Raw genomic sequence first — 56,912 nt, 5'->3', positions numbered from 1 at the left:
AACCAAGAGGTCGCCATTGAGACCGTAGGACGGCCAAGCGTCAAATGGAAACGATCGGGCCAGCAGGCGCTTGGCCTTATCCGGCAAACGGCTTATTTGATCTTCAGGCGATGTTTGAACGCCGGGAGCCAAGATGCTGCGCGTGCAAAGGGTCAAGGTCGACGACATCTATGTGCCGATGGCGAGGCGCAAGACGCTGCATCCGGAGACGGTGCGCCATCTTGCCGAGGATATCCTCGAGAACGGCATGAAGACCCCGATCCAGGTGCGCCACGACGGCAAGCGCCATGTCCTGATCGAGGGGCTGCACCGGCTGGAAGCCGCCAAATGGCTCGGCGAAACCGAGATCGACGCCTATCTCGTCCAGGCGCGCCGCCACTGACGCCATTTCCTATCGGTTGCCGTGTCGGCCCCTGCATCACCGTGAGCGATCGCGTCCTATCAATGCTTTTTAATTGACGCTGCGATGTTCGCCGCTACCGTGCCGGCCTTCCTGTCAATCGGGTACTTGGAAATGGCGAAATACCAGGGCGGATGCCTGTGCGGCGCAGTGCGCTATCGCGCCGAGGCCGAACCAATCAACGAGCGCGTCTGCCATTGCCGGCTGTGCCAGAAGGCGATCGGCGCCGCCTTCAATGCGCGGCTCCTGTTTCGCATCGATGATGTCACGATCGAGGGGCCGGTGGCGACGGTCAATTCCTCGCCGGACCTCAAGCGTGGCTTCTGCCCGGCTTGCGGCACGACGATCTTTTCGCGACGTGACTCCAGGGGCATTCTCGGCGTCACATCCGGCTCGCTCGACGATCCGTCCGCGTTCAAGCCCGACATGCATTTCTGGACCGCTTCGAAGCAGCCTTGGGTGCGGCTGGATGACGGCCTGCCGCAATATGAGGGGGCACCGCCGGCATAGAGTTTTCCGTTCTCCCACAACAATGGGAGAAGGAAGAATGCCTGCACAAAAATTTCATCTTCGATTCACGAGATAGCCGGCAAAGCGTCATTGGCGGGCCATCATTGGCTGCCTATCTAAAGCGCCACGCGGGAAGGCATCGAGGAGGCGACGGATGAGCGAGAGCAGCAACCCCCTGGACGAGCTTTTGAACGACCCGATGATCCAACTCGTGATGGAGCGAGACCGCGTGCGCCCGGCCGAGCTTCGCCTGCTCTTGGAAAAGGCTCGCGACAGGGCTGCCGACGATTCCCGCTTCGACCAGCCGGTGCTGCCGCCGGCGCATATCGTGGCCAGAAGCTGCCTGAAGCAATGGCTGTACCGCTAAAGCGCGTCGCGCCGAACTGACGCTCTTTCCGATCAGCTCGAATGCGCCGGCAAATAGCTGTAATGACTGCGGAGATAGGCAATTTTGAAGCCGAGCCGGGCGTAGTTGCGGTAGGCCGGACCGTCGCGTTCGGGGCGCGGCGCCTCGATGTCGGCGACGAACAGTCTTGCGCCGGCGGCTATGCCGTCGCGGACCAGCCTTTCGCCAAGCATGGCGTCGAGGTCGAAGCTCGGCGCCATGATGCCAGGCACCGGGGCGTCGATCCCGCTCCAGGCGGCGCCATCCGAGATGAACATTGAACGCACGGCAGCCACGGCGCCATCGCGTTTCAGCATGTAGTGACGCCAACCCTCGCGGCCGACCAGCGCGATGAGCCAGGGCGAGGTGGGCAGCCTGTACTTCGCATCGATGAAGGAGGCCCATTCGGGAGCGGTCTTGGACGTAACCTCTTCGACCGACAGATCGTCTGCCGGGAACAGCGGCTCGGCAGGCAGCGGCGTTGCGACGCGAAAAATTCGTTCCCAGCCGCTCTGATGCTGGAGCCCGCGCGCTTCCAGCCAGCAGCGCAGCCGGGAAGGCTCGGTGTGCGGGCTTGTGCAGAACCACGGCCGCAAGATGCCGGCAGCGCGGTAATGCGCCAGCAGCGAATCGAGCTGATCTTCCGTGGCCGGGCCGTCGACGCCGATGTTCTTCACGCAGTTGAAATGGATGAAAGGGATCGTCGTGCAGGTGGTCCAGACGAGGTCGCCGTCGCGGGCGAGCGACAAGCCGTGCCGCGCGGCGAATTCCGTGGGCGCGGCATCGTAGAGATCGAGCCAGGCATTGACCTCTGCGCGCTCGATGGCGCGGCTCAAATCACGCGAGACCTCCTCGATCCCGATTTCCGGATGGTGCGACACCGGCGGGACGACCGGCTGCAGTTCCGAGAGGGCGGCAGTCGACATGCTAGTCCTCCTCCGATCTGCCTTACAGTGTAAGATTAGCGCATGATAATATGGAAGCGCCTGTTGTCAAGCAGGATAAGCGGCACCTTACAAATCCGTGAATTGGCTTCGCCGTACCATGAGGCTAAGCCTGCCCTTGAGGGGCTTTGCGCATAACAATTCATTTTTCGCCGGGGAAAGGACAGGGATGACGGACGTCTGCACGCAGGGATTGGACACCGGCTTTGTCAGCCTGGGCTACGCCAAGGTGGCGTTTCTCGGCATCGTGCAAGGCATCACCGAACTGCTGCCGATCTCTTCGACGGCGCATATGCGCGTCGTGCCCGCCGTGCTTGGCTGGCAGGACCCGGGCTCGGCCTTTTCTGCGGCTATGCAACTCGCGGCCCTTGCCGCGGTGATCAGCTATTTCTGGAGCGACGTCAGGGAAGTCGCGGTGGGGTCGCTGGCGGCGCTCGCGCGCCGCGACTATGCCAACCGCTATTTCCGCCTGGCGATCGGCATCGAGCTTGCCACCGTTCCGATCGTCATCGCCGGCCTCGCGCTATCCAGCGTGCTCAATGCCTGCAACTCGCCGTTGCGCGGGCTGGCCGTGATCGGCTGGGCCTGCATCGCCATGGCCGTGCTGCTTGCGCTGTCGGAAATCTATGCCCGCCACAGGCTGACCCTGGACAAGGTGTCCGTGCTCGACGCCTTGCTCGTCGGCGTGGCCCAGGTCGGCGCGCTCATTCCCGGCGTGTCGCGCTCGGGATCGACGCTGACGGCGGCGCTGGGTCTTGGCTATGCCCGCCCGGAGGCGGCGCGGCTTTCCTTCCTGCTCGGCCTGCCGGCCATCGCGTTGGCAGGCCTGAAGGAGCTTTGGGAACTGCACAAGATTCACCTCGGCGCTTATGGCTGGTCGGTCCTGGCGGTCGGCCTCGTCGTCGCCTCGATTTCCGCCTTCTTCGCCATATGGGGACTGATGCGCGTGCTCGAGCGCTTTTCCGCCTGGCCCTTCGTCATCTATCGCGGCCTGCTCGGCGTCGTGCTGCTGATCGGCGTCGCCGTCGGCTGGCTGAGCTAGAGGCTTTCACCGAATCCGCTATACCGGCACCTGAACCTTGCTTCGGGTGCGCCTATGGACATTGCAACGCTGCTGCAATCGCTGCCGTTGCTGGCAGCGCTGGTGAAATCGGCGGTGCCAGCAGTAGTCGGTGCGGGCCTGGGGCTGAGCCAATGGGTCGCAGCGCTGCCGCCGTGCCGCAATCACACCTTCGAGACCGCGACCTATCTCGTCTGCGAGACGGACCCGAAGCATTACTCGATCGAGCTGTTCTGGAAGGATCCCGACGGCAAGCTCTACCAGTCGCTGCACAATCTTCGAAGCGCGCAGCAGGCGGCCGGACGCACCATGCTCTTCGGCATCAATGCCGGCATGTACCATCCCAATCTCGCGCCTGTCGGTCTCTATGTCGAGCGCGGGCAGCAGATCGCGTCGGCGAAGACCGGGGCCGGCTCCGGCAATTTCTCGATGCAGCCCAACGGCGTCTTCTATCTTAGCGACGGCAAGGCCGGCGTTCGCGCGACGAAGGATTATTTGAAGCGTTCCCCGAAGGTGGACTATGCCACCCAGTCCGGGCCGATGCTGGTCATCGACGGAAAGCTGCATCCGAAATTCCAGGCCGACAGCCCTTCGCGAAAAATCCGCGACGGCGTCGGCGTGCGTGGCGACGGCGTCGTCGTCTTCGCCATCTCGAACGACGTGGTGACTTTCCACGAATTCGCGCGCCTGTTCCGCGACGAACTCGGCTGTCCCAACGCGCTCTTCCTCGACGGCTCGATCTCCAGCCTCTATGCGCCGGCCATTGGCCGCAACGACGATTTCTGGAATCTCGGGCCGATGATCGGCGTGTTCAGGCGCTAAGCAATTCGAGGAAAACCGAGAAGCGGTGTGCCGTTCGGAAATTGCGTGCAAACAAAGACGGAGCTTTCATTGTCGGCTCGCCTGGCGAATCGCCCCGCTGAACCAAAGGTAAATTTTGATTCAAACTTTGTTGGTAATTTCTCATTAGGAATGGGGCTTCCGGCGGCGCTGTTCCGGCCCTCGGTCTGTTTTGTTTTGCGTACAGGTCAAGATGCGGATTTTTGGCGTCGTCAGTTTCGTGCTTGCAGGGCTTTGCCTTGCCGGCTGCTCGTCTACCTCGGGCGTCGATGCCTTGCAGATGCCGTCGAACGAGACGACCAGTTCGGTCGTGCGGCCAAGCGCGCCGGTGACGAAGGCAGTGAAGACCGCCGACGCTGCGATGACGGTGGAGACCGTTTCCATGGCGGGCGCGGCGCGCATCAGGCCGCCGGCGTCGCTCCCTGGCGACCAGAATGCTCGTGTTGACGAGGACAACGCGCGTCCAGGGGATGAGAATTCGCGTCCCTTTGGCTTGGCCGAGGAAGAGACGGTGGCATTCCCGGCGCCGGACCTGCCGGATACGGTCGAGCCTCCGGTCGAGGCCGCAGCACTCGTCTCGCCGCCGAAGCGGCTGTCCCGCGCAGCGCCCGCGATGCTTGCTGGCCCTGTTACCCGCTATGCCTTTCGCGATGCCAAGCCGATCAATTTCGGCCGCGCCTCGCCCAGGCACCTTGCCGTCCATGGCGTCGACGTGTCGCGCTGGCAGGGCAATATCAACTGGCAAAAGCTGCGCGCCCAGGGCGCCAACTTCGCCTACATCAAGGCGACCGACGGCGGCGACCATCTCGATCCGATGTTCATGAAAAACTGGCGCGGCGCCGATGCCGCCGGGCTGAAGCGCGGCGCCTATCATTTCTTCTACTGGTGCCGTACCGCCGGCGAACAGGCCGACTGGTTCATCCGCAACGTGCCGCGGGTCCAAGGCGCGCTGCCGCCGGTCATCGATGTCGAGTGGAACGGCGAGTCCTCCTGCAAGCGCCGGCCTTCGCGCCAGAAGGTGCTGGAGAAGATGCAGGTGTTCATGGACAAGCTGGAGCGCCATTACGGCCAGCGGCCCATCATCTACACGTCGCCGGATTTTTATCGTGACAATCTGCGCGGCGCATTCCTCGACTATCCGTTCTGGCTGCGCGCGGTGGCCGCCCATCCGTCAAAGGTCTATCCGGGCCGCAACTGGCTGTTCTGGCAATATTCGGGCTCTGGCCTCTCGCATGGCGTGAGCGGCCGCATCGACCTCAATGTCTTCCACGGCGACGAGCGGCAGTGGCGCAGGTGGCTGGGCGGCGGCGAGGTGGTGGCCGACGCGAATTGAGGCCGTATGCTTCACCCGGCGCGGGGCGGCGATCGACGGCAATTTCAGGATTTCTCTAACCATCGACTCACCGTCTCCCTTAGCGGCGCGGCAACGGCCTTCCGGTAACGTGTTCGTGATCGCGTCTTGGAGGGGTCTATGCGCAAACTGATTGTCACTGCCGCTGTGGTGGCCGCCGTCGGCTACGGATTTTTCAATTCGCACCTGCGCAGCAATACGCCCAACGCCAATGTGGTCGCCTATTCAACCACCGACGAGGCGATGCAGGGCGCTAAGGCCAAGGGCCACTCGACGCTACCCCGCTTCCATGAGTTGATGGCCGCCCGCACGCCTGGCACCTATACGGTCAAGTTCCCGCTGACCCAGAACGGCGCCACCGAGCATATCTGGATGCAGCTTGTGGCTTTCAGCGACGGCCGCTTCGTCGGATTGCTGGCCGACAAGCCCGTCAACGGCAACCAGTACAAGATGGGCGACCGCATGACGGTTGCCGAGGCCGATGTCGAGGACTGGATGATCCGCAACGGCGGCGACGTCTATGGCGGCTACACGGTGCGCCAAGCGCTGGCCGACATGCCGAAGGAACAGGCGGCGAAATACGGGATCACGTTCAAGGATTGACGGGCGGCGCTCCCTTCTCCCCACAAGAGCGGAGGAGAGGCCGTCCATCGGGCTTTCGTCGTCCTCGGGCTTGACCCGAGGACCCATGCCGTGACCATTGCCGTAGGGCGCAGCGTGCAGAATTCTGAAACGCCGCAGCGCCTTGATGTAACGGCATGGATTCTAGGGTCTGCGCTGCGTCGCTTCGCTCCTTGCTCCGCCCTAGAATGACGAAGCCGAAGGGCATCGCCCGTCACGCCTCGTTGATCATCGCCTCGATGTTGTAACCGTCGGGATCAAGCACGAAGCAGGCGTAGTAGTTCGCCGCGTAGTCCGGACGCGGCCCGGGCGCGCCATTGTCTGCGGCACCTGCCTCCAGCGCCGCCCTATAGAACGCATCGACCTCCGCCTTGCTCTTCACTCGGAACGCGACATGCAGATGGGTGAGCGGCGGCTTCTCGCCGGTGCTCTGGATCTCGAACAGGCAGCCATTGCCGACATCGAAGGCCCAGAACACGCCCTCCTTGCCGAAGGAGAGGCTGTAGCCCAAGGGCGCAAAAGCCTTTTCGTAGAAGAGCTTGCTCTGTTCGAGGTCGCACACTTCGATGGTGATGTGGTCGATCATGGAAGCTCTTGGACAATTAGGCCAGTGCGGCCGGCCACGGTGACGCGGCCGGCTTTGATCTATATTGGCGATGGCTGCCTTTGGTTGCAACCAGATCAGCCATCGGCCACCAGCTTGCGAATAACTTCGCCGACTGTCAGCCTTGGCGGCATCGGGCCTCAGCTGCACCCGCTCGTCGCACCGCACGTGTCGCACTTCTCGCAGGTGCCGTTCCGCACCATGGTGAAGTTGTGGCACTCCGAGCATTCGTTGCCGGTGTAGCCCTGGAGCAGCGACTGCTGGCGACGGGTGGCGGCTAGCTTCTTGGCCTCGGCGGCCTCGTTGGCGGCGGCGTCGGTGAAGAACGCCTCGGCGCCGCCGGCGGCCTCGGCTTCCTCTTCCACCATCTCCTCGGCCAGTTCCCTGGCGCGCTCCTCATAGTCGCGCTTGTAGGCAAGGGCCTCGTCGCTTGCAGGCTTCAACGCCAGCACGTTGGAGCCGGCGAAGGCGGTGGGCGCTGCGCGGGCAGGGGCCGTCGTCGGGGCTGAGCCGCCAAAACCCTTGGGGTCTGAACCGGCAGCCGACACCAGCTTCACCGGCGAGGCACCGCGATAGAGGCCCTTGGAGAACGGCGTCGCCTTGCCTTCGGTGATGCCGCGGCCGAGCGCCGTCTTGTCGAAGTCCGACTGATCGACATGCGCGAGGTCGTGGCGGCCGAGATAGGAGACGGCAAGCTCGCGGAACACGTAGTCGAGGATCGACGTCGCGTTCTTGATCGCGTCGTTGCCCTGCACCATGCCGGCCGGCTCGAACTTGGTGAAGGTGAAGGCCTCGACATATTCGTCGAGCGGCACGCCATATTGCAGGCCGAGCGAGATGGCGATGGCGAAGTTGTTCATCATGGCGCGGAAGGCAGCACCTTCCTTGTGCATGTCGATGAAGATCTCGCCGAGGCGGCCGTCGTCGAACTCGCCGGTCCTGAGATACACCTTGTGGCCGCCGACGACCGCCTTCTGCGTGTAGCCCTTGCGGCGGTTCGGCAGCTTCTCGCGGTCGCGGTAGAGACGCTCGATGACGCGCTCGACGATCTTTTCCGTCACCTGCACGGCGCGCTGCGCGGCGGGCGCCGCAATCAGCTGCTCGACCGCCTCGTCCTCGTCCTCCTCGCCGTCGGCGAGCAGCGAGGCATTGAGCGGCTGCGACAGCTTCGAGCCGTCGCGATAGAGCGCGTTGGCCTTCAGCGCCAGCTTCCAGGACAGCATGTAGGCGTTCTTGGCGTCCTCGACCGTCGCCTCGTTCGGCATGTTGATGGTCTTGGAGATGGCGCCCGAGATGAAGGGCTGCGCCGCGGCCATCATCAGGATGTGGCTCTGGATCGACAGCGAGCGCTTGCCGATCTTGCCGCAGGGGCTGGCGCAGTCGAACACCGGCAGGTGCTCGGCCTTGAGGAACGGCGCCCCTTCGAGCGTCATTGCACCGCAGACATGGATGTTGGCCGCGTCGATGTCCTTCTTGGAGAAGCCCAGCGCCGGCAGCATCTCGAAGGAAAAGTCGGAAAGCTGCTCGTCGGTGAAGCCGAGCGTCTCTTTCACCCAATCGGCGCCGAGCGTCCACTGGTTGAACACGAACTTGATGTCGAAGGCCGACTTCAGCGCCGCATTCAGCGCCGCGATCTTATCATCGGTGAAGCCCTTGGCCTTCAGCGAAGACGGGTTGATGCCGGGCGCCTGGTTGAGGTTGCCATGGCCGACGGCATAGGCCTCGATCTCGGCAATCTGGCTTTCGGAATAGCCGAGCGTGCGCAGCGCTTCCGGCACCGCGCGGTTGATGATCTTGAAGTAGCCGCCGCCGGCGAGCTTCTTGAACTTCACCAGCGCGAAGTCGGGCTCGATGCCGGTGGTGTCGCAGTCCATGACCAGGCCGATCGTGCCGGTCGGCGCGATCACGGTCGCCTGCGCGTTGCGATAGCCATGCTCCTCGCCGAGCTCGATGGCGCGATCCCAGGCGGCGCGGGCATGCTCGGCCAGCGCCTGCTGCTTCAGGTCGGAGGCGACCAGCGGCACCGGATTGACGGCGAGCTTCTCGTAGCCGTCCTTGTCGCCATAGGCGGCGCGGCGGTGGTTGCGCATGACGCGCAGCATGTTCTGGGCGTTGCGGTCATAGTCCGGGAAGGCGCCGAGCTCGGAAGCCATTTCGGCCGAGGTCGCATAGGCGATGCCGGTCATGATGGCCGTGAGCGCGGCGCAGATCGCGCGGCCCTCGTCGGAGTCGTAGGGAATGCCGGACGTCATCAACAGGCCGCCGATGTTGGCGTAGCCGAGGCCGAGCGTGCGGTAGTCGTAGGAGAGCTTGGCGATCTCCTTCGACGGGAACTGCGCCATCATCACCGAGATCTCGAGCACGACGGTCCACAGCCGAACGGTGTGCTCGTAAGCGGCGATGTCGATCGTGCCGTCTTCCTTGCGGTAGGGCAGGAGGTTGATCGAGGCGAGGTTGCAGGCCGTGTCGTCGAGGAACATGTATTCCGAGCACGGGTTGGAGGCCCGGATCGCACCGGCGGAGGCGCAGGTGTGCCAGTCGTTCATGGTCGTGTTGAAATGCAGGCCGGGATCGGCGGACGCCCACGCGGCATAACCGATCTTTTCCCAGAGATCCCGCGCCTTAAGCGTCTTCAGCACCTTGCCGTCCTTGCGGGCGGTGAGCTGCCAGTCGCCGTCGGCCTCGACGGCGCGCAGGAAATTGTCCCTCAGCGACACCGAGTTGTTGGAGTTCTGGCCGGAAACGGTGAGATAGGCGTCAGAGTCCCAGTCGGTGTCGTAGGTCTTGAACGACATCGAGGTGTAGCCCTGGCGGGCGAACTGGATGACGCGATAGATGTAGTTCTCCGGCACGGCGTCCTTCTTGGCCGCCTTGATCTCGCGCTTCAGCGCGGTGTTGAGGGCCGGGTCGAAGCAGTCGTCGCCATTGCCTTCGCAATTGACGCAGGCCTTCATGATCGCTTCGAGGTGCTTCTTGACGATCTTCGAGCCGGTCACCAGCGAGGCGACCTTCTGCTCCTCATTGACCTTCCAGTCGATGAAGTCCTCGATGTCGGGATGGTCGGCGTCGACGATGACCATCTTGGCGGCGCGGCGCGTCGTGCCGCCCGACTTGATGGCGCCCGCCGCGCGATCGCCGATCTTGAGGAAGCTCATCAGGCCGGACGAGCGGCCGCCGCCGGACAGCTTCTCGCCTTCGCCGCGCAGCATCGAGAAGTTCGAGCCGGTGCCGGAGCCGTATTTGAACAGGCGCGCCTCACGCACCCACAGGTCCATGATGCCGCCCTCGTTGACGAGGTCGTCCTGAACGCTCTGGATGAAGCAGGCATGCGGCTGCGGATGCTCGTAAGCCGACTTCGACTTGGTCAGCCTGCCGGTGAAGGGGTCGACATAGAAGTGACCCTGGCTCGGCCCGTCGATGCCATAGGCCCAGTGCAGGCCGGTGTTGAACCATTGCGGCGAGTTCGGCGCCACGCGCTGAGTGGCCAGCATATAGGCAAGCTCGTCGCGGAAAGCGCGGGCATCTTCTTCGGACTTGAAGTAGCCGCCCTTCCAGCCCCAATAGGTCCAGGTGCCGGACAGCCGGTCGAAGACCTGGCGAGCATCGGTTTCCGAACCATAGCGCTCGGCCTCGGGGAGCTTGGCGAGTTCGGCCTCGTCGGCAACCGAACGCCACAGGAAGGAGGGGACGTCGTTCTCCTCGACCTTCTTCAGGCGCGCCGGGACGCCGGCCTTGCGGAAATATTTTTGGGCCAGGATGTCGGCCGCGACCTGGCTGAACTGCGCCGGCACATCGATGTTGTCGAGGCGGAACACCACCGAGCCGTCGGGATTCTTGATCTCCGACAGAGCCTTGCGGAATTCGATCTCCGCGTAAGCTACCCCTTCTTGACCTGCTTGGTCTGGCTTGGTGAAGCGACGCTCGATGCGCATTGGTCCGGTCCCTTTTGTCTACATATAGCGCTTTTCCCCAGGGATTGCTGCCCCGCCAGGCGAAAAGCACGGTCCGCCGTTTGCCGGCATCGCAGGCGACGCCGGCATTCTCCTCGTCGCGGGCAACACCGTGCAGACAAGCAAACGCCCTTCCAGGCGCTCACCCAGGCTGCAGGCCGACCCACGGGTCTCTCAAAACTGAAACTTTTGTCGATTCCCTCGGAAGAGGGAGGTTCACACTATCTAGGTGTCGAGCCTGCCTGCAAACACTAAATATAGTGTTAACAGATCATTTTTTCCAGCCCGACAATTCTCCCTTTCGCCCACCCAAGCCCCATCATTCCCAACGCTTCCGCCGGCCTCGTGAACGGGCGGAAATGTGGGCAAAACGCACAAAATCCGGGAAAAAAGACCGGCCTCTGAACTCTCCGGTCACGCCCGCAACAGGAGCGCATGGCCTATAAAAAGCGACTCGTTCTGACCCGTCAAGGATTCGTTTTTGTAGGTTTTGTGACCCCAATATGTTGGGTCTCACATATGTGGATAACGGGGACAGAAAGGCGCATCGAAAAGCCTTTATTTGACGGTGACGGTTCGTCGGGTTGCCCGGGGCCGGGCCCGACGGGCGGCTTTTCATTTTAGCTGGCTTGGACTATCTGTTGCCCTGCGCGGGGGCGTGTCTTGTCAAGCCTGGAAGCATTCGCTACGCCCCGCTCATGACAGTTACCGTTCGTTTCGCTCCGTCGCCGACCGGCCGCATTCACATCGGCAATGCCCGCACCGCGCTGTTCAACTGGCTTTTCGCCATGAACAACAGGGGCCGCTACATCCAGCGCTTCGACGATACAGACGTTGCCCGTTCGACGCAGGAATTCGCCGATGCAATTCTCTATGACCTGCATTGGCTCGGCATTTTTCCCGACGTTACCGAATATCAGTCGCGTCGCTTTGAAGTCTATGACGCCGCGGTGGAGCGGCTGAAGGCGGCGCGCGTGCTTTATGCCTGCTACGAAACGCCGGAGGAGCTCGACCTGCGCCGCAAGGTGCGCCGCACGCGCGGCCTGCCGCCGGTCTATGGCCGCGAGGCATTGACGCTGACGCCGGAGCAGGTGGCCGAATACGAATCCGACGGGCGCCGGCCGCACTGGCGCTTTCTTCTGCCGAACTTCACCGGCGACCCGCTGCAGCCGGAACGGACCGAGGTGCACTGGAACGACCTTGTGCGCGGCGAGGAGACCGTCGATCTCGCCTCACTGTCGGACCCGGTCCTGGTGCGTGAGGACGGCACTTATCTCTACACACTGCCTTCGGTGGTCGACGACATCGAGATGGGCGTCACCCATGTCATACGCGGCGACGACCACGTCACCAACACCGGCGTGCAGATAGCCTTGTTCCAGGCGCTGGGCGCCGAGCCGCCGGTGTTCGGGCATCATAATCTCTTGACCACCGTGTCGGGTGAGGGGCTGTCGAAGCGCACCGGCGCGCTGTCGATCGAAAGCCTGCGTGAGGACGGCATCGAGCCGATGGCGGTCGCCTCGCTTGCCGTGCTCGTTGGCACATCGGAAAATGTCACGGCAGCGCACGATCTCAACGAGCTCGCCAGCCATTTCGACCCGGCCGCGACATCCAAGTCTGCCGCCAAGTTCGATCCCGACGAGCTTTTCGTGCTCAATCGCACGCTGATGCACCAAATGCCGTTCGAGGAGGCGCGCGACCGGCTGATTGTGCTTGGCATTTCCGGCGACAGGGCCGAGCCCTTCTGGCTTGCGGTGCGCGGCAATATCGACCGTTTGTCCGACGCTGTCGCCTGGTGGCGAATCCTGAGTGACGGGCCGCAGGAGCCGGCGGAATTTTCCGGCGAGGACCGTGATTTCCTCCATCAGGCGTTCGACCTGTTGCCGGAGGAGCCTTGGAACGGCACGGTCTGGAAGGATTGGACCGGCAAGATCAAGGAAGCGACGGGCCGCAAGGGCAAGCCGCTGTTCATGCCGCTGCGGCTCGCCCTTACCGGGCGGTCTTCCGGGCCGGAGCTTGCAGATCTATTGCCGCTGATGGGTCGGGAAGGAACGCTGGCCCGACGACCCTGACCTTGCGCTGTTCCGGCGGCAGGGCCGAAACCGGTGACGCCGGCACCTTGGCGGTCAGCTGCTTGATAGCCGCGCGGTCGAGCCCGCCTGCAGCGTTGGCGAGCGTTTCGGGATCGGCGCCAGCATCGAGCTTGGCCGCCGGCGCCGGCACGAGGGTCGTCGCCCCGCTGTCCGGCTGCGGCTGTTCCGGATTGGGCGGATTGCCGCCTATGATCGAGAAGTTTTCGGCCTGGGCGTTGCAGCCGCATTGCGGCGGCCGCGAGTAGTTGGCCTGCTTGTAGAGATAGGCCGTCGGCAGCTCGCTGTAAGGACGGCCGGTCGCCGAGGACGTCATGTTGCCGGCGTCATCGTCCATGCCGCGCGTGTAGAAGACCTGCATCTCGGTGCCGGGGCAGCTCGATTCGCAATTCTTCTGATCGCGCTCGAAATCGCCAACAGAGGCGGCGTTCGACATCGGGAAGAAATAGCCGTCGCAGGTGCGCACGCAGACGGTGCGGAACTCGCCGTTCATTCTCGGCTGGTCCATGCCGTCGGGTTGGTTGATCACCCGGCGGATGTTGCGCGCGCTGGGATCGTCTGGCGGAAGCGCTTCAGGCGTGTGGAGCGTATCGATCTCCTCGTCGCCACGGCCGAAGAGCTGCTCGAACAGATTGCCGCCACCATTGTTGCGGGCGGCCTCCTGGATCGGGGCGCGATGCGGCTCGACTTCATTATCGCGGCAGCCATTGGCGTCGAGCGCCGCAAGAATGCGGCTGCGGTCGCGCCGCGTGCCGCCGCCGGCCAGCCGCTCGCGCTTGGCCTGCAAGATGTCGAGATTGGCGTTCATACGCTCTATCGAGGCATTGATCGCCGCGCATTGGCCGGCATTGCGCGAAAACAGCGTGAAGCCGCAATTGGCATCACCGGCGCGGCTGCGCGCTTTGGCCAGCTGCTCGCGCTGGCGGGCGATCGCGTCGTCATATTTGCGGATCAGTCCCGGACCGCCGCCACCGCCGCGCGTGGCTGCAAGCTCCGCTTCGAGCTGGCGGCAGGTGCGAGGAGCGGCGTGCGGCTCGGTCACAGCGACAGCCGACGCCGCCAACGCTGCAAGCAGCGCAGCAAGGTGCGTCAGCTTCAACCCCTTCATTCGCCTGGAATCCCGATTGCCGGTGGAAGGCTACCGCGTTCGTGGTTAACTGTTCCTTAGCTTACTACCCAAACACAATTCCGCTGGCGCGAGCTCGCATCAACCCAGAGCTCACCCTCAACTCAGATCGGGGCGAGCGCCTGCGCCTTGTGCGCCGCCTCGACGACCGCCAGTGCCGTCATGTTGACCACGCCGCGCGAGGTCACCGAAGGCGTCAGGATGTGCGCGGGCTTGTCGGTGCCGAGCAGGATCGGCCCGACATGCAGCGCGTCCATCATGGCACGCAGCGCCGTCAGCGTGATGTTGGCCGAATCGAGGTTCGGGAACACCAGCAGATTGGCTTCCCCTTTCAGCCGCGAATGCGGGTAGACGCGCTGGCGCAGATGCTCGGAAAGAGCCGAGTCGGCATGCATCTCGCCATCGCACTGCAGCTCCGGCGCGATGCGAGCGAGGATGGCAGCGGCCTCGCGCATCTTGAGCGCGCCGGGCGAATCGCGCGAGCCGAAATCCGAATGCGACAGCAATGCTGCCTTCGGCTCGATGCCGAAGCGCTGGATTTCTTCCGCCGCCAGCACCGTCATCTCGGCGATCTCCTCCGCCGTCGGATCGACGGAGACATGGGTGTCGGTGAGGAAGATGATGCCGCGCTGCGAGATCAGCATCGACAGCGTCGAGAGATCGCGGTCCTTGATGCCGGGACGCGGCCCGATGATCAGCGTGACATTGCGCAGATGTCGCTCGAAGCGGCCTTCAAGCCCGCAAATCATCGCATCCGCATCGCCGCGCTTCAACGCAAGCGCGGCGATCACCGTGTTGTTGGTGCGCACCATGGTGCGGGCGGCTTCCGTCGTTATACCCCGGCGCCCGGCGAGCTCGATCAGGAGATCGACATAGTGCCGGTAGCGCGGATCGTCCTCCGGGTTGATCAACCCGAAATCGACGCCCGGCCGGATGCGCAGGCCGTAGCGCTTCAGCCTGACTTCCACGACATGCGGACGGCCGATCAGGATCGGCTCGGCGATGCCTTCCTCCAGGACCACCTGTGCCGCCCGCAGCACGCGCTCGTCCTCGCCGTCGGCGTAGATGACGCGCTTGGCGCTGGCGGCCTTGGCCGAGGAGAACACCGGTTTCATCACCAGGCCAGAGCGGAAGACGAAGCGGTTGAGCTTGTCGACATAGGCCGCGAAATCGGAGATCGGCCGCGTCGCCACACCGGTGTCGCAGGCGGCTTTCGCCACCGCCGGCGCGATGCGCAGGATGAGACGCGGATCGAAGGGCGAGGGGATCAGGAAGTCCGGGCCGAAGACCGGCGTCTCGCCGGAATAGGCGCGGGCGGCGACGTCCGATGGCTCCTCGCGGGCCAGCGCCGCGATCGCTCTGACCGCGGCCATCTTCATCTCCTCGTTGATGGCGCTCGCCCCGCAATCCAGCGCGCCGCGGAAGATGTAAGGAAAGCAGAGCACGTTATTGACTTGATTGGGAAAATCGGAGCGCCCGGTGCAGATCATGGCGTCGGGCCGTGCCGCGCGCGCCACCTCAGGCATGATCTCCGGCGTCGGATTGGCGAGCGCCAGGATCAGCGGCTTCGGCGCCATGTGCTGCAGGAGTTCTGGCTTCAGCACGCCGGCGGCGGAGAGGCCGAGAAAGACGTCGGCGCCGGGGATGACATCGGTCAGCGTGCGCGCCTGGGTGTCCTTCACATAAGGGTCTTTCCAGCGGTCCATCTCCTCGACTCGGTCTTTGTAGGCGACGCCGAAACGATCGGTGACCCAGATGTTTTCGACCTTGGCCCCGAGCGAGACCAAAAGGTTGAGGCAGGCGAGCGCCGCAGCGCCCGCGCCGGACGTGACGATCTTGATGTCGGAGATCGATTTGCCGGCGAATTCCAGCCCGTTGAGCACCGCGGCGGCGACGATGATTGCCGTGCCATGCTGGTCGTCATGGAAAACCGGAATGCCCATGCGGGCCTTCAGCCGCTCCTCGACCTCGAAGCATTCAGGCGCCTTGATGTCCTCGAGATTGATGCCGCCGAAGGTCGGCTCGAGCGCGGCCACCGTCTCGACCATGCGCTCGATCTCGGGAGCATCGATCTCGATGTCGAAGACGTCGATGCCGGCGAATTTCTTGAACAGCACCGCCTTGCCTTCCATCACCGGCTTGGAGGCGAGCGGGCCGATATTGCCCAGCCCAAGCACCGCCGAGCCGTTGGAGACAACGCCGACGAGGTTGGCGCGCGCCGTGTAGTCGGCGGCGGCCGCGGGATCGTCCCGGATCTCGAGACAAGGAGCGGCAACGCCCGGCGAATAGGCAAGCGCGAGGTCGCGCTGGTTGCCCAGCGGCTTGGTCGCCTGGATCTCGAGCTTTCCCGGGGTGGGGTGCTTGTGGAAGAAGAGCGCGGCCTCATCGAGGTCCGATCGGGCCGTTTTCTTGCTCTCGCCGTCCATTCGCGGCCCTCCTGCGCTTCTTGCTTTCGAGCCTTTTAGCATGCAGCGGCGATTCTTCGCGACGCCAAATGTCGGCCCTGGCATTCACGATGCCGAGGCGAAGATAGTCAATCCATTTCAGCCTGTTGGCTCGGAAACTTGCGGCGGATCGACGAAGCTCGTCAGAACGCACTGACGTAGAGGCCGCCGTCGACCGGGATGTTCTGTCCAGTGAGATAGCCGGCATGAACCGAGCACAGGAAGGCGCAGATCTGGCCGAACTCTTCCGGCGTGCCGAGGCGCTTTGCCGGTACGTCGGCGCTGATGCGGGCCTTGCGCGCGGCGGCCGCTGCGGGGTCTTCCGGCGTGCCGGCTTCGTGCGAGCCACGCAACCGGTCGGTGTCGAGCTTGCCGGGCAACAGGCTGTTGATGGTGACGTTTCGGTCGATCACCGTGCGGGCCACGCCGGCAAGGAACGAGGTCAGGCCGGCGCGGGCGCCCGACGACAGGTCGAGGCCCGGGATCGGCACATAGACCGACAGCGATGTGATGTTGACGATGCGGCCGAAGCCGCGCTTGGCCATACCGTCGATGACCGCCTGAATCAGCTCGATCGGCGTCACCATGTTCTGCGTCACGCCTTCGAGGATTTTCGCGCGGTCGAGTTCGCGGAAATCGCGAAGCGGCGGGCCGCCATTGTTGTTGACCAGGATGTCGGGGGCGGGGCAGGCGGCAAGCAATGCCTTCTGCACTTCCGGCTTCGAGACGTCGCCCGCGATCTCGATCACCTCGACGCCGAATTTTTCGCGGATTTCCTGCGCCGTCTTCGCCAACAGCTCGGCGTTGCGGCCGTTGACGACAAGGTCGACGCCGGCTTCGGCCAGCGCAATCGCGCAGCCGCGCCCCAGTCCCTTGCTCGAGGCGCAGACGATGGCCTTCTTGCCGCGAATGCCGAGATCCATGGTGATTTCTCCTTTTTCGAGGGCGGCAAGCTAGCGCCTGGGCTGGACCAACCGCAACCGTCATACGGTTGTTGCATGAATCGAGGCATAGCACGCCAAAGAAAGGTGGAAATCGCGATGTCCGGTCCAGAGCCCCGCACTTTTCGCACCATGTTCATTTCCGACGTGCATCTCGGCTCGAAAGCGGCCAAGGCCGATTTCCTGATCGATTTCCTGCGCCACCATGACGCCGATACCATCTACCTGGTCGGCGACATCGTCGACGGCTGGCGCCTGCGGCGCAGCTGGCATTGGCCGCAGAGCCATAACGACGTGGTGCAGAAGTTGCTGCGCAAGGCGCGCAAGGGCGCCTCGATCACCTACATCGCCGGCAACCACGACGAATTCGCCCGCCAGTTCCAGGGCGTGCATTTCGGCGGCATCGTCGTTGCCGACCGCGCCATTCATGAGACCGCCGACGGCAGGCGGCTTCTCGTCATCCATGGCGACCAGTTCGACACTGTGGTGCACAATCGGCGCTGGCTCGCTTACCTCGGCGACTACGCCTATGACACGGCAATGCTGGTCAATCGCCTCGTGACGAGACTGCGCCACCTGCTCGGCCTGCCTTACTGGTCGTTCTCTTCCTGGGCGAAGGTCAAGGTGAAGAAGGCGGTGAACTTCATCGGATCGTTCCAGACGGTGCTCTCCGAGGAAGCGCGGCGCTCGCATGTCGACGGCGTGATCTGCGGCCACATCCATCACGCCGCGATCGAAAGCTATGGCGACGTGCAATACATCAACACCGGGGACTGGGTGGAAAGCTGCACCGCGGTGGTCGAGCATTTCGACGGCCGCATGGAGATCCTAACCTGGGCGCATGTGCTGCCCGAAGTTGCGGCCGGCAAGGACGCGCCGGTGCTCGATCTCATCGATCTCAAGGGCAGGGCGGTCAAGGCTGCCTGAGCGCCTTTCCGGCTCCGAGGTTCCTTGTCTTTCAACAGCTTTGGCCAGATCGACTGGTCCAGGCGGTTCCGCCGCGCCTTGCCGCGTGATAGGGATCGAAACGCGTTGCGGGTCGTGGAATGCAGCGTAATTGGATCGATTCATGCCGCTGCCGCCGCTTTCGCCTGAGCAACTCGTCAAGCCAGCCCATTTCGAACTGCGCATGAGCCTGATCTTCGCGACATTGTTCGTGTCGCAGGGGACGCATCTGCCCTATTTTCCGCTCTGGCTGGAGGCGAAAGGCTTCCACGCCGAACAGATCGCAGTCATCCTGGCCGCGCCGATGTTCCTGCGCGTCGTGACGACGCCGATGCTCACCGCGTTTGCCGACCGGGCGAAGGACCGCGCCAATGTCTATATCGCGCTGGTCGCGGCGACGATGATCATTTCGGCCGGCTATTTCCTGCCGGCCACCTATGCGGGCGTGCTGGCCATCTCGCTGTTGCTTTCGATCCCTTGGACGCCGCATTCGCCGATGGCCGATTCGCTGGCTCTGTCGGGCGTCCGCCGCTTCGGCTCCAACTACACGGCCATGCGCAAATGGGGTTCGATCTCCTATTTCTGCGCCAATATAGTCGGCGGCTTCATCCTGGCGGCCACCGGCCCGCAAACTGTTCCGGCGATCATCTTTGTGGCCCTTGCCGCAGCGCTTGTCGCGGGTTTGTGGGCGCCGCGGATGGGCAAGCCTCGCAAGGCGTCGCCATTATCGGCGACCGACATTCAGCATTCGGCGCCAAGCCTCTTCAACGCCTATTTCCTCTATTTCACGCTGGGTGTCGGCATCATCACCGCCAGCCACGCCTTTCTTTACGGCTTCGTGTCGATCTACTGGAAGTCGATCGGCATCAGCGATTCCGTCGTGGGCCTGCTGTGGGCCTGGGGCGTGGTTGCCGAGGTCTGCATGTTCTTGTTCTTCAACCGCATTTTCGCCTCCGTTTCCGTCGTCAGGGTGATGGTGATCGCCGGCATCGGCTCGATCCTGCGATGGGTCGCCTTTCCGCTGGTCTGGCCGCTGGGCCTCGGCGTCGTCGGCTTCTTCGGCGTCCAGACGCTGCATGCGGTTTCGGTGGCGATGGTGCTGATCGGCCTGCAGAAGATGATCGGCGAAACGGTTTCCGAAGAGCGCACGGGCGCCGCGCAAGGCATCGCCTATTTCTTCAACGGCTTCTTCATGGCCGCGGTCACGCTGGTCTCCGGCCCGCTCTACGATCATCTTGGCGTCGACGGGTTCCTGGCGATGATCCCGATCGCGATCATCGGCCTCGCGCTGATCGGGCTTGCCGCGCGGTCAGCCCCACAGCGCCGGCTGAGGCGGTGAGACCAGCGAGCCCTGGTAGACGAGACCCGGTTCGCGGTCGTGCGCCAAGAGCAGCGGCCCGTCGAGGTCGACGAAATCGGCGCCTTGAGCCAAGAGCACTGCCGGCGCCATGGCGAGCGACGTGCCGACCATGCAGCCGACCATGATGCCGAAACCCAACTCGCGGGCACGGTCGCGAAGGATCAGCGCTTCGGTGATTCCACCAGTTTTGTCGAGCTTGATGTTGACGACGTCATAAAGGCCGACCAGCGCTTCGAGGTTCTTCGCCTCGTGCACGCTTTCGTCGGCGCAGATCGGCACGGGATGCGCGATTTCGCGCAAGATGCCATCACGGCCGGCCGGCAGCGGCTGCTCGATCAGCACTATGCCGTGCTCGGCTGCGAATGCGAGATTCTCGACGATGTTGTTATCGGTCCAGCCCTCGTTGGCATCGAGTATGATGCGGCTTTGCGGGGCGGCTTGCGTCACGGCGCGAATCCTTGCCGCGTCGTTGTCGCCGCCGATCTTGACCTTGAGCAGCGGCCGCGAGGCAGCGGCGCGGGCCTGCGCCGCCATCGCCTCAGGTTCGGCGAGCGACAGCGTGTAGGCGGTTTCGAGCGCCTTAGGCGAAACGACCCCGATCGCGTCCGCCACCGGCCTGGCGCCCAGCTTGGCTTCGAGATCCCACAAGGCGCAGTCGATGGCATTGCGGGCCGCTCCGGCCGGCATGGCCGCGAGCAAGGCGGTGCGGCCGATGCCGTCGATGATCTGGCCGCGCATCGCCTCGATTGCGGCGCTCACGCCTTCCATCGTCTCGCCGTAGCGCCTGTAGGGCACGCATTCGCCGCGCCCGACATGTCCGCTGTCGGCGATCGTCACGGTGATGACTTCGGCCTCGGTTTTCGATCCGCGCGATATGGTGAAGGTGCCCGCGATGGGGAATCGCTCCGCCTCGACCGAAATGACACGCGCCATATTTTTCTTCTCCGGCTGTGCGACCCGGTCTCCCGGCAAATCGACACGCCAGTCCCGTCACGCTAAACAGGACGCCATGTTGACCATCCGCAAACGCGACGCAAGCCGCACGCCCGCCGGTGATGCCAATCACCAGCCGCGCATTATCGTCGGCGAGGAAGGCGACGTAATCGGCTGCGCTTTCTCGGGTGTCTGGACGACGCGGACCGTGGCATCGGTCGATGCGGAGATGCGCAAGATCGAAAACCGCAACAGCGCCAAGAAGCTGATGCTCGACCTTTCCCAGATCGAGAAGATGGACACGGCCGGCGCCTGGCTGATCGATCGGCTGGCGAGCGCTTTCGAGAAGAAAGGCGTCGAAGTCCATGTGCAGGGGCAGAGCGAGATCGCCTCAATCCTGCTCGGCGCGGTCGGCGACGCGGTGCGACGCGAACCCGAATCGGGGCCGGCCGGACCGCCCAACATCATCCTGCGCGCGCTGGAGCTGGTCGGCCGCCGCGTCTACGAGATGCGCGACGATTTTCTGGCCTCGATGAACATCCTCGGCGCCACCATCCGCGGCGCGCAGATGAAGCTCGGCCGCGGCCATGCCGTCAATCCGGCAGCAATCTTCAACCAGATCGACCGCATGGGCGTCGGCGCCATTCCCGTGGTGGTGCTGATGTCGGCCATCGTCGGCGCCATCGTCGCCCAGCAAGGCGCTTATCAGCTCAGCTATTTCGGTGCCGACATTTTCGTCGTCGACCTCGTCGGCGTGCTGATCCTGCGCGAACTTGGCGTGCTGATGACCGCGATCATGCTGGCCGGCCGCTCGGGCAGCGCCATCACCGCCGAGATCGGCTCGATGAAGATGCGCGAGGAGGTCGACGCGCTGAAGGTGATCGGGTTGAACCCGATCGGCGTGCTGGTGTTTCCGCGGCTCGTCGCCTTGGTGATTGCGCTGCCGTGCTTGACGATCATCGCGAATTTCGCCGCGCTCGGCGGCGGCATCATCGCCGCCTGGCTCTATTCCGACATTCCACCGGCGGCATTCATCGATCGGCTGCGGGTCGCCATCGACCTCAGCACCATTTTTGCCGGGCTGATCAAGGCGCCGTTCATGGCCATGATCATCGGCACCATCGCTTCGGTCGAGGGCATGAAGGTCGGCGGCAGCGCCGAATCGCTCGGCCAGCACGTGACCGCGTCGGTGGTGAAGTCGATCTTCGTCGTCATCATCCTCGACGGGCTTTTCGCCATGTTTTACGCATCGATCGGGTTTTGAGATGGCGGTTGCAAGCGGCAACGGGGTCAAGACGGCGCAGAACGCGGACCAGAGCGAGATCGTGCTTTCGGTCCGTGACGTCACCGTTGCCATCGAAGACAAGCTGATCCTCGACAAGCTTTCGCTCGATATCGAGCGCGGCGAGATCCTGGGCTTCGTCGGCGCCTCGGGCGCCGGCAAGTCGGTGTTGCTGCGCACCATCCTCGGGCTTATGCCGAAGCAATCGGGAACCATCAGGCTGTTCGGCGTCGACGTCGACAAGGCAAGCGAGATCGAGCGCCTGCGCATCGACATGCGGCTCGGCGTCCTGTTCCAGCACGGCGCGCTGTTTTCGGCGCTGACGGTGCTGGAAAACGTGCAGGTGCCGATGCGCGAGTATCTCGACCTGCCGAAGAAGCTGATGGACGAGCTCGCCATGCTCAAGGTCGAGCTGGTCGGGCTGCCGCCGGACGCAGCGCAGAAATTCCCTTCCGAGCTGTCGGGCGGCATGATCAAGCGCGCGGCGTTGGCTCGCGCGCTGGCGCTCGATCCGGACATCGTCTTCCTCGACGAGCCGACCTCGGGCCTCGATCCGATCAGCGCGGCCGAATTCGACGAATTGGTCGTCAAGTTGCGCGATACGATGGATTTGACGGTCTACATGGTCACGCACGACCTCGACACGCTGTTCACCGCCTGCGACCACGTGGCGGTGCTCGGTAAGAAGAGGGTGCTGGTCGAAGGCACGATCGACGACATGCTGAAAAGCGAGGAGCCGTGGGTAAAATCCTATTTCCGCGGAAAACGCGCCCGGCAACTTGATCTTGCGGCTCGCGCATAGCCATAAGTGAGGTAATGGAAACCAGAGCCAACTACGTCATTGTCGGCATTTTCACGCTGGCCGCGATCCTCGCGGCCTTCGCCTTCGTCTACTGGACGGCCGCGATCGGCGAGCGTGGCGAGACGACGCTGTTGCGCGTGCGCATCCCGGGCTCGGCTTCGGGCCTTGGCCGCGGCAGCTTCGTGCTGTTCAACGGCGTCAAGGTGGGCGACGTCAAACGGGTCTATATCGATGTCGACAACCCGACGGTCGCCATCGCCGATACCGAGATCGACCGCATGACGCCGATCACCAAGTCGACGCAGGCCGATATCGGGCTCGCCGGCCTCACCGGCCAGGCCAATATCGAGCTGAAAGGCGCCGATCCCAAGGAAGTGAAGCTGCTCGACCAGGCCGAGAAAGAAGGCAGGGTTCCGGAGATCGTCGCCAATCCGTCGGCCGTGACGAACCTGCTGCAGACGGCGCAGAACATCTTCACCCGTGCCGACAAGGTGCTTTCCGAGCTGGAAGGCTTCACCAAGGATGTTCGCGGACCGCTGACGCAGACAGTCAAGAACGTCGAGACCTTCTCCAACGCGCTGGCCAAGAATTCGGACGGCATCGATAAATTCCTGTCCGCCGTGAGCTCGCTTTCGGAGCAATTGCAAAATGTGTCGGGCCGACTCGACAGCACGCTGAAGGCGGCCGAGGGCCTGCTCAATTCGGTCGACAAGGACCGGATCAAGAGCATCGTCGCCAATGTCGACACGGTCACCGCGAACCTCAAGGAAACCAGCGGGCAGTTGGACGGCGTGCTGAAGAACGTCGATGCCGCGGTGGGGTCGGTCAACGACTTCGCCAAGCAGACGCAAGGGACGCTCGCCAAGGTCAACGGCGTTCTCGATGGGATAGATCCGGCGGATGTCCGTACGGCGCTCGCCAACATCCAGAAGGCAAGCGACAGCGCCAACAAGGCGGCCGCCGACATCGCCAAGGTCACCGACAAGATCGCCAACCGCTCCGACGACATCAACGATACGATCAAGAATGCCCGCCAGCTTGCGCAGCGCCTCAACGACGCGTCCGTGCGCGTCGACGGAATTCTCGAGAAGGTCGACAAGCTTCTCGGGTCCGGTGAAGCCGATAGCGTGATGGCCGATGCTCGGGCGACGCTGAAATCCTTCAAGCAGGTTGCCGATACGCTGAACTCTCGGCTGGGCACCATCGTCGACAATCTGTCGCGCTTCTCCGGCCAGGGGCTGCAGGATGTCGAGGCGCTGGTCCAGGCCAGCCGGCGCTCGATCAGCCGAATCGAGGAAGCGGTGACAGATCTCAGCCGAAACCCGCAGCGCATACTGACGGGCGGCGAGGGGGAGGTCCGTCAGTTTGACGGCAGGGCACGGCGTTGACTTCCGCTGCTGCGAACGCCAAGAACATGGATTGCAGCTGTAAGTTGATCGTCAGATCCGGGGACAGTGGGGATCGCGCGTGAAGTCAGTGAGAGGGTTGAAGTCCGTTGCTGCCGCGACGCTCGTGTTCACGCTTGCAGGCTGCGCGGTACTGGGGGGCAGGCCGGCGCCGCTCGACACGTTCGAGCTTTCCGCGCCTTCGCTCGACATGCGGGGCCACAGCCGCCGCCAGATCCTGATCGCCCAACCCTCGGCGCTGAAGGCGCTGGACAGCCAGAACATCGTGATCAGGCCGTCCGACCAGTCGATCCAGTTCCTCAAGGGCGCGCAATGGGCGGACCGCCTGCCGCTGATCGTGCAGGCAAGGCTCGCCGAGACTTTTCAGCGCTCCGGCAGCTTTGCCGGTGTCGGCAAGCCGGGCGAGGGTTTAGCGATCGACTACCAGATCATCGTCGAGGTGCGGTCCTTCGAAGTCCGGGTCAATGGCGGCGAACATGCCGATGTCGAGCTGTTCGTGCGCATCCTCAACGATCGCAATGGCGAGGTGCGCGCCTCGAAGGACTTCACGGCCAGCGCACCGGTCTCGGGCGGCGGAAATGCCGCTTATGTCGGTGCCCTGGACAACGCGTTCGGCCAAGCGGCGAGGGACATCGTCCGCTGGACGGATTCGGTGATCTGAACGAATGCGCGTGCCTGTGCGGTGCCGCGCAAGCTACAAACACTCGAAGACGTCTGCCTGCAATTTTTCGGATTTCAACAGATGTTGCAGGGTGTAGGTCAGCGATAGCGCATCGTCGAGCGCGTCGTGTGCCCGCAACGGAGCGTGGTCGACGCCATAATAGTCCGCCAGCTTGTTGCTGGGTGTCCTCGCCAAATCTTCGATCGGCATCCCTGCCGCTAGCAGCAGCTTGACTGCATTGTCGAACCGGTTGGCTGGTATGGAAACGGGAATGCCGGCGACATAACAACTGATCGCGACCATGTTCAGCTCGTCCTTGCCCCAGGACCAAAAGCGCGCACCGTCGGAGAACCGGTCGATGTCGGCAAGAGCTTCTGCCAATCCGACTCCCTCGGTCTCCAGGGTTTCTTCAGTGATGCCGGTGAGCTGGGTGAAAAACGGATCAAGCGCGTATCCCCGGCCGAATCGGTCAATCGGTTGCACATAGGCGCGGTGCGTGCCTAATAGGGGAAACTCCCCCTCAAGTCCGAGCTTTACTGCGCCGACCTGGGCTATGACCGGATCGGGATCATGAGCCGCGCACCAAAATCTGCGTTGCGAGCCTTGGAGGCAAAGAAATTCGCAGTCGAAGATTATCGCTGTCTTCAAGGCCTTCCCGCCAATTCGAAGATGGGACCTGCGTCAAACTGGAAGTGGATTCTAAAATGAAGAAGCGGAGCAATGGCCCCGCTTCAGTGTCTGATATGTGCCCCGCTCAGTGCAGGCGGCCGCTGGCGTGGGCCAGCATCGTGTAGACCTTGCCGGTGTCCGACGTGAGATAGGTTTGCGCCATGATGTTGTCGCGGTCGTTGCGCGACACATCCTTGAGCAGCTTCTCGAAATCGTCGCAGTAGCGGTCGACGGCGGCGCGGAACTCGGCCTCGGCCTGATACTTGCGGCGGATCTCGTCGAAGGTCTGCTGGCCCTTCAGCGTGTAGAGCCGGCGCGTGAACACGTCGCGCTCGCCGCGGCGGTAGCGGTTCCACAGCTCGATCGAGGCGTCATGGTCGATGGCGCGGGCGATGTCGACGGACAGCGAATTGAGCGATTCCATGACATGCAGCGGCGAACGCTGGGCAGGGGTCGCGCGCGGTGCTTCCGCGGGCGTCGCCGGCTTCAGCTCTTCCTCGCGCGAGGCGTTGGTCAGGAGATCGCGCACCCAGCCGCCCTGCTGCGTGCGGCCGTTCGGATCGCGGCGCGGCGCTTCCGCCGGGCGCTCGAGATCGAGGGTGCCGCGCAGCGTCGTCTCGCCGAGCGGTGCCTGCGGCGCCGGGCGCTCCGGCTGAGGCTGCTGCGGCGCCGGCGGGCGGCGCAGCGGCTGCTCGGCGGGGCGGGCGGGCGACTGCGGCGCGGGGCGCAGGGCGCGCGGCTCACCGGTCTCGCTGCTGCCGCTGCGGCCGGATTTCGCAACGATATCCGACAGTTCCTTGAGCGCGTTAATCTGCTCGGCGACGGCGCGGCGGATGGCCGAGGTCGATTCCTTGGCCTCCTCCGGCATCTCGATGACGCCCTTCTTGAGCTCGGCGCGGGTGAGGTCCAGCTCGCTCTTGATGGAACCTGCGGTGCGCCGCATCTCCTCGGTCGCGTCGGCGAAGCGGCGCGTCGCCGAATCGACGACCTCGGCGATGGCGGTGCGAATCTTCTCCGCCGATTCCATCGTCCGGCCCTCGGCATTCTGCATCGTCTGGCCCACAAGAGTCTCGAAGGAGCGCATGACTTTCTCGAGGTCTTCCGACTTCTTGACCAGACCGACGGCGAGGTCTTCCAGCGACGACTGCCGCTCCAGCGTGTGCTCGAGATTGCTCTGCGCGGAGCTCAGCAGGTCCGAGGCGCTCGACAGCAGGCGGCTGTGCTCGTCGAACTTGGTCGCGATCGAGGCGACCTCGCGCAACGTCGCCGACGACAGATCGGTGAGCCGCGTCGTGTTGGAATCAACGAGGCGCGCCGAGCTGGCAAAGGTCTGGGCCGCCTTCTCGGTGGTCGCCGCGAAGCTCTGCGTGCTGCCGCTCAGGCGCTCCTCGACCTGGCCGAGATTGACGGCCGCCTGGTCGATCAGCTGACTGAGCTGCGCGCTGGAGGTGGTCATGCGGCCGATAAGGTCGGCAACGCTGTCGGCCAGCGTCGAGCGAGCGCTCTCGACCGCCGAGAGCGTCTCCGCGGTACGGTTGGCGAGCGCATTGACGAGGGCCGCGTTTTCGCTGCGCAGCTTCTCGGTCGCCCGTTCGGTGACCTCTTCCATGCTCTTTTGCAGCTCGGAGCCGCCCTGGGCGAAGCGCTCGACCAGGGGACGCGCCGTCTCGTCGAGAATCTTCGACATTTCGGCGGAGCGCGCCGCAAGCATGGTGTTGAGCTCGCGGGTGTTGGCGCCGATGGTCTTTGCCGCCTCGTTGGTGCTCTGGCCGATATGCTGGCCGACCGCGGTGAAGGTTTCGGCAATGACGTTGGCGCGCGAGATGAGCTGCGCCTCGGCGCTGGAGACCTGCTCGTTGAGCTTCTGACCCATCGTTTCGGCGCCGTAGGCGAGCCGGTTCTCGACGCTCGCCACCTGCTCCTCGACACGGGCCGCCGCCGTAGCGGCGCTCGAGGCCAGGCGTTCGTCGGCACCGGCAAGTGCCTGCTCGATCTCGCGGGCGTGGACGGCGAGTTCCTGGCCGGTCTGGCGGGCACGGTCGGCGACGCGCTGCTCGGTGGCGGCGAATGCGCCGACAATGGTGTCGGCATGTTCGCCGATGGTCGAGGTGCTGCTGGCGATGCGCGACACCAAACGGTTGTCGGCGTCGTCGAAGATGCGGGCAATTTCAGACGCCCGCGACGACAGCGCCTCCGAACCTTCGGCAATGCGCGAGATCAGATGCTGGTCGGCGGCGTCGAAGATGCGGCCGAGATCCGAAGCGCGGGCGGCCAGCGCTTCGGCCGATTCGGTGATGCGCATGCTGAGGCGCTCGTCCGCGCCCTCGAAGTTGCGCAGGATGTCGCCGGCGCGGGCTGCGAGCGACTGCGCCGTTTCGACCGCGCGGGCGACCAGTTTCTGGTCGGCGGCGTCGAAGGTGCCGGCGATCTCGCCGGCGCGGGCGGCGAGCTTGTCGGCGGTTTCCTCGGCACGGGCCATGAGCGCGTTGGACGCGTCATCGGCGCGGGCCATCAGCATACTCGAGGTGTCCTGCGCGCGCTCGTGCAGGCGGCGGTCGGCCTGCTCGAAGGCGTTGGCAATCTCTTCGGCCCTGGCGAGCAGCGCAGCCGAAGTCTGTTCGGCGCGTTCGGCGATCTTGCGATCGGCGTCGCTGAAGGCAGCGCCCGCCTGCTCGTGCAGCGTGCTGGTGATTTCCATCACCTTGTCGCGCAGCGCGCCGGCAACGAAGACTGCGGTCTTTTCGAGGACGCCGCGGACATTGTCGACGCCGGCCGAAAGCGCACGCTCCATGGTGCCGGCGCGTTCTTCGATGACGCCGGTCTGGCGGCTGAAGGCCTGCTCGATCTTCTCGACATCGGCAGCGATCGCCGCCGAGATGTCGCTGCTCTTGGCCGCGATCTGGTCGATATGGCCGGACACCGAACGGTCGACGTCCTTGCGCGCTTCGGCGAGCTTGACGAGGTCATCTTCCAGCGCGCGGGCCAGCATGTCGCGGCCTTCGGACAGCTTGCCGATGTGACCGGCGATGACGCCGTCGATCTCCGAGCGGCTTTCCGCCAGCTTCTGCAGATCGGATTCAAGCGCTCGCTTGAGGATGTCGCGACCTTCGGCGAGCTTTTCCACCTGGCCGGAGACCAGCCCGTCGATGCCGGCGCGGCTCTCGGCGAGCTTGGCCAGGTCGGCCTCGAGGGCGCGCGTGAGGACATCGCGGCCTTCCGCGAGCTTGTCCACCTGGGCGGCAACGAGGCCGTCGATCGAGGCGCGGCTTTCGGCGAGCTTGGCGAGGTCCGCTTCGAGCGCACGCTTGAGGATATCGCGGCCTTCGGCCAGCTTCTCCACCTGGCCAGCGACCAGACCATCGATCGAGGACCGGCTTTCGGCCAGCTTGGCGAGATCGTCCTCCAAGGCCTTGGACAGGGTCGAGCGGTCCTGGACCAGCCTGTCGGCGTGGGTCTGCATGAGGCCGCTGGCATTGGCCATGTCGGCATCCAGAACGCGCGACAGCTCGGCGCGATGGTCGGCGATCTTCTGCGAATGATCGACGATGGCGCTCTGGATGGTGTTGAGGTCCGCTTCCAGCGCGCGTTTGAGGATATCGCGGCCCTCGGCAAGCTTCTCGACCTGGCCGGCCACCAAGCCATCGATGCTGGAACGGCTCTCGGCCAGCTTGGCCAGATCGTCCTCGAGCGACTTCGACAGCACGGCGCGGTCCTGGACGAGCCTGTTCTGGTGATCGGAGATTGCGCCGCCGACGGTCTGCAGGTCGGCCTCCAGGGCCTGCGACAGCTGAGCGCGTTCCTCCTGCACCTTCTCGGAGTGTCCCGCAATGGCACCCCTGATGGTGTTGATGTCGGCTTCCAGGGCGCGCTTCAAGATATCGCGGCCTTCGGCGAGCTTCTCGACCTGGCCGGCGACCAGGCCGTCGATCGAGGCGCGGCTCTCGGCCAACTTGGCGAGATCGGATTCGAGCGTCTGGGACAGCAGGCTGCGGTCCTCGACAAGCCTGCCGGCGTGGCTGTCGATCAGGCTTCGGATTCCGCTCAGGTCTCCCTCCAGCGCGCGGCTGAGTTCACCCCTGTCCTCCGCGAGCTTGGCCGAATGGGTCTCGATCAGGTCCCTTATCCCGGCGATGTCGGTCTCCAGCGCCTTGGCGAGCACGGCGCGGCCCTCGGCGATCTTCTCGACCTGGCCGGCGACCAGGCCGTCGATCGAGGCGCGGCTGTCCGCCAGTTTGCCGAGATCGGCCTCCAGCGCGCGCGCCAGAATGTTGCGGCCCTCGGCCAGCTTGCCGACATGTCCAGCGACCATTTCGTCAATTATGGTGCGGGCTTGCACGAGTTTGCCGGAGTCTTCGTTCAGCGCCTGGGAGAGGCGGTTGCGACTCTCTTGGAGCTGCTCGAGATGGGCGCCGAGCGAGGCGTCGATGGCCGCGTGGGACTCGTTGACCTTACGCAGGTCCTCTTCCAGCGCGCGAGAGATAAGGCTGCGGCCCTCGGCCAGTTTTTGGACCTGACTGGCCACGGCCTCATCGATGCCGGCGCGACTCTCGGCGAATTTCGCGAGGTCCTCCTGCATGGCGGCGGCCATACGGTTGCTGCTGTCGGAGAGCTTCCGGCTGTGGTCTTCGATGGCTTCGTCGATGCCGGCGCGAGCATCGGCGAGGCGCTGGATGTCGGAGTCGAAGGCGCGCGACACGACATGGCGGGCCGCCTCCATGCGTCCGGCGAAATCCGTGGCGCGGGCTTCGAGCATGGAAGAGGTCGACGAGATGATGTCGGCCATGTCGGCACCGATCTGGGTCTTGCCCTGATCGATCATCGACGACAGCTGGTCCTTGCTCTCGGCGAAGGTGTTGGCGATCTCGCGCGCACGTTCGACCAGAGTTTCGTTGATCTGGCGGGCACGCGCTTCGAGCGCGGCATTGAGCTTCTGGGTGCCGGTGTCGAGTGCTTCGGCGCGGGTCTGGAACTCGCTGATCAGCGCCTGGCCGCGCTCGGCCAGCGTCCGCTCGATGCCGCTGAGGCTTGCTTCGAACTCGGAGTTCAGCGTGCGGGCGGCGCCGCCGAGCAGCGAAACCATGCCGTTGGTGCGATCGTCAAGAAGATCGGTCAGCGAACGGGTAAGGCCGTCCGTGGTGTCGGTCAGCTTGGCGATGCGGGTGTCGAGCAGGCTGGCGAAGGCCTCGCCCGAGGTCGACAGGCGGTCAGTGATCGTGTCGAGCCGGGTTTCCACCGAATCGAAGATCGACAGCGAGCTCTCGTTGATGCGATCGATCAGCGTGTCGCCCGAATTGTTGATCGTCATCGACAGCTTGGTCGAGGCATTGAGGATCGAATCGCGGATGATATCGCTGGCGGCACCGATCTCGTCGCGCAGCGTCTCGTGCGCGCCGTGGATCGAAGCGCGCACGCGCTCGGCATGGCTAACGACAGCTTCGCGCTCGCTGCCGAGCCCGTCGACCAGCGAGCGGATACGCGCTTCGTTCTCGGAATAGGAGCGCTCGATCTGGTTGACTTCGCTGTGGACGAGGGTTTCGAGCTCGACGGCGCGGGCCAAAGTGCGTTCGATGCCTTCACCCATGGCGGCGACCTCGCGGCGAACGGCCTGACCGATCATCATGACGCGGTCTTGGGCAAGGTTTTCCGGCTCGGCGAGGCGGAAGGCCACTTCGGTCATGGATTGCGCGGCGATGCGCATTTCCTGCGCGCGCCGGATCATGGCGGCGAAGGCCCAGAACAGGATGACTGGGATGATCGCCGCGACCGCCAGGCCGATCAGCTCGGGGCGGGCGAAGAACTGGTCGAGAGTGCGGATCTGCCAGATGCTCGGCCCGAACAGCAGGTTGGCGAGGCCGCCGGCGCCCGCGATCCAGGCGAGTGAAATGAACGCGATCACCCAGTAAACGGTGCTCGAAGCGCGCCGGTTGAGGCCATGCAGAAGCGTCCGGTAATCCTTTTGGCGATCGTCATTGGCCGGCGTGAAACCGGCAGGAGCCGGCGTAAAACCGTTCGGTTGCGAGGCGCGCGATTCGAGCGGGCGCAGTTCCGCCGGCTTCGGCTGGGGCGCCGCCTTCGCGGCCTGAGGCTCATTTGCCGGCTCGATTCTATGGCTGCGGCCTTCGCGCGCCAGTTCATCCGCGGCCGCCGAAATCTGGGCCTCGAGATCTTCCATCGACGCCGCCATGTCGAGCCCGCCTTCGTCGCCGTTCAGGTCAAGGTCAAGCGCCTTTTCCAGTTCCGCGGCCACGTCGCTCTCGAGAGATTTGGTCGTCGTCGGTTTCTTAGCCATGCCTTCGCTACCCTGTACTAGCTGCCGCGGGACTTATGATTTTGGCCTGATTCTGGCTTGTCTGGTCCCAGACAGGAGGCTGAAAATGGACGTTCGTATCGTAATGACACACACGGGTAAAGAAAACATGCATTCCCGGCGATACGTAAAACTTTAAATATAAGGTTAACGAGAGCGTGATTTGGCTGCCTCCGTGACAACATTTTTCCCCGGCAATCGTTAACCCGTTGGCGACGGGAATCCGCCTATTTTCGGGCCGCCGGCCGCCCTTTCTTGGAGTAGCAGTGCGTATGCGTGGCGAGATTGGTATTGCGTTTTCCATGCCCGGCGGGGACGTGTCGGGGACGGCAGGTTCGCGACCTGTGGATATGGCCCACCTTGCGCGGCAGACGATGGATGATCGCGCGCTCGAACAGGAGGTGCTGGCGCTGTTCGTGCAGCAGGCGCTTTCGGTGCGCGACAAGATCGTCGATGCCGATGCCAAGGAACGGGTGCTCCTTGCACACGGCCTGAAAGGCTCGGCCCGCGGCATCGGCGCCTTTGCCGTCGCCGAATGCGCTGCAGCCATTGAAAAGCAGCCTGAGGATGGTCGCATCCTGAGGAAGCTGGGCGTGCTGATCGATGAAGTGCGGGACTTCATCGCCGCCATCAGCCGGTAGTCCTCCAGGGAGCACATCCAGAAAAAACGTCATGCGGTGGCGCTTTCGCGCCGCAGTTGACTTGTCCGGCGGAGTGATTATCTCGGCTGCGACTCCTCAGGTGACAAATGGCCAAGCTGACTTACATCGCCAATGACGGTACTCAATTCGACGTGGAGGCCGAGAACGGCTCGACCGTCATGGAAAACGCGATCCGCAACGCGGTGCCCGGCATCGAGGCCGAATGCGGCGGCGCCTGCGCCTGCGCGACCTGTCATGTCTATGTCGACGAGGCCTGGACGGGTGAGGTCGGCGAGCCGGATGCGATGGAGGAGGACATGCTGGACTTCGCCTACGACGTCCGGCCCAACTCGCGCCTGTCCTGCCAGATCAAGGTGCGCGACGCGCTCGACGGGCTGGTCGTGCGCGTTCCCGAACGGCAGGGCTGAACCAAGTCTCCATTTCCAATTTTGCCGTAGCTGCTTGGCAGCGGGCCAATGCTCATGCACTGTCGCCAGCATTCCCAAAATGGGGCGGAGCTGATGACGGACACGATCAAGACGGACGTACTCATTGTCGGGGCAGGGCCGGTCGGCCTATTCGCCGTGTTCGAACTCGGGCTCTTCGACATGAAGTGCCATCTCATCGACATCCTCGACCGTCCCGGCGGGCAATGCGCCGAACTCTATCCGGAAAAGCCGATCTACGACATTCCCGGCTGGCCGATGATCACTGCGCAGGGTCTGGTCGACAAGCTGCTCGAACAGATCCATCCCTTCAAGCCGGACTTCACTTTCAACCGGATGGTCTCAAGCCTCGAAAAGCTCGAGGACGGCAGCTTCCGCGTCACCACGGACGAGGCTGAGGTGTTCGAAGCCAAGGTGGTGGTGATCGCCGCCGGCGGCGGCTCATTCCAGCCCAAGCGACCGCCCATCCCGGGCATCGAGAGCTACGAAGGCAAGAGCGTGTTCTATTCGGTCCGGCGCATGGAAGATTTCCGCGGCCACGATCTCGTCATCGTCGGAGGCGGCGATTCGGCGCTCGACTGGACGCTCAACCTGCAGCCGATCGCCAAAAGCGTGACACTTGTCCACCGGCGTCCGGAATTCCGGGCTGCGCCCGACAGCGTCAACAAGATGTACGCCATGCAGGAGATGAAAGAGCTGGAATTCCTGGTCGGTCAGGTGAGCGGGCTCGCAGGCGCCGACGGCCAGCTCTCGTCCGCCACCATCAAGGGTGGCCCGGATGGCGACATCGAGGTGCCATGTACGCGCATGCTGCCGTTCTTCGGCCTCACCATGAAACTCGGGCCGATCGCCGAATGGGGGCTGAACCTGCATGAGAACCTCATCCCGGTCGACACCGAGAAATTCCAGACGTCGGTTCCCGGCATCTTCGCCATCGGCGACATCAACTGGTATCCGGGCAAGCTGAAGCTGATCCTCTCAGGTTTCCATGAGGTCGCCCTGATGGCGCAGGCCGCAAAACGCATCGTCAGCCCGGGCGAGCGCATCGTCTTCCAGTACACGACCTCGTCGACCAGCCTGCAAAAGAAGCTCGGCGTCCACGATTGACGTGATCATTCGGCGAGCACGGGCGCTGCGTGCTCGTCCTTGCCGCGCAGCGGCTTTTCCGGCATCAGCGCCAGCGCGATCAATGCAAGAACAAGAGTGATGCCGGCGGTGAGGAAGATCATCACGAACGGCATTGCCGATGTCAGCTCGATATGCGTCTGCGAGCCCTCGGCGGCGAGCGGCAGGCCGTAGCCGAGCGCGACGGCGCCGAGCAGGGCGACGCCAAGCGCGCCGCCCAGTGTGCGCAGGAAGGTCAGGACGCCAGTCGCGACACCGAGATGGGCGCGATCGACCGCATTCTGTACCGAGACGGTGCTGACCGGGAAGGTCGTGCCACTGCCGAGGCCAATGAGGGTCGTCAGGATTTCGACTTCGAGCAGCGACGCGTGTGTCGCAATGGCACTCAGCACCCCGATGCATGCGATCGCCAAACTGACGCCGACCATGGCAATGCGCTTGTAGTGGACGAAGCGCGGGATCATGCGGCCGCTGAAAGTGGCACCGGCAACGGTGCCGAGCAGGAGACCCAGCATGGCGATGCCGGATTCACTGACCGAGAGCCCGACGACCGATTGCAGATAGACCGGCAGGTAAACCGACGCCCCGATATTTGCCGCCTGCAGCAGGAACATCGACAACGTGCCGGCGAGCACGATCCGGTTGCTCAGCACCTCGAGCGAGATCAAAGGCTCACTGGCCCTCAGCAGCCGCAGCGCGAACAATGCCCAGAACACGGCCGAGCAGGCCACCAGCCCAAGGATTTCCGGCGAGAACCACGGATAGGTGCTGCCACCCCAGTTGAGCGCCAGAAGCAGCAGCGCCGTGGCGATCACCAAGAGCACTGCGCCCAGCCCGTCGATGCGGTGATGTTTGGCCGCGATCGGCAACTTCTTCAGCGGATTGTTGATGATGGCCATCGCCAGGAAGCCGATCGGCAGGTTGATCCAGAAGATCAACGACCAGTGGAGATGCTCTGCGAAGACACCGCCAAGCAGCGGGCCGGCGATGCTGGCGACCGCCCAGGTGCCGGAGATCCAGGCGGCGTAGCGGGCCCGCTCGCGTGGCGGCACCAGATCGCCGATGACGGTTTGCGTCAGCGCAAAAAGGCCGCCGCCGCCGGCCCCCTGGATCGCCCGGCCGATGACCAGCACCAGCATGTTGGGGGCCAGGGCGCTGACCAGCGATCCCAAAAGAAAGATCAGGATGGCGGCGTAGATGACCGGCCGGCGACCGTAGACGTCGGAAATCTTGCCGTAGAGCGGCGCCATCGCGGTGGCCGTCAGCAGATAGGCGGTCACGATCCAGGGCAGGTATTCGGCATGGCCGAGCGCGCGCGCGATGGTCGGCAAGGCAGGCGACACAATGGTCTGGTCAAGCGCCGCCAGAAGCATCGACAAGAGCACGCCGCCGATGATGGCGTTTTTCTCGCTCTCGCTTATCGACGGCGAGGCCGTTGTCCTCATCGTCGTGCGATTGTCGACGGTCTGGTCCATGCGTCACTCTTTCAAGGTCGGTGCGCCGTCGGCAAGAAGCAGCCGGTGCGGGGCGTCCTGCGCCCGTCATTCGTATCTCGGTTTCCAAAGTCCGCCGGACGGCAAACCCGATATATGTCGGTCGATATAGGCCGTTTTCGACCGATGCTCGAAAGTTTTCTGGAATCTGGCACCATTGTTTCGGCGGTGTTGGCTTTCGCCGGCACCACCGGTCAATGGTCAAGCCGGCGGCAACCGCCCGCTTTGGGTGCGCTGCATCCGGTAGCGCAGGAGCCGGATGATTCGGCTCTCGAAATTGACGCTTTCGACGCGGTCGAACTGCACCTGGGCGCGATCGTGCTTGGCGAGGATGGCGGCCGAGATCTGGGCGGCCTGGGCCTTCGCTGCTTCGCAGGTCCTTTGCGGATAAGTCGCCTTCAGCGCGTCCTCGAGTTCGCGCGCGTGATTCTTGGCGATCTCGACATGGCGCTCTTCGTGGCGCTTGATGTCGGCCGACAGCGTATCCCAGAACAGCCTGACCTGCGGATCCGCCTTGCGCGGGCGCCGCCATTCCGGGAGGATCACCTTGACCTTCACGGTCACCTGCGCGTTCGCGATCCGGCAGGAATTCGCGGTCTGCGCATAGCTGACGCGGGTGGTGAAGGCCATCTGCGTTGCGCCCGGATGCCGGGAGCCGGTGCTCTTCACTTCCGGTCCGTTTTTCGTCAACTGTTTTTCGATGTCGTCCAGCGTGCGGCCGCCGACGCTGAAATAGCTGTAGGTCTTCACCAGATTCGCCGCGGCGGCCGGCGTGGCGGCCAGCGTGAGCATCAGGGCGCAGAGCAGGGAACGGTTCATCATGTTGCCTCTTCACGCACCTTGCTTTACGGCCGTTGCCGGCGCAACGAAATTGATTTCGCGCGGATCACGCATGGTTGATGGACAATGACGACAAGGCGGTGGCAGCTCGCGCATGGACGCCATCTCGACCTCGGCCCCAAGTCGGTCGTGGTCGGCATCCTCAATGTCACGCCGGATAGTTTTTCCGACGGGGGATTGTTCATCGCGCCGGAGAAGGCGATAGCCCAGGCGCGCCGCATGGCGGAAGAGGGCGCGGCCATCATCGACATCGGCGGGGAATCGACGCGGCCCGGTTTTGCCCCGATCAGCGCCGAAGAAGAGCAGACGCGGGTGCTGCCGGTCATCGAGGCGCTCGCGGCATCGGGCGAGGCGCTGATTTCGGTCGACACCTATCGCGAGGACACCGCGCGGCGGGCCGTCGCTGCGGGGGCGCATATCGTCAACGATGTCTGGGGACTGCAGCGCGAGCCCGGCATCGCGAGAGTCGCGGCCGAGACCGGCGCCGGCCTCATCATTATGCATACCGGCCGTGAACGCCAGAAGCTGCCGGACGTGATCGAGGACCAGCTTCTGTTCCTCAGCAAATCGCTGGAGATCGCGCGCGCCAGCAATGTTGCCGAGGACCAGATCGTGCTCGACGCCGGTTTCGGCTTTGCCAAGGAAACGACGGAGGAAAATCTCGATCTGATGGCGCGGTTCTCCGAGCTTCAGGCGCTCGGCTTTCCGCTGATGGCGGGAACGTCGCGAAAGCGTTTTATCGGCGGCGTCACCGGGCGCGAGCCCGCTGAGCGCGCTGTCGGCACGGCGGCCACGAGCATCATTCTGCGGCTCAAGGGAGCCGATCTTTTTCGCGTCCACGATGTCGCAATCAACGTGGATGCGCTGGCGATGGCCGATGCTATGCTGGCGCGAGAAAAACTTTCTCCCGGACGCTGACGATGTATGTCATCCGCATGAAGAACTGCGCCTTCTTTGCCCGGCACGGCGTGCTGGACGAGGAGGAGACGCTCGGTCAGCGTTTTTATGTCGACGCCGAACTCATCGTCGAGCCCAGCCGGCCGCTGGAGGACGATTCGATCGAGGATACCGTCAATTACGGCATCGCCTTCGCGGTCATCGAGAAGATCGTCACCGGGCACCGGCGTTTCCTGATCGAGGCGCTGGCGCTGGAAGTGGCGAAAGCGCTGGCGGCGCGCTTTCCACAGATCAGGAAAGCGGAAATTACCGTGCGCAAGCCGAACGCCCCGGTTCCGGGCGTGCTCGATCATGTCGAGGTGACAGTTGTCTGGCCTCAATAGCGCCGTCTACCTTAGCCTCGGCGGCAATCTCGGCGATCCGGCGAAATCCATGGCCGCGGCGCTGCGCATGCTGGACGGCGACGACAAGACGCGCGTCACCGCTGTTTCCTCACTGTATCGGACGCCGCCGTGGGGCAAGCTCGACCAGCCGGATTTTCTCAATGCCTCCGCCGGGATCGAAACCGCGCGCTCGCCACGCGGCCTGCTCGATCTCTGCCTGGACGTCGAAAGGCGCCTGAAGCGGGTGCGCGAGGAACGTTGGGGGCCGCGCCTGATCGACATCGACATTCTGGTGTTCGGTGACCGGGTGATCCACGAGACGGGCCTTGAGGTTCCCCACCCGCGCATGCTGGAGCGGGCCTTCGTGCTGGCGCCGCTGGCCGAGATCGCGCCCGATCTTGTGGTCGGCAACAAAAGCGTGTCGGAGCGGCTCGGCGCCGTCGATATTTCGGGGATCGAGCGGCTGCCGTCCGGCCGCGAGTGGTGGCTCGGCTGAGCCGTTTGTTTTCAAGCAATTTTCTGGGCGGAAAACCGCTACACTTCTGGAATTGGTCCGGCTATCAGCCGGAGAAACCGCCGCCCTCGAGAAACGTCTTTTCCTCGGGCGTCGTCTCGCGGCCGAGCATTTTGTTTCGATGCGGGAAGCGCCCGAAGCGCTGGATGATCTCCAGGTGCTCCTTGGCGTATTTAATATAATCCGGCGCCCTCGCCGCTGTGAGTTCGAGCGAGCGTTCCTGATCCGCGAGCGACTCCGAATGCTCGAAGGGGAGATAGAGGAAGACACGAAGCGCTTCTTCGAGCTCAAGATCCTGACCGGCGGCGATCGCCAGGTCGGCGAAATGCCTGGCCAGCGGATCGGTCGCGTACATATGTCCGGTGCCGCGGAAGCAGTTGCGCGGAAACTGGTCGAGCAGGATCATCAGCGCCAGCGATCCTTCGGCATGCTCGCTCCAGGCGTCGCATTCGCGCCGGGCGGCGGCGTGGTGCAGCTCGAGGAAGCAGTCGCGGAAACCCGAGTCGAACGCGTCGTTCTTTTCGAACCAGGCGTCCTCGCCGGCATCGCGCCAGAATTTGGTGACGGCAAGCGCCCGCGGGTCGAGTTCTGCCATGCGTTGCTCCTCAGCTCTTCGTCTCTGCCTTGTTCAGCACGCCGGCCGTCTCTTCGTTCAGCGCCCGGCCGGCGCGGCGCGGCTGCGCGAGCGGGGTCGGGATCGGCGTGCCGATATTGCCTTTGAGAAAGCGCTGGCCGGCGCGGATACCTTCGGCGAGCTGTGTCTCGATGCGAGCTGTGTCGCGGCGGCGGACGTCCTCGATGACCTCGGCTACCTCTTCCGGATCGACGCCCAGCGCTTCCAGGGCCGAGCCGCCGAAGACCAGCGCCGATTCAAAGGTCTCGCGTAACTGATAGTCGACGCCTGCGCGGATGAGTTGCAGCGCGGTGCCGCGGTCGAAGGCACGCGCCAGGATAGTGACCAGCGGGAATTCGGCCTTGATCAATTGCGCGATGCGCACGGCCACGTCCGGTTTGTCGACGCAGATCAGCACGGCGCGCGCGCGGCCAGCGCCCGCCGCACGCAGGATGTCGAGCCGCGTGCCGTCGCCGTAATAGACCTTGAAGCCGAAATCGGCCGCCGCCTGGATCATCTCGACCTCATTGTCGATGATCGAGACGTCGAGGCCGCGCAAAAGCAGCGGCTGGCTGGCGATCTGGCCGAAGCGGCCGAAGCCGATGATCAGCACGCTGCCGGTTAGCCCGTCGGCGATGTCGACGCCTTCCAGCGATTGCTCGTCGCGCGGGGTGAGGTAGCGCAGTGCCAAGATAGCCACGGGCGTCAGCACCATGGAGATGATGACGATTGCGGTCAGCGTGGAATTGGCCTGGCCGTCGATGATGCCGACGACGGCGGCCGAGGAATAGAGCACAAAGGCGAATTCGCCGCCCTGCGCCATGAAGACGGCGCGCTCGAGCGCCTCGCGATGGCCGCTCTTGAGCATACGCGCGACCAGATAGATGCCGAGCCCCTTCATGACCATATAGGCGACGACATAAATGGCGACTAGGCGCCAGTTCTGGGCGACGACGCCAAGGTCGAGCGACATGCCGACGGCAAGAAAGAACAGGCCGAGCAGGATGCCGCGAAACGGCTCGATATCGGCTTCGAGCTGGTGGCGGAAGGTCGATTCGGAGAGCAGCACGCCGGCGAGGAACGCACCCATCGCCATCGACAAACCGGAAAGCTGCATGGCTAGCGCCGACCCAAGCACCACCAGCAGGGCGGCGGCCGTCATCACTTCGCGGGCGCGGGCATCGGCCAGGATGCGGAAGAGCGGGTTGAGCAGATAGCGACCGGCCACGACGAGGCCGACGATCGCCGCGATCCCGATCCCCACTTCGGTCAAGCGCTCAGACAGGCTGGTCTCCGCGCCCCCGGGCGCCAGGAACGCCACCAGCGCCAGAAGCGGCACGATCATCAGGTCTTCGAGCAGAAGGATCGAGACGATGCGCTGCCCCTTGGGCGCGGCGATCTCGCCGCGCTCCTCGAGCAGTTGCATGACGATCGCGGTCGAGGTCAGCACGAAGCCGGCGCCGGCGACGAAGGATTGCGCGATCGGAAAGCCTCCGGCCAGGCCGACAAGCGTCAACAGAACGGCGCAGACGCCAACCTGCAGTGCGCCGAGACCAAAGATTTCCCGGCGCAGGCCCCAGAGTCGCGACGGCTGCATTTCCAGGCCGATGATGAACAGGAACATGACGACGCCAAGCTCGGCGACGTGAAGGATGGCTTCCGATTCGGAAAAAATGCGGAGGCCGAACGGCCCGATGACCACACCAGCAGCGAGATAGCCGAGGATGGAGCCCAGCCCGATGCGCTTGAAGATCGGCACGGCGATCACGCCGGCAGCGAGCAGCGCCACTACCTGTACGAGATCGCTGCCCGATGCTTCAGCCGCCATGACTACCGTCCTTTCGTTTCAGCACTCCTTGCATGCAGCGGGAGGGCGAGGCAAGGGCAGGGGGCCTGGCAGGAAGAGCAGGGGTGTCGGCCCGAAAACGAGCGTGTGCCGTCAGGCAAACTCCCGCTGCAGCTTCGTACACAAGTTTACGCAGCCCGGTCGTTGCGCGCCGCCACAATCAAAGGTTAAGGCCGGTAGGCTTTGGCTATGGAGCTTCAGCCATTGGAGGGCAGCGGCGATGGGCCGCTGCCTTTTTTTGAGGAGATGACTGACATGACATGAAGAAGTTTTTGCTCGTTGCCGTTGGCGTTGCGGCGCCGGCCGTTTCGGCCTGTTCGAAGGGACCGGAGTGCACACAGGAGATCGCCGCCAAGAAGGCGCAGGACATGGCTGCCGCGCTTCAGGAAGCAATCACCAAGGATCCGAGCAAGGCGGCTGATCTGACGGCCAAGGTGCAGGCCGTGACGACGAAATATCAGAATGCCACGACGCTGGACGAAGCCTGCAAGGCATATGACGAAGTGACTGCCGCCATCAAGGGTTGAGCCATGTCAAAACGAAAGAAGGCGGTGGCCATTGGCTGCCGCCTTTTGTCTTCCTCGATCGCCTTTGCTCAGTTCTTCGCGATCGAGCCGACTTCGACCGTGTCGACCCGCTTTAGGCTCATGCCGATGACCGGCACCAGCTGCTTGTCGACGCGCACGGCGACCGTCACGGTCATCGAATTGTCGTCGGGAACGCGCGCCTGCATGACGCCGTTCAACTGATTGCGGTTAATGGTGAAGACGACCTTTTGGGGATCGACGACATTGCCGCCGACAATGTCCATGCCGTTGCCGGTCGAGCCGCCCATGAAAGTGCCTTTGTAACCATCCCGGCCCCGGCGTTCGACCGTCGCCGACATCTTCTGGGTGAAGACGCCGACCCGGCAGTCGCCGTCTAGCGTCATGCCGACCTTGCCGTCCGGCGTGGAACCGTTGAAATTGCAGGTGAATTTCGTGCCCTTGTATTTGCCGGCGATGATTTCGCCAGGGCCGACCCATTTGCCTTCGACCGAGCGGAAAAACTGCTTGTCAGCCTCTGCTCCAAAGGCCCTTTCGACGAGGCCGAGCGGTACGGCGGCCGCAACCGTTGCGGTCATGACGCAGGACAAGATTACGCTTCTCATTGACAACACCCGGCACGAACGAGTCTGCTGTTGGAACCAGAGTGACCATGAAGAAGATTGGTTAATGCTTCGTCACTGGCGACCGTTTCTGCATTTACCTTACTGCTCGCTTCGGCCATCCTTTCGCGTCGCGAACGAGGTCAATGCCGAGAGGAAATCGCCTAGCCCCGGTCGCTTTACCGCAATGAACGGCAGCGGGCGCGTCGTTTCCATCGCCGCGATGCCAATGCGCGCCGTCATCATGCCGTTGACGACGCCTTCACCAAGCTTTGCCGAGAGCTTCGCGGCAAGGCCGTGGCCGACGATCTGCTGCACGAAACTGTCGCCGACGGCGATCGAGCCGGTCACCGCGAGATGGGCAAGCACACCGCGCGCCAGGCGGAAGAAGCCCAGCGTGCCGGGACGGCCGCCATAAAGTTCCGACAGGCGCCGGATCAACCTGCCGGCTTCGAACACGACATAGGCGACGTCGACCAACGCGCGCGGGCTGACCGCCGTCACCAGCGAGACGCGCTTCGCGGCCTCCAGGATCATCATCTTGGCGCGGGCATCGAGCGGCGACAGAATCTCGGTCTCGGCGAGCCGCACCAGATTGGCGCCATCGATGATCTCGCCTCGCAATTCGGCGAGCGAGCGGCGGCCGGCCGCGGTCTCCGGTTTTGCCGCGACGAAGGCGGAAAGCTCGTCGACCAGAGCGCGCGCGGCCTTGGGGTCGTCGCGCGCCACCGCATCCACGGCCCGTCGCTGTAGTTTCTCGACCTCAGCGAGGCGTGCGATGGCGAGGAACTCGCGGATCAGGACGATCAGCAGCGACAAAAGCGCGATGGCCGCCATGCCGGCCGCCAGCCAGCCCAGCCATTCGGCGCGCGCGAAAAGATCACGGATGAGCTGATCCGTCCACAGGCCCACCGCGAGCGAGACAAGCACGCCGAAAGCTCCGAAAAACAGGCGTGCCAGCAGCGAGCGCCTCCTTGGAGCGGTCGCCGGTGGCGGCGGGGCCTGCTCGATATCCGGCTGGTCGAAAACGTCGATCTCCGAGGGAATGACCACGGCGACATCGGCCCTGGCGGCGCGTGGCCTGCGCACGGGCTGTTCGGCGCCACGCTTCTGCGGCGCCTCGTGCCTTGGCGCGGGCTCGGGCTCGATGCGGAAGGCCGCCGGTTTGCGGGGCGGATTCATGCCAAACGATCTCCGATCAGGAACTGAAGCGCGCGGTCGAGGCGAATATGCGGCAAAGACAGCGTGACGCCTTCGGCCGTCCGCTCGAGCTTCGGCGGACGAAAGCGCACGAAACGGATCGCATTGTTTTCCGCCTGCTGCCCGGAAACGTCGAACACGGGATCGACCTTTTCCGGCAAGTCACCGGGAAATATGGCTGTTTCGGCTTTGCCGTCGAATGTCTCGCCGTTGATCTTCTCGCCTTTCAAGGGCGTGCCGATGATCACCGGCAATGTCTCGCGGCCTTGCTTCACGGTGCCCTCGCGGGTCGAGCGCACCGCCGCCATGGCGACCACATCGACATCGGCGCCGCTGAAATTGGCCCGCGCCACCGCCCGGTCGGCCAGGCGGCGCACGATCGCCTGCAGCCGGTCATGGCTTTCGTGGTGCAACTGGTCGGCTTTGGTCGCCGCCACCAGGATGCGGTCGATGCGCCTCGAAAACAGGTCGGTGACGAAATTGCCCCGCCCGGGTCGGAAGCAGGAGAGGATTTCGGTGACGGCCCGTTCGAGGTCGGCCATGGCGGCCGGGCCGGCGTTGAGCGCCTGCATGGCGTCTATCAGCACGATCTGGCGGTCGAGACGGGTGATGTGCTCGCGAAAGAACGGTTTTACGACATGCGTCTTGTAGGCCTCGTAGCGGCGCTCCATCATCGCCTGCAGCGATCCGGGGCGGCGCCGTTCGGACAATTTCATCAGCGGCGCGAAGGTCAGCGCCGGCGAGCCTTCGAGATCGCCCGGCATCAGGAAACGACCCGGCGGCAGCGTCGACAGCGCACGTTCGTCGAGCTTGCAAGCCTTGAGATAGGCGGCGAAGCTTTCGGCGAGACGGCGCGCCGTCATCTCGTCCGCGTCGGCGTCCGGATCGACCGAGGAGGCCAGCTCCTGCCACGCCTGTGACAGGTCGGAGCGGACCGGCAGGGCGGCCAGCTCCACCGCCTCGCGCGAAAAATCGGCGAAAGATTTACCGAGCAGCGGCAGGTCAAGCAGCCATTCGCCGGGATAATCGACGATGTCGATCGACAGCTTTCCGGCCGAAAACAGCCGGTTCCAGCCGGAGGCCGACTCGTATTCGATGGTCAGCCTCAGCTCTGAAATGGCGCGCGTCGAATCCGGCCAGACACGGTCGTCGACCAGGGCCGCGACATGGTCCTCGTACTGGAAGCGCGGGACGGCGTCGTCCGGCTGCTCCTCGAGCAAGGCGCGGGCGATGCGGCCCGATTTTTGCGCTTCGAACAGCGGCAGCCGCCCGCCATGGATAAGGTTATGGACGAGAGCGGAAATGAACACCGTCTTGCCGGCGCGGGAGAGGCCGGTGACGCCCAGTCGCAGGGATGGGGAGAAGAGCCCGGCGGCCCGGCCCGACAACGTGTCGAGCGCAATCCTCGCCTCGTCGGTGAAAGTGGTCAGCGATGATGCCAAATCTGCCTCTGGGTCGCCCGTCAGGGCCGATATAGGCCTTGGGCAAGGCGTTTGAAATGGTGTCAGAGATCGGCGGGACTGAGAAAGGCCTCGAGATAACCACGGCCTTGGCCTGCTTCACCGAGATTGCCGGGAAAACGCACGACGGCGAGTCCGGAAGTGGGAAAGCCGTGGTTGAGCATGCCTCGCGCGGTCTCATCGCCGTCGCCCGACACCGCCATGGCCAGGTCCTCGGTCATCGGATTGTGGCCGATCACCAGCAATGAGCCGGCCCCGCTGTTCTTACGAATGATTTCGAGATAACCGGCGGCATCTTCGCTGTAGAGTGTGTCGAAGAACAGCACCCGGCCGGTGTCGGTGCGGCCCGCAAGGCCTTCCAGGGTCTGCCGTGCTCGCTTGGCGTTGGAGCAGAGCGTGACATCCGGCACGTAGTCCCGGGCCCGCATGGCGTCACCCATCGCCTCAGCGTCGGCCATGCCCGATTCGTCGAGCGGACGATCGAAGTCACGAACACCGGGCAGCGCCCATCCGGCTTTGGCATGCCTCAACAGATAAAGTCTGCTCAACCGGCTCCCCCTTTATGTTGAATACGCTGAGCGTTTTGGCGATTAGTCACCAGAACGGTGTCGTGCACAATGGCATAGGACGCGCAACCGCGCCGAATCGCTGATGATTTCGATCCCGACCGTTGAGAAATGGCTGCCGCGAATGCCTGCTGCTGCGAAGACTAACAAATGCGTGAAACTGTTATTGTTTCCGCTTGTGCAGCCCCTTGTCCGCGAATATATAGGCGCCAAATTTGGGGTTGTTGGGTGAGTCGAATGAACGACATCGTTACCGCCGATTACGTACCCTCCGAAGACGAGCCGTTCATGAACGAACGGCAGAAATCATACTTCCGCCAGAAGCTTATCACATGGAAGAATGACATCCTTCGCGAAGCGCGTGAAACACTCGAAATCCTCCAGCAAGAAAACGCCAACCATCCCGACCTAGCCGACCGCGCCTCTTCCGAAACCGACCGAGCCATCGAACTGCGCGCCCGCGATCGCCAGCGCAAGCTGATCTCGAAAATCGACTCCGCGCTGCAGCGGATCGACGAAGGCACCTATGGCTATTGCGAGGAAACCGGCGAGCCGATCGCGCTGAAGCGGCTCGACGCCCGCCCGATCGCGACGCTGTCGATCGAGGCGCAGGAGCGCCACGAACGCCGCGAGAAGGTCTACCGCGACGACTGACGCGGGTTGGGACAGACGCAGGTTTTGCGAAAATGGCCGGATCTTTCCGGCCATTTTCTTTTTTGAGCGGCAATCCTTTGGGGGTCAGCGTTTGTGGCTGGCCAGCTCGCCGAGAAGCTTGGTCATCTCGTCATCGAGCGAGGGCTTCGCCGCCGGCTTGCTTGCCGGTTTGGAATGGGACTCCTCCAACGATGCCTCGAGCTCGTGCATCAGTGTGTCGTCGATCGAGTCGTTGGAGGGCTGCGGCGGGGCCTGCCGGCCAGTGCCATTCGTCCCATACGCAGGGAGCGGCATGACTTTCGCGGCTGGGGGAGGCGGTACCGGCGGCTTTGCCGGAGGGGGCGCCGCGCGCGGGCGCGACACGGGCTCGCTCACGGGAGCCGGCGCCGGTGCGGTCGGCTGCCTGGCCGGGGCGGGTGCGGGCTGAGGCGCCCGCGGGCGCGGCGCGGCGGCCTGCTGCTGGCCGCTGTCTCCGGTCAGCGCCGGACGGCGAGGTGCTGCCAGCCTTATGTCTCGTTCGACCACGACATCAGTCGGGCCGCCGATCAGGATGAGGTGTTCGATATCGTCGCGCCGCACCAGCACCAGCCGGCGGTGGCTGTCGACAGCGGTGGCGTCCATGACGGCGAGCCGTGTCTTGCGATTCCGGCCTCCGGCAACGAAGGTGCCGAAAGTCAGGTTGCGGACTACCTTGATGACGAGCAGGACCACGACCAGCAGAACAAGGGCCGCGAACGTCCATAGAATTGCAGCGACGTAACCCGGCCCCGCTACGCTATCCAGCCACTGCAGCATCGGTGCACCCAATCGCCTTTGAAGTGACGCGACACTAGACCTTAGGGACTAGCCTCCGCAAGGCGACATCACCCATCGTGAACAGTTTGAAACATGAATCGCTGATTTTATCGGACATTTGCCGTCCGGGCCTTTTCCGCTACAGGAGAATGTGATTCAACCGGCCTTTCGCGGGTGTCGGGGCATCGGAATCACGAGCAGGGGGCACATGGCCAAGGAAACGCGCGGCGATTTCTATCCGGTACCGATCGTCGACCAAAACACGCGTCCGGGCGCCATCGCCAGGCTCATCATCTTCATCGTCGTTTTGACCGGCGCGGCGGTCGTTTTCGGGTTGTTCCGCGAGCGCCTCGGCGATCCGTTCCTGCTCGGCATGCTTGGCGTGCTCGCCATGATCGGCGTCGGCTTTCTGTTCGCGACGGCGATCGGCTTCGTGCAGATCGCCCCGCGTTCAACCGGCGACGAGCTGTCCAAAGCGTTCGTCGATTCAATGTCGCAAGGCCTCCTGGTCACCGACACCAAGGGTCGCGTAATCTACGCCAACCGGGCCTATGCCGAGATGACGGGGGCCGCTTCGGCGGCGGACCTCAAGACGGTCGAGGGGCTGCTTTCGGACGTCCCCGAGGCCTCGATGACCATCTACCGGCTGGCGTCCGGCCTGCGCGACGGCCAGGCGGGCGACGGTGAATTCCGCCTGGCGCAGTCGATCAAGCCTGGGGCCGAGCCGGGCGCGCGCTGGTACCGCGTCCGCGCGCGCGCCTTCAACGTGCCGGGCCAGCGGCTGCCGCTGCTTGCCTGGCAGATCGCAGACATTTCGCAGGAGCGGGCGGAACAGGAGCGTTTCTTCCTCGACCTGCAAAAGGCGATAGACCATCTCGACCACGCGCCCGCAGGCTTCTTCTCGGCCGACCAGGAAGGCCGCGTCACCTATATCAATGCGACGCTTGCCGAATGGCTGGGCATCGACCTTGCCAGCTTCACCCCGGGCGCGGTCACGCTGCCGGAGATCGTTGCCGGCGACGGCATGGCGCTCGTCCGCTCGGTCAAGGCTGATCCCGGCGCCACGCGCAACGCCGTCATCGACCTTGATCTGACGACAATGAGCGGCCAGGCACTGCCCGTCCGCTTCATGCACCGCGTTTCGGCGAGCCGCGAAGGAGTGAACGGGCCGACGCGCACCATCGTGCTCAACCGCACCCAGGGTGAGGACGCGTCCGCCGACCTGCGCGCCTCGGAGGTGCGCTTCACGCGTTTCTTCAACTCGACGCCGATGGCGATAGCCGGCGTCGATGCCGGCGGGCGCATCCTGCGCACCAATGCGCCGTTCCTGTCGCTGTTTTCGTCCGTCGTCGACCGAGACGCTGTCGACCGGCGTGTGCGTTTTGAGAGCGTGGTGCATGAACGCGACCGGCCGGCCTTCGCCGCCGCCTTCGAGAAGGCGCGGCAGCGGCAGGCCAATATCGAGCCGATCGACTCGTTGCTGCCTGGGCATGAGGAGCGCCACATCCGCTTCTACGTGAATGCCGTCGCCGACGGCGCCGGTAGCGAGGGTGCGGAGGAATCGGCCATCGTCTACGCCGTCGAGACTACCGAGCAGAAGGCGCTCGAGGGCCAGATGGCGCAGAGCCAGAAGATGCAGGCGGTCGGCCAGCTTGCCGGCGGCATCGCGCACGACTTCAACAACGTGCTCACCGCCATCATCATGGCGTCGGACCTCCTGCTCACCAACCACCGGCCGTCGGACCCGTCCTTCCCCGACATCATGAACATCAAGCAGAACGCCAACCGGGCGGCGTCGCTTGTTAGGCAGTTGCTGGCCTTCTCGCGCAAGCAGACCCTGCGGCCGGAAGTTCTCAACCTGACCGATGTGCTTGCCGATCTGCGCATGCTGCTTGCCCGCCTGGTGGGCAACGATATCAGGCTGAAGATCGATCACGGGCGCGATCTGTGGCCGGTCAAGGTCGACATCGGCCAATTCGAGCAGGTGGTAGTCAATCTCGCCGTCAACGCGCGCGATGCGATGCCCACCGGCGGCGATCTTACCGTGCGCACCCGCAACGTCATGGCCGAGGAGTGCAAATCCTTCCCGTATCGCGAGCTTATCCCGGCCGATTATGTGCTGGTCGAGGTCGAGGACACGGGCAGCGGCATCGCGCCGGAGGTGCTGAAGAAGATATTCGAGCCGTTCTTCACCACAAAGGAGGTCGGCAAGGGAACGGGCCTTGGCCTCTCGATGGTCTATGGCATCATCAAGCAGACCGGCGGCTTCATCTACTGCGATTCCGAGGTTGGCAAAGGCACGGTGTTCCGCATCTTCCTGCCGCGCCACGTGACGGAGGTGAAGAAGGCGAGCGAGCCTGCCGACACTGCGGCGGCAGCTCCAGCCAAGCCGGCCGACACGCTGAAGGACCTCTCAGGTTCGGCGACCGTGCTTCTGGTCGAGGACGAGGACGCCGTTCGCATGGGCGGCGTGAGGGCGCTGACCTCGCGCGGCTATACCGTGCACGAGGCTTCCTCCGGCGTTGAGGCGCTGGAGGTCTTCGAGGCGCTCGGCGGCAAGGTCGACATCGTGGTGTCCGATGTGGTGATGCCGGAAATGGACGGGCCGACGCTGCTCGGCGAGCTGCGCAAGCGCCAGCCGGACATAAAATTCGTCTTCGTTTCCGGCTATGCCGAGGACGCCTTTGCCAAAAACCTGCCGGCCGATGCGCATTTCGGCTTCCTGCCCAAACCCTTCTCGCTCAAGCAACTGGCGACGATCGTCAAAGACGTGCTGGAATCTTAAAGCGCATCGCTGAAGCAGATCCGGCGACGCGCTTTAGTTCTTTGTTTGACGCAGGTCATTCTCCCCAAAGCGCTGCGCCCTTTTAGGCGATATGTCTTAAACAGCTACCGCTTGCACATTGCAGCGAGCCTGCCATGATGGCGATCGGATGGGTCCTGTCATGGGGGTGATAGCGCGTGACGCCGCACATCGAGGCGGGCAGGGGAGATTATGCCGAAACGGTGCTGCTGCCGGGCGACCCCGAGCGCGCGCAGTGGATGGCGCAAACTTTTCTGGAGGCGCCGCGCTGCATCAATCTCCGTCGGGGCGCCCTCGGCTTCACTGGCCGTTTCCGCGGTACGCCGGTCAGCATCCAGGCAACCGGCATCGGCGTCTCTTCTTTCTTGATCTATGCCCATGAGTTGCTGGACTATCATGGCGTGAAGACGCTGATCCGCACAGGAACATGCGGCGCATTGTCGGACGACGTTCCGCTGCGGGGCTTGGTCGTTTCAAGCGCCGTGCGCGCCGAGGGCCCGATCAGCGGGCAGGTGTTCGGACTTTACCAGCCGGCCGGCCCCGATGAGGCGCTCCATGCGCTGGCGCTGCAGCGGGCCGCCGATCTCGGCATTGCCTGCAGCGCCGGCCTGACCGTCTGCAGCGACATCTTCCATCATCCCGATGGCCGCGCCCGCTTCGACGAGCCCAGGGCGCTCGGCGCGCTGGCGGTCGACATGGAAACCAGCGCGCTCTACCGCATCTCGGCGCAGTTCGGCGCGCGCGCCCTATCGCTGCTGACCGTGGTCGACCACGTCGCCGCCGACGAGCAGACCGAGTATTCCGAACGCCAGGCGCTGTTCACCGACATGACCCGCCTGGCGCTGGAAGTCGCGGTCACTGCTTAGGCGGTTTCCGCTTCAACTGCCCCTCGGCTGTCGGCCGGCGACCCGCAGATAAAGCGGTAGGTTGTGCGCAGCATCGAAGCGAAGTTCCTTTCTCGATCAATGTTTCGTGCAGGTGGAGGCGGTAAAGGCGCCGTCCTGCTGCTTCATGATGATGTCGAAGGAGGGAGCGCCTGGATCGTCGAGCGTCGCCTGTGTCAGCGAGATCGAGTTGCCGCCGCTCGTATAGCCGCCGAGCGGGCCGAGCCAGCTGATCTCGCCATTGGCGTCCATCTGGTAGTTGTAGGCTCCCGACGTGCCGAAGGTCACTGGGCCGCTATAGACATTGCCCTTGATGGTGATGTCGCCGAGATTGATGAAGAGGCCGAGCAGATAGACCTCGCAATGATAGACGCCGTCCGGAAGCTTGCCTTCGGCGAAGTCCGCGCCGGCCTTGCCCACGGCCGACGCAAGAAGCAGCAAGCTCAGAAGAATGCGAATCGGGAAGGCCATGCGGTCGCTCATTTCGGCGGCGACCTTGCCCCATTTTGCCGCTGCCCCGCAACTGGCCGGCGAGTGCCGGCACGGAGACGAGATTAAGCATTGGGCAATTTTATGATTTGGGCAAAATCTAGGCAGAGCTGCGCAACGTTTTCTCAAACCCAGGGTGCTTGATCGGCGTCGTTTTATTCGCTTCTCAAGGCTAAGTGTTTGTATTTAATGACTAGTTCTCCTGACCCCCGCATGCGTCCGCGTTTGGCACGTGGCTTGCAACCAAGTTTGATGAGATCGAATCGTCAACCATCGCCGGTTGACGAGCGGAAGGGTTGCCTTCGAGGGGAAGGCGCTCGACCGGAGCGCGGCGTATGACCGCGCCCGGTCGGGCATCGCATCGTGCCGCAGGGCAGGGAGATCTCTCCGCTGCTCACGGTCCTCGAAAATCTGAAGTCCGGCTTCGCGCCGCTTCAGCGCGGCGACCGCAACATTCCTTCGCATGTCTTCGAGGTGTTTGCGGTGCTGAGGCAGATGCCTTCGCGGCGCGGCGGCGACCTGTGCGGTGACCAGCGGCAGCTCGCCACTCGGGCGGGCGCTGGTGATGCGGCCGAAGCTACGCACGCCGTCGCCGGTCTCGCGATGCAGAATAGATTCCTCGTGCGGACGCCTAGATCATTGCTGATTATGCACCGTTGATGACGCTTCCTAGTAACGGAATGGATCCTTGGGTCTTCGCTTCGGTTCGCGTCGTTACGCGGAAGGATGACGAAGTGTTCGACGGCTCTGTGTGGCCATTAGCGCATGCTAGTCTTTCCATGGCCTCGGTGAGTCGGGCTCTTTCCGTATCAGTCGAGATGAAGGGGATGGCGCGGGCTCCGCCCGCAAGGTCCGCGCAAGCAAGCTCGCCTAGCTTTCCCCGCAGTGATTGTCGGTCGATAGTCCAACAAAAGCTTGCCAGGGGAAGGCGATGGAACGTTTTGTCGAGGACTATCAGAAGCGGCGACTGACCGAGCGCGTCGATATCATGACGGCGATCAACATCCTGATGTCGCAGGGCTACGACGAGGATGATCTGCTCGGCGAAATAACCAAGGTTTTTTACGTTGACCTCGACGCCTATAACGAAGTAATCGGGCACCACTGACGGCCTGAGCAGCAAGACTTCAACCGTTCCGGAATTGCTCTGAGCTTCAAGCGCAGCGGTGGATGTCGAGCACGCGGCTGCGAGCGAAGACTCCGACATTCCGTAAGGTCAGAGGACGAACACCGACAACAGCAGTATGATGCCGAGCGCCATCATCACCAGACCTGGCCAATTCTGAGACAGGCCGAGGAAACGGAGTCCGCGTCGCCGCGGCTCCAGTGTGGGGCCTGGTGTTGCCAGGTTCGGCGCCGGACGGTCCGGCGCTGTAGATGCCGGGTCACTCAGGCGTCCGCGCCTCAAAGTGGCGCCTGCCATGTAGACGACGCCTGCGATGGTAAGCAACGCACCAAGGATGACGGTCATCTTCCCTCGCTCCTTTCCGACGCTGCGGGATGTGGCGAGCGTTTCGCGAGGTCGCCGTACCGAATCTTTCGGCGAGATAACCCTCCGCCGACCTCGCGATCGGCTGGGACAGAACGGTCAACATGGCCGGCAGGTTCCGACAAGCCAACCGCCGACGGCGTTCCGCGCCGGGCAAACTTCCGGCGTTCCAACAAAGAGCTGCGGCAGTTTAGGCCGCCACCCGCTTCATCAGCGCCATGGCACCGAAGGGCGCGCGCACCTTGCCCTCGCTTATGAAATAGGCGAACACGTCGCGCGGCTTGACCGGCGCGTCGGTCTTGGGATCGGCGCGCGGCAGGTCGACCGGTTGCCTGCCTTCCGCCCAGGTCTTGACGCGGCCCGCCCATTCGTCGAGCCCTTTCGGCGTGTAGCAATCGGGATTGTCGTCGCTGCCGGTTTGCAGGCGCGCATAGACGAAATCGCCGGTGACGTCGGCGATCGCCGGATATTTGGCGTGGTCGGCATAGACGATGGCGGCACTGTATTTGCGCGCCAGAGCCGGAAATTCCGGCACGATGAAGCTGTCATGCCGCACTTCGAGCGCATGGCGCAGCGGCACGCCGTCCTGCTTGTCGGGCAGCAGCTTCAGGAAGGCCTCGAGATCGTCCGCATCGAACTTCTTTGTCGGCGCGAACTGCCACAGGATCGGTCCCAGCTTGTCGCCGAGCGCGACAATGCCCGAGCCGAGGAAGCGCATTATCGATTCCCCGGCCTCGCCGAGCAGGCGGCGGTTGGTGACGAAGCGGTTGCCCTTGAGCGAAAAGACGAAGCCGTCAGGCGTATCGTTCGCCCACTTGACGAAGGTCGGCTCCTTGAAGCTGGAATAATAGGTGCCGTTGACCTCGATGCTCGGCACCTGGCGGCTGGCATAGTGCAACTGCTTGGCCTTGGCGAGCTTCTCCGGATAGAAGGACGTGTCCCAGGGCTCGAAGGTCCAGCCGCCCATGCCGGAGCGGATCTTTCCTTGGCTCATCATCTTCCTCCTCCGAGTTTTGAATGCGGCTCAGGCTGCTTTGTCGACCGGCTTGGCCATGTCGACCAATATCCATCCTGGCCGGTATGGGTTGGCGCGGCGACCCGTTTCCCGATAGCCGTAAGCCGAATAGAGCGCGATGTTCCGCTCCATGCGCGAATTGGTGTAGAGCCGCACCTCCGGCACGCCCCATGACCGCGCCTGCTCGTCGGCGAAGTCGAGCAGCGCGATGCCGAGTTTCCTGCCCTGGAAGGCCGGCGAAACGGCAACGCTGAAGATCATGGCATGATCGTCGTGCCGCTCGAGGACAAGCAGCCCGGCCAGATCGGAACCATCCTCCAGCAGCCAGACCTCGCCGCGCGCAATGCGGGGTGCATAGTCCTCGGTCACCGGGATCGGTGGCGCGCCGAACAGGGCGGTATAGGGGGCGTAGGCGTCCGTGGTTATCGCGACGACAGCTTGGAGATCACCTGCAAGCGCTTGCCTGATCTTCATTTGAGACTGTTCCAAACGCTTGCCGACCCACTCGCTCACTCGGCCGCTTCGCGCTTGCCCCGGGGGCGCCGCTCCAGAAGCTCCTTCAGGAACTGGCCGGTGTAGCTGCGCTTTTCGCGCACGATCGCTTCCGGCGTGCCGGAGGCTACCAGCTCGCCACCGCCGTCGCCGCCCTCGGGGCCGAGGTCGAGCACCCAGTCGGCGGTCTTGATGACTTCGAGGTTGTGCTCGATCACCACCACCGTGTTGCCCTGGTCGACCAGCTCATGCAGCACTTCGAGAAGCTTGGCGACGTCGTGGAAATGCAGGCCGGTGGTCGGCTCATCCAGGATGTAGAGCGTCTTCCCGGTCGCCTTGCGCGACAGTTCCTTGGCCAGCTTGATGCGCTGCGCCTCGCCGCCTGAGAGCGTCGTCGCCTGCTGGCCGATATGGATGTAGCCGAGCCCGACCTGCTTCAGCGTCTCGAGCTTGTCGCGCACGCCGGGCACCGCCGAGAAGAACTCGACACCTTCCTCCACCGTCATGTCGAGCACGTCGGCGATCGACTTGCCCTTGAACAGCACGTCCAGCGTCTCGCGGTTGTAGCGCTTGCCATGGCAGACGTCGCAGGTGACGTAGACGTCGGGCAGGAAGTGCATCTCGATCTTGATGACGCCGTCGCCCTGGCACGCCTCGCAGCGGCCGCCCTTGACGTTGAAGGAGAAACGGCCCGGCTGATAGCCGCGCGCCTTAGCCTCCGGCAGACCGGCGAACCAATCGCGGATCGGCGTGAAGGCGCCGGTATAAGTGGCGGGGTTGGAGCGCGGCGTGCGGCCAATCGGCGACTGGTCGATATCGATGACCTTGTCGAGGAACTCCAGGCCCTCGATGCGATCATGCTCGGCCGGATGCTCGCGCGAGCCCATGATGCGGCGTGAGGCCGCCTTGAACAGCGTCTCGATCAGGAAGGTCGACTTGCCGCCGCCGGAGACGCCGGTGACGCAGGTGAAAGTGCCGAGCGGGATCTCCGCCGTGACGTTCTTCAAATTGTTGCCGCGCGCGCCGATAACCTTGATACGCCGGTTCTTTTTCGCCTCGCGGCGCACCGCCGGCGTCGCGACCTCGAGCTCGCCCGACAAATATTTGCCGGTGATCGAGGCGGGCGTCGCCATGATCTGCTGCGGCGTGCCTTGCGCGATGATCTCACCGCCATGGATGCCGGCGGCGGGGCCGATATCGACGACATAGTCGGCATGCAGGATGGCGTCCTCGTCATGCTCGACGACGATCACCGTGTTGCCGATGTCGCGCAGGTGCTTCAGCGTATCGAGCAGGCGCGCATTGTCGCGCTGGTGCAGACCGATAGACGGCTCGTCCAGCACGTAGAGCACGCCCGTCAAGCCGGAGCCGATCTGCGAAGCCAAACGAATGCGCTGGCTCTCGCCGCCCGACAGCGTGCCGGAATTGCGCGACAACGTCAGATAGTCGAGGCCGACATCGTTCAAGAAACGCAGGCGCTCGCGGATTTCCTTCAGCACCCGGACGGCGATCTCATTCTGCTTCTCGTTGAGCTGCGCCGGCAGATCGGTGAACCACCGGTCGGCCTTGCGGATCGACAGCTCCGTGACCTCGCCGATGTGCCTGCCGGCGATCTTGACCGAGAGCGCTTCCGGCTTCAGCCGGTAGCCGTTGCAGGCGGGGCAGGGGGTGGCCGACATGAAGCGCTCGATCTCCTCGCGCATCCAGGCCGATTCCGTTTCCTTCCAGCGCCGGTCGAGGTTGGGGATGACGCCCTCGAAAGTCTTGATCGTTTTGTAGGAGCGCAGGCCGTCGTCATACTGGAAGGTGATCTCGCGCTCGCCCGTGCCGTGCAGCACCGCCTGCTGCGCCTCGGCGCTCAGATCCTTGAACTTGTCGCCGAGCTTGAAGCCATAGGCCTTGCCCAAGGCCTCAAGCGTCTGCGCGTAATAGGGCGAGGTCGATTTCGCCCACGGGCTGATGGCGCCGTCGCGCAGCGAGACATTCTCGTCCGGCACAATGAGGTTGGCGTCGATGGCGCGCTGGCTGCCGAGGCCGTCGCAGGTCGGGCAGGCGCCGAACGGATTGTTGAAGGAGAACAGCCTGGGCTCGATCTCGGGAATGGTGAAGCCGGACACCGGGCAGGCGAATTTTTCCGAGAACATGATGCGCTCATGCGTCTCGTTCTTCGACTTGTTGACCGAGTCCTCGCCCGTCCGGCTGGCGTCGAGCGGCTTGTCGGCGAACTCGGCCACCGCAAGCCCGTCGGCGAGCTTCAGCGCCGTCTCCATCGAATCCGCAAGCCGCGTCGCCAGATCGCCGCGAACTACGATGCGGTCGACGACCACGTCGATGTCGTGCTTGTATTTCTTGTCCAGCGCCGGCACGTCGGCGATCTCGTAGAAGACGCCGTCGACCTTGACGCGCTGGAACCCCTTCTTCTGCAGCTCCAGAAGTTCCTTGCGGTATTCGCCCTTGCGGCCGCGCACGATCGGCGCCAGCAGGTAGAGACGCGTGCCCTCGTCCAGCGCCAGCACGCGGTCAACCATCTGGCTGACCGTCTGGCTTTCGATCGGCAGGCCGGTGGCCGGCGAATAGGGAATGCCGACGCGGGCGAAGAGCAGGCGCATATAGTCGTAGATTTCGGTGACGGTGCCGACTGTCGAGCGCGGGTTGCGCGACGTCGTCTTCTGCTCGATCGAGATGGCGGGAGACAAGCCGTCGATCTGGTCGACGTCCGGCTTCTGCATCATTTCCAGGAACTGGCGGGCATAGGCCGAAAGGCTTTCGACATAGCGACGCTGACCCTCGGCATAGATGGTGTCGAAGGCAAGCGACGACTTGCCGGATCCCGACAGGCCGGTCATGACGATCAGGCTGTCGCGCGGCAGGTCGAGATCGACGTTCTTGAGATTGTGTTCGCGCGCGCCGCGAATGGAAAGATATTTTTGGTCGGCCATCGCCGGTCGCCGCCTCAGGTCTGGAATTTGCTGGATTGGCGGGTTTGTCCCGGCCATCCCCTATGTAGGTAATCTCGTCGCCGCGTCGAGAGACGCCACAATCTCGACCAAAGCGTTTAACCGCCTTTCGCGCGAGCGGGCAAGCGGAAAGAACAAAGGCCGAACACCCTCCTGACAAAGCACTGTGGAAACAGCGGCTGCAAAAACCGTCGCGACCGATCAGTCGAAGGCATTCGACTTACCTGGACGTAACCTCCGATCGATCACATTTTTCTGTAACCGGCTCTTCAACGGTTGACGTCTCGGACCCATGGGGGCAGTCTCAAAGGCGTCAACGAAGCCGGCCGTCTGTCGATGGCCTCGTCACCCAGAGGTGGCCTGCGAGACGCCGCAGGCTTCAGCGATTTGCGCTTCGGACGACATTGCCACAACGGACCAGGAGCGGAGCATGACGCCACCGGACAGTCCCTTGAGGCTCCACGAAGCGATGGAGCCGCGGCGGGCATAGTGCCAGGGTAGGCGTGAGCGCCACCGAAAAACGTGACCCGCC

The 56,912-nt window shown here is 63.9% G+C and carries 48 protein-coding genes and 2 pseudogenes; 27 read left to right on the top strand and 23 right to left on the bottom strand.

The features are described 5' to 3' along the window. The first annotated feature begins 133 nt into the window (after positions 1-133). The 3 genes from P9254_RS01755 to P9254_RS01745 all read left to right on the top strand — a co-directional run bounded on the left by P9254_RS01755 (position 134) and on the right by P9254_RS01745 (position 1,277). On the top strand, positions 134-382 hold the full coding sequence (locus P9254_RS01755) for a ParB N-terminal domain-containing protein (protein ID WP_095800826.1): 249 nt from the start codon (positions 134-136) through the stop codon (positions 380-382). Between the two features lie 132 nt (positions 383-514). Further along, a complete protein-coding gene (locus tag P9254_RS01750; protein ID WP_095779642.1) occupies positions 515-910 on the top strand; it encodes a GFA family protein in 396 nt (131 codons plus the stop codon). Positions 911-1,064: 154 nt separating this feature from the next. Beyond that, positions 1,065-1,277, top strand: a complete 213-nt coding sequence (locus P9254_RS01745) for a hypothetical protein (RefSeq protein ID WP_067328366.1) — start codon at positions 1,065-1,067, stop codon at positions 1,275-1,277. A 32-nt stretch (positions 1,278-1,309) separates the two neighbouring features. On the opposite strand, the gene P9254_RS01740 is transcribed toward P9254_RS01745, so the two are convergent. Next, entirely contained in the window at positions 1,310-2,221 is a 912-nt protein-coding gene (locus P9254_RS01740) for a hypothetical protein (protein WP_095825290.1), read from the bottom strand. Between the two features lie 187 nt (positions 2,222-2,408). Between P9254_RS01740 and P9254_RS01735 the strand changes: the two genes are divergently transcribed. The 5 genes and pseudogenes from P9254_RS01735 (at position 2,409) to P9254_RS01720 (ending at position 6,093) form a co-directional block, all read left to right on the top strand. After that, the gene (locus tag P9254_RS01735) at positions 2,409-3,281 is read left to right on the top strand and encodes an undecaprenyl-diphosphate phosphatase (RefSeq protein ID WP_278054045.1); all 873 of its coding nucleotides are present in this window, start codon (positions 2,409-2,411) and stop codon (positions 3,279-3,281) included. Between the two features lie 54 nt (positions 3,282-3,335). Then, complete coding sequence (locus P9254_RS01730) at positions 3,336-4,121, top strand: phosphodiester glycosidase family protein (RefSeq protein WP_095825292.1); 786 nt, start codon at positions 3,336-3,338, stop codon at positions 4,119-4,121. A 211-nt stretch (positions 4,122-4,332) separates the two neighbouring features. Next, a pseudogene (locus tag P9254_RS29050) lies at positions 4,333-4,470 on the top strand (GH25 family lysozyme); the annotation flags it as partial. A 144-nt stretch (positions 4,471-4,614) separates the two neighbouring features. Then, positions 4,615-5,472, top strand: a pseudogene (locus P9254_RS01725) (glycoside hydrolase family 25 protein); the annotation flags it as partial. Positions 5,473-5,610: 138 nt separating this feature from the next. Continuing rightward, positions 5,611-6,093 (top strand): DUF2314 domain-containing protein, encoded by a 483-nt coding sequence (locus tag P9254_RS01720; protein ID WP_067328374.1) that lies wholly within the window; start codon positions 5,611-5,613, stop codon positions 6,091-6,093. Between the two features lie 232 nt (positions 6,094-6,325). On the opposite strand, the gene P9254_RS01715 is transcribed toward P9254_RS01720, so the two are convergent. Both P9254_RS01715 and P9254_RS01710 read right to left on the bottom strand, forming a co-directional pair. Then, the gene (locus tag P9254_RS01715; RefSeq protein ID WP_067328377.1) at positions 6,326-6,697 is read right to left on the bottom strand and encodes a VOC family protein; all 372 of its coding nucleotides are present in this window, start codon (positions 6,695-6,697) and stop codon (positions 6,326-6,328) included. 158 nt (positions 6,698-6,855) lie between these two features. Further along, on the bottom strand, positions 6,856-10,647 hold the full coding sequence (locus P9254_RS01710) for a vitamin B12-dependent ribonucleotide reductase (RefSeq protein WP_067328379.1): 3,792 nt from the start codon (positions 10,645-10,647) through the stop codon (positions 6,856-6,858). 716 nt (positions 10,648-11,363) lie between these two features. Here P9254_RS01710 and gltX point away from each other — a divergent pair. Then, positions 11,364-12,737 (top strand): glutamate--tRNA ligase, encoded by a 1,374-nt coding sequence (gene gltX / locus P9254_RS01705; protein ID WP_278054050.1) that lies wholly within the window; start codon positions 11,364-11,366, stop codon positions 12,735-12,737. Here the strand turns inward: gltX and P9254_RS01700 are convergent. The 3 genes from P9254_RS01700 to P9254_RS01690 all read right to left on the bottom strand — a co-directional run bounded on the left by P9254_RS01700 (position 12,655) and on the right by P9254_RS01690 (position 17,248). Beyond that, a complete protein-coding gene (locus tag P9254_RS01700; RefSeq protein ID WP_278054053.1) occupies positions 12,655-13,863 on the bottom strand; it encodes a DUF2865 domain-containing protein in 1,209 nt (402 codons plus the stop codon). The genes gltX and P9254_RS01700 overlap by 83 nt on opposite strands. Before the next feature lie 122 nt (positions 13,864-13,985). Then, positions 13,986-16,307 carry an NADP-dependent malic enzyme gene (locus tag P9254_RS01695; protein WP_278054055.1) on the bottom strand — a complete coding sequence of 774 codons (2,322 nt, stop codon included), beginning with the start codon at positions 16,305-16,307 and terminating at the stop codon, positions 13,986-13,988. 161 nt (positions 16,308-16,468) lie between these two features. Continuing rightward, positions 16,469-17,248 (bottom strand): SDR family oxidoreductase, encoded by a 780-nt coding sequence (locus P9254_RS01690; RefSeq protein WP_278054057.1) that lies wholly within the window; start codon positions 17,246-17,248, stop codon positions 16,469-16,471. Positions 17,249-17,365: 117 nt separating this feature from the next. Here P9254_RS01690 and P9254_RS01685 point away from each other — a divergent pair, with 117 nt between their 5' ends. Both P9254_RS01685 and P9254_RS01680 read left to right on the top strand, forming a co-directional pair. After that, positions 17,366-18,193: a UDP-2,3-diacylglucosamine diphosphatase gene (locus tag P9254_RS01685; RefSeq protein ID WP_127217192.1), complete on the top strand. Its 828-nt coding sequence runs from the start codon at positions 17,366-17,368 to the stop codon at positions 18,191-18,193. A 142-nt stretch (positions 18,194-18,335) separates the two neighbouring features. Continuing rightward, the gene (locus tag P9254_RS01680) at positions 18,336-19,550 is read left to right on the top strand and encodes an MFS transporter (RefSeq protein WP_095825302.1); all 1,215 of its coding nucleotides are present in this window, start codon (positions 18,336-18,338) and stop codon (positions 19,548-19,550) included. Here the strand turns inward: P9254_RS01680 and dgcA are convergent. Continuing rightward, entirely contained in the window at positions 19,521-20,504 is a 984-nt protein-coding gene (dgcA, locus tag P9254_RS01675; RefSeq protein ID WP_278054060.1) for an N-acetyl-D-Glu racemase DgcA, read from the bottom strand. The genes P9254_RS01680 and dgcA overlap by 30 nt on opposite strands. A 76-nt stretch (positions 20,505-20,580) precedes the next feature. Between dgcA and P9254_RS01670 the strand changes: the two genes are divergently transcribed. The 4 genes from P9254_RS01670 to P9254_RS01655 all read left to right on the top strand — a co-directional run bounded on the left by P9254_RS01670 (position 20,581) and on the right by P9254_RS01655 (position 24,655). Continuing rightward, a complete protein-coding gene (locus tag P9254_RS01670) occupies positions 20,581-21,768 on the top strand; it encodes an ABC transporter permease (RefSeq protein WP_067328401.1) in 1,188 nt (395 codons plus the stop codon). Between the two features lies 1 nt (position 21,769). After that, entirely contained in the window at positions 21,770-22,588 is an 819-nt protein-coding gene (locus P9254_RS01665; RefSeq protein ID WP_127217087.1) for an ABC transporter ATP-binding protein, read from the top strand. A gap of 14 nt (positions 22,589-22,602) precedes the next feature. Next, positions 22,603-23,976: an MlaD family protein gene (locus P9254_RS01660; RefSeq protein ID WP_278054064.1), complete on the top strand. Its 1,374-nt coding sequence runs from the start codon at positions 22,603-22,605 to the stop codon at positions 23,974-23,976. A 79-nt stretch (positions 23,977-24,055) separates the two neighbouring features. Then, positions 24,056-24,655: an ABC-type transport auxiliary lipoprotein family protein gene (locus P9254_RS01655; RefSeq protein WP_278054065.1), complete on the top strand. Its 600-nt coding sequence runs from the start codon at positions 24,056-24,058 to the stop codon at positions 24,653-24,655. A gap of 33 nt (positions 24,656-24,688) precedes the next feature. Here P9254_RS01655 and P9254_RS01650 read toward each other — a convergent pair whose 3' ends face one another. Together P9254_RS01650 and P9254_RS01645 are read right to left on the bottom strand one after the other, a co-directional pair. Next, on the bottom strand, positions 24,689-25,303 hold the full coding sequence (locus P9254_RS01650; RefSeq protein ID WP_067328411.1) for a 3'-5' exonuclease: 615 nt from the start codon (positions 25,301-25,303) through the stop codon (positions 24,689-24,691). A 106-nt stretch (positions 25,304-25,409) separates the two neighbouring features. Beyond that, positions 25,410-31,613, bottom strand: coding sequence for a kinesin (locus tag P9254_RS01645; RefSeq protein ID WP_278054067.1), 6,204 nt, complete (start codon positions 31,611-31,613; stop codon positions 25,410-25,412). Positions 31,614-31,903: 290 nt separating this feature from the next. Between P9254_RS01645 and P9254_RS01640 the strand changes: the two genes are divergently transcribed. The 3 genes from P9254_RS01640 (at position 31,904) to P9254_RS01630 (ending at position 33,825) form a co-directional block, all read left to right on the top strand. Continuing rightward, positions 31,904-32,272 (top strand): Hpt domain-containing protein, encoded by a 369-nt coding sequence (locus tag P9254_RS01640; protein ID WP_066992375.1) that lies wholly within the window; start codon positions 31,904-31,906, stop codon positions 32,270-32,272. A gap of 107 nt (positions 32,273-32,379) precedes the next feature. Next, positions 32,380-32,700: a 2Fe-2S iron-sulfur cluster-binding protein gene (locus P9254_RS01635; protein ID WP_278054069.1), complete on the top strand. Its 321-nt coding sequence runs from the start codon at positions 32,380-32,382 to the stop codon at positions 32,698-32,700. Positions 32,701-32,793: 93 nt separating this feature from the next. Continuing rightward, positions 32,794-33,825 carry an NAD(P)/FAD-dependent oxidoreductase gene (locus P9254_RS01630; protein ID WP_067319714.1) on the top strand — a complete coding sequence of 344 codons (1,032 nt, stop codon included), beginning with the start codon at positions 32,794-32,796 and terminating at the stop codon, positions 33,823-33,825. A gap of 5 nt (positions 33,826-33,830) precedes the next feature. Here P9254_RS01630 and P9254_RS01625 read toward each other — a convergent pair whose 3' ends face one another. Beyond that, positions 33,831-35,318: an MDR family MFS transporter gene (locus P9254_RS01625; protein WP_278054073.1), complete on the bottom strand. Its 1,488-nt coding sequence runs from the start codon at positions 35,316-35,318 to the stop codon at positions 33,831-33,833. Positions 35,319-35,537: 219 nt separating this feature from the next. Next, positions 35,538-36,158, bottom strand: a complete 621-nt coding sequence (locus tag P9254_RS01620; RefSeq protein ID WP_067319718.1) for a DUF922 domain-containing Zn-dependent protease — start codon at positions 36,156-36,158, stop codon at positions 35,538-35,540. A gap of 84 nt (positions 36,159-36,242) precedes the next feature. Here P9254_RS01620 and folP point away from each other — a divergent pair, with 84 nt between their 5' ends. From folP to folK, 3 genes are read left to right on the top strand one after another with little or no spacing between them, the layout of a single operon-like run. Then, positions 36,243-37,094, top strand: a complete 852-nt coding sequence (gene folP, locus P9254_RS01615; protein WP_127324935.1) for a dihydropteroate synthase — start codon at positions 36,243-36,245, stop codon at positions 37,092-37,094. 2 nt (positions 37,095-37,096) lie between these two features. Then, positions 37,097-37,456 (top strand): dihydroneopterin aldolase, encoded by a 360-nt coding sequence (folB, locus tag P9254_RS01610; RefSeq protein ID WP_127216234.1) that lies wholly within the window; start codon positions 37,097-37,099, stop codon positions 37,454-37,456. After that, entirely contained in the window at positions 37,440-37,952 is a 513-nt protein-coding gene (gene folK / locus P9254_RS01605; RefSeq protein ID WP_278054076.1) for a 2-amino-4-hydroxy-6-hydroxymethyldihydropteridine diphosphokinase, read from the top strand. The genes folB and folK overlap by 17 nt, the downstream gene beginning before the upstream one ends. 64 nt (positions 37,953-38,016) lie before the next feature. Here folK and P9254_RS01600 read toward each other — a convergent pair whose 3' ends face one another. Together P9254_RS01600 and P9254_RS01595 are read right to left on the bottom strand one after the other, a co-directional pair. Next, positions 38,017-38,565: a DUF924 family protein gene (locus P9254_RS01600; protein ID WP_127324933.1), complete on the bottom strand. Its 549-nt coding sequence runs from the start codon at positions 38,563-38,565 to the stop codon at positions 38,017-38,019. A 10-nt stretch (positions 38,566-38,575) separates the two neighbouring features. Then, positions 38,576-40,411: a monovalent cation:proton antiporter-2 (CPA2) family protein gene (locus P9254_RS01595; RefSeq protein ID WP_278054079.1), complete on the bottom strand. Its 1,836-nt coding sequence runs from the start codon at positions 40,409-40,411 to the stop codon at positions 38,576-38,578. Between the two features lie 278 nt (positions 40,412-40,689). On the opposite strand from P9254_RS01595, the gene P9254_RS01590 reads away from it, so the two are divergent. Further along, the gene (locus tag P9254_RS01590; RefSeq protein WP_278054081.1) at positions 40,690-40,956 is read left to right on the top strand and encodes a hypothetical protein; all 267 of its coding nucleotides are present in this window, start codon (positions 40,690-40,692) and stop codon (positions 40,954-40,956) included. Between the two features lie 68 nt (positions 40,957-41,024). Here the strand turns inward: P9254_RS01590 and P9254_RS01585 are convergent, their stop codons facing one another. The 4 genes from P9254_RS01585 to P9254_RS01570 form a co-directional block, all read right to left on the bottom strand. Continuing rightward, a complete protein-coding gene (locus tag P9254_RS01585) occupies positions 41,025-41,579 on the bottom strand; it encodes a hypothetical protein (RefSeq protein WP_066992408.1) in 555 nt (184 codons plus the stop codon). A 99-nt stretch (positions 41,580-41,678) separates the two neighbouring features. Then, positions 41,679-42,758, bottom strand: coding sequence for a YcjF family protein (locus P9254_RS01580; RefSeq protein WP_095825310.1), 1,080 nt, complete (start codon positions 42,756-42,758; stop codon positions 41,679-41,681). Then, positions 42,755-44,218 carry a YcjX family protein gene (locus P9254_RS01575; RefSeq protein ID WP_278054084.1) on the bottom strand — a complete coding sequence of 488 codons (1,464 nt, stop codon included), beginning with the start codon at positions 44,216-44,218 and terminating at the stop codon, positions 42,755-42,757. The genes P9254_RS01580 and P9254_RS01575 overlap by 4 nt, the downstream gene beginning before the upstream one ends. Positions 44,219-44,280: 62 nt before the next feature. Next, the gene (locus P9254_RS01570) at positions 44,281-44,784 is read right to left on the bottom strand and encodes a SixA phosphatase family protein (protein WP_066992417.1); all 504 of its coding nucleotides are present in this window, start codon (positions 44,782-44,784) and stop codon (positions 44,281-44,283) included. Positions 44,785-45,039: 255 nt separating this feature from the next. Here P9254_RS01570 and dksA point away from each other — a divergent pair, with 255 nt between their 5' ends. Next, positions 45,040-45,456: an RNA polymerase-binding protein DksA gene (dksA, locus tag P9254_RS01565; RefSeq protein WP_040972254.1), complete on the top strand. Its 417-nt coding sequence runs from the start codon at positions 45,040-45,042 to the stop codon at positions 45,454-45,456. A gap of 84 nt (positions 45,457-45,540) precedes the next feature. Here the strand turns inward: dksA and P9254_RS01560 are convergent, their stop codons facing one another. Next, on the bottom strand, positions 45,541-46,251 hold the full coding sequence (locus P9254_RS01560; protein ID WP_067319739.1) for a flagellar biosynthetic protein FliO: 711 nt from the start codon (positions 46,249-46,251) through the stop codon (positions 45,541-45,543). A 208-nt stretch (positions 46,252-46,459) separates the two neighbouring features. Here P9254_RS01560 and cckA point away from each other — a divergent pair, with 208 nt between their 5' ends. Beyond that, positions 46,460-49,036, top strand: a complete 2,577-nt coding sequence (gene cckA, locus P9254_RS01555) for a cell cycle histidine kinase CckA (RefSeq protein WP_278054086.1) — start codon at positions 46,460-46,462, stop codon at positions 49,034-49,036. Positions 49,037-49,212: 176 nt separating this feature from the next. Further along, a complete protein-coding gene (locus P9254_RS01550; protein ID WP_278054088.1) occupies positions 49,213-49,920 on the top strand; it encodes a phosphorylase family protein in 708 nt (235 codons plus the stop codon). Between the two features lie 96 nt (positions 49,921-50,016). Here the strand turns inward: P9254_RS01550 and P9254_RS01545 are convergent, their stop codons facing one another. After that, positions 50,017-50,409 (bottom strand): hypothetical protein, encoded by a 393-nt coding sequence (locus tag P9254_RS01545; RefSeq protein ID WP_278054089.1) that lies wholly within the window; start codon positions 50,407-50,409, stop codon positions 50,017-50,019. Positions 50,410-50,790: 381 nt separating this feature from the next. Between P9254_RS01545 and P9254_RS29040 the strand changes: the two genes are divergently transcribed. Next, positions 50,791-51,087, top strand: coding sequence for a hypothetical protein (locus tag P9254_RS29040; protein ID WP_442920289.1), 297 nt, complete (start codon positions 50,791-50,793; stop codon positions 51,085-51,087). Between the two features lie 271 nt (positions 51,088-51,358). After that, positions 51,359-51,535, top strand: a complete 177-nt coding sequence (locus tag P9254_RS01535; RefSeq protein ID WP_082953673.1) for a hypothetical protein — start codon at positions 51,359-51,361, stop codon at positions 51,533-51,535. Positions 51,536-51,643: 108 nt separating this feature from the next. Here P9254_RS01535 and P9254_RS01530 read toward each other — a convergent pair whose 3' ends face one another. The 4 genes from P9254_RS01530 to uvrA all read right to left on the bottom strand — a co-directional run bounded on the left by P9254_RS01530 (position 51,644) and on the right by uvrA (position 56,362). Beyond that, positions 51,644-51,898, bottom strand: coding sequence for a hypothetical protein (locus tag P9254_RS01530; protein WP_095777769.1), 255 nt, complete (start codon positions 51,896-51,898; stop codon positions 51,644-51,646). A gap of 208 nt (positions 51,899-52,106) precedes the next feature. Then, positions 52,107-52,913: a DUF72 domain-containing protein gene (locus P9254_RS01525; protein ID WP_278054091.1), complete on the bottom strand. Its 807-nt coding sequence runs from the start codon at positions 52,911-52,913 to the stop codon at positions 52,107-52,109. Between the two features lie 27 nt (positions 52,914-52,940). Next, the gene (locus P9254_RS01520; RefSeq protein WP_066992439.1) at positions 52,941-53,405 is read right to left on the bottom strand and encodes a GNAT family N-acetyltransferase; all 465 of its coding nucleotides are present in this window, start codon (positions 53,403-53,405) and stop codon (positions 52,941-52,943) included. A gap of 35 nt (positions 53,406-53,440) precedes the next feature. Beyond that, on the bottom strand, positions 53,441-56,362 hold the full coding sequence (gene uvrA, locus P9254_RS01515; RefSeq protein ID WP_278054092.1) for an excinuclease ABC subunit UvrA: 2,922 nt from the start codon (positions 56,360-56,362) through the stop codon (positions 53,441-53,443). Between the last annotated feature and the right edge of the window lie 550 nt (positions 56,363-56,912).

It is taken from the genome of Mesorhizobium sp. WSM4983 (assembly GCF_029625765.1).
In the GTDB taxonomy this organism is placed as follows: domain Bacteria; phylum Pseudomonadota; class Alphaproteobacteria; order Rhizobiales; family Rhizobiaceae; genus Mesorhizobium.
This window is presented reverse-complemented; position numbering and strand designations above follow the sequence as displayed.

Bases quoted from the DNA above. Each gene is read 5' to 3' on its own strand.
- P9254_RS01560 (WP_067319739.1), bottom strand. From the start codon at position 46,251: ATGCTGCAGTGGCTGGATAGCGTAGCGGGGCCGGGTTACGTCGCTGCA.
- dksA (WP_040972254.1), top strand. From the start codon at position 45,040: ATGAACGACATCGTTACCGCCGATTACGTACCCTCCGAAGACGAGCCG.
- dgcA (WP_278054060.1), bottom strand. From the start codon at position 20,504: ATGGCGCGTGTCATTTCGGTCGAGGCGGAGCGATTCCCCATCGCGGGC.
- uvrA (WP_278054092.1), bottom strand. From the start codon at position 56,362: ATGGCCGACCAAAAATATCTTTCCATTCGCGGCGCGCGCGAACACAAT.
- P9254_RS01585 (WP_066992408.1), bottom strand. From the start codon at position 41,579: ATGAGAAGCGTAATCTTGTCCTGCGTCATGACCGCAACGGTTGCGGCC.
- P9254_RS01735 (WP_278054045.1), top strand. From the start codon at position 2,409: ATGACGGACGTCTGCACGCAGGGATTGGACACCGGCTTTGTCAGCCTG.
- P9254_RS01545 (WP_278054089.1), bottom strand. From the start codon at position 50,409: ATGGCCTTCCCGATTCGCATTCTTCTGAGCTTGCTGCTTCTTGCGTCG.
- folB (WP_127216234.1), top strand. From the start codon at position 37,097: ATGTATGTCATCCGCATGAAGAACTGCGCCTTCTTTGCCCGGCACGGC.
- P9254_RS01755 (WP_095800826.1), top strand. From the start codon at position 134: ATGCTGCGCGTGCAAAGGGTCAAGGTCGACGACATCTATGTGCCGATG.
- P9254_RS01750 (WP_095779642.1), top strand. From the start codon at position 515: ATGGCGAAATACCAGGGCGGATGCCTGTGCGGCGCAGTGCGCTATCGC.
- P9254_RS01630 (WP_067319714.1), top strand. From the start codon at position 32,794: ATGACGGACACGATCAAGACGGACGTACTCATTGTCGGGGCAGGGCCG.
- P9254_RS01720 (WP_067328374.1), top strand. From the start codon at position 5,611: ATGCGCAAACTGATTGTCACTGCCGCTGTGGTGGCCGCCGTCGGCTAC.
- P9254_RS01670 (WP_067328401.1), top strand. From the start codon at position 20,581: ATGTTGACCATCCGCAAACGCGACGCAAGCCGCACGCCCGCCGGTGAT.
- P9254_RS01695 (WP_278054055.1), bottom strand. From the start codon at position 16,307: ATGGACGGCGAGAGCAAGAAAACGGCCCGATCGGACCTCGATGAGGCC.
- P9254_RS01660 (WP_278054064.1), top strand. From the start codon at position 22,603: ATGGAAACCAGAGCCAACTACGTCATTGTCGGCATTTTCACGCTGGCC.
- P9254_RS01635 (WP_278054069.1), top strand. From the start codon at position 32,380: ATGGCCAAGCTGACTTACATCGCCAATGACGGTACTCAATTCGACGTG.
- P9254_RS01520 (WP_066992439.1), bottom strand. From the start codon at position 53,405: ATGAAGATCAGGCAAGCGCTTGCAGGTGATCTCCAAGCTGTCGTCGCG.
- folP (WP_127324935.1), top strand. From the start codon at position 36,243: ATGACGACAAGGCGGTGGCAGCTCGCGCATGGACGCCATCTCGACCTC.
- P9254_RS01600 (WP_127324933.1), bottom strand. From the start codon at position 38,565: ATGGCAGAACTCGACCCGCGGGCGCTTGCCGTCACCAAATTCTGGCGC.
- P9254_RS01640 (WP_066992375.1), top strand. From the start codon at position 31,904: ATGCGTGGCGAGATTGGTATTGCGTTTTCCATGCCCGGCGGGGACGTG.
- P9254_RS01700 (WP_278054053.1), bottom strand. From the start codon at position 13,863: ATGAAGGGGTTGAAGCTGACGCACCTTGCTGCGCTGCTTGCAGCGTTG.
- P9254_RS01715 (WP_067328377.1), bottom strand. From the start codon at position 6,697: ATGATCGACCACATCACCATCGAAGTGTGCGACCTCGAACAGAGCAAG.
- P9254_RS01680 (WP_095825302.1), top strand. From the start codon at position 18,336: ATGCCGCTGCCGCCGCTTTCGCCTGAGCAACTCGTCAAGCCAGCCCAT.
- P9254_RS01690 (WP_278054057.1), bottom strand. From the start codon at position 17,248: ATGGATCTCGGCATTCGCGGCAAGAAGGCCATCGTCTGCGCCTCGAGC.
- P9254_RS01530 (WP_095777769.1), bottom strand. From the start codon at position 51,898: ATGACCGTCATCCTTGGTGCGTTGCTTACCATCGCAGGCGTCGTCTAC.
- P9254_RS01740 (WP_095825290.1), bottom strand. From the start codon at position 2,221: ATGTCGACTGCCGCCCTCTCGGAACTGCAGCCGGTCGTCCCGCCGGTG.
- gltX (WP_278054050.1), top strand. From the start codon at position 11,364: ATGACAGTTACCGTTCGTTTCGCTCCGTCGCCGACCGGCCGCATTCAC.
- P9254_RS01685 (WP_127217192.1), top strand. From the start codon at position 17,366: ATGTCCGGTCCAGAGCCCCGCACTTTTCGCACCATGTTCATTTCCGAC.
- P9254_RS01745 (WP_067328366.1), top strand. From the start codon at position 1,065: ATGAGCGAGAGCAGCAACCCCCTGGACGAGCTTTTGAACGACCCGATG.
- P9254_RS01535 (WP_082953673.1), top strand. From the start codon at position 51,359: ATGGAACGTTTTGTCGAGGACTATCAGAAGCGGCGACTGACCGAGCGC.
- P9254_RS01580 (WP_095825310.1), bottom strand. From the start codon at position 42,758: ATGAATCCGCCCCGCAAACCGGCGGCCTTCCGCATCGAGCCCGAGCCC.
- P9254_RS01525 (WP_278054091.1), bottom strand. From the start codon at position 52,913: ATGATGAGCCAAGGAAAGATCCGCTCCGGCATGGGCGGCTGGACCTTC.
- P9254_RS01665 (WP_127217087.1), top strand. From the start codon at position 21,770: ATGGCGGTTGCAAGCGGCAACGGGGTCAAGACGGCGCAGAACGCGGAC.
- P9254_RS01710 (WP_067328379.1), bottom strand. From the start codon at position 10,647: ATGCGCATCGAGCGTCGCTTCACCAAGCCAGACCAAGCAGGTCAAGAA.
- P9254_RS01595 (WP_278054079.1), bottom strand. From the start codon at position 40,411: ATGGCGGCTGAAGCATCGGGCAGCGATCTCGTACAGGTAGTGGCGCTG.
- P9254_RS01620 (WP_067319718.1), bottom strand. From the start codon at position 36,158: ATGATGAACCGTTCCCTGCTCTGCGCCCTGATGCTCACGCTGGCCGCC.
- P9254_RS01730 (WP_095825292.1), top strand. From the start codon at position 3,336: ATGGACATTGCAACGCTGCTGCAATCGCTGCCGTTGCTGGCAGCGCTG.
- P9254_RS01625 (WP_278054073.1), bottom strand. From the start codon at position 35,318: ATGGACCAGACCGTCGACAATCGCACGACGATGAGGACAACGGCCTCG.
- cckA (WP_278054086.1), top strand. From the start codon at position 46,460: ATGGCCAAGGAAACGCGCGGCGATTTCTATCCGGTACCGATCGTCGAC.
- P9254_RS01645 (WP_278054067.1), bottom strand. From the start codon at position 31,613: ATGGCTAAGAAACCGACGACGACCAAATCTCTCGAGAGCGACGTGGCC.
- P9254_RS01590 (WP_278054081.1), top strand. From the start codon at position 40,690: ATGAAGAAGTTTTTGCTCGTTGCCGTTGGCGTTGCGGCGCCGGCCGTT.